At 68.3% G+C, this 57,339-nt stretch carries 53 protein-coding genes and 1 tRNA gene; 25 read left to right on the top strand and 29 right to left on the bottom strand.

Annotation, left to right across the window (positions count from 1 at the left end; translation table 11 throughout):
• The first annotated feature begins 72 nt into the window (after window positions 1-72).
• Entirely contained in the window at window positions 73-975 is a 903-nt protein-coding gene (locus tag BHE97_RS00380; protein ID WP_087622039.1) for an SGNH/GDSL hydrolase family protein, read from the top strand.
• A gap of 171 nt (window positions 976-1,146) precedes the next feature.
• Here the strand turns inward: BHE97_RS00380 and BHE97_RS00375 are convergent, their stop codons facing one another.
• A complete protein-coding gene (locus BHE97_RS00375) occupies window positions 1,147-1,986 on the bottom strand; it encodes a Bax inhibitor-1/YccA family protein (RefSeq protein ID WP_087622038.1) in 840 nt (279 codons plus the stop codon).
• 100 nt (window positions 1,987-2,086) lie between these two features.
• Here BHE97_RS00375 and trmB point away from each other — a divergent pair, with 100 nt between their 5' ends.
• Together trmB and BHE97_RS00365 are read left to right on the top strand one after the other, a co-directional pair.
• Window positions 2,087-2,806, top strand: a complete 720-nt coding sequence (gene trmB, locus BHE97_RS00370; RefSeq protein ID WP_087622037.1) for a tRNA (guanosine(46)-N7)-methyltransferase TrmB — start codon at window positions 2,087-2,089, stop codon at window positions 2,804-2,806.
• A gap of 88 nt (window positions 2,807-2,894) precedes the next feature.
• Window positions 2,895-3,266 carry a helix-turn-helix domain-containing protein gene (locus BHE97_RS00365; protein ID WP_170931175.1) on the top strand — a complete coding sequence of 124 codons (372 nt, stop codon included), beginning with the start codon at window positions 2,895-2,897 and terminating at the stop codon, window positions 3,264-3,266.
• Here the strand turns inward: BHE97_RS00365 and BHE97_RS00360 are convergent.
• Window positions 3,260-3,793, bottom strand: coding sequence for a TetR/AcrR family transcriptional regulator (locus BHE97_RS00360; protein WP_087622175.1), 534 nt, complete (start codon window positions 3,791-3,793; stop codon window positions 3,260-3,262). The two genes, BHE97_RS00365 and BHE97_RS00360, sit on opposite strands and share 7 nt — an antisense overlap.
• 85 nt (window positions 3,794-3,878) lie before the next feature.
• Here BHE97_RS00360 and BHE97_RS00355 point away from each other — a divergent pair, with 85 nt between their 5' ends.
• Window positions 3,879-5,372, top strand: coding sequence for an MFS transporter (locus tag BHE97_RS00355; protein ID WP_170931174.1), 1,494 nt, complete (start codon window positions 3,879-3,881; stop codon window positions 5,370-5,372).
• Between the two features lie 126 nt (window positions 5,373-5,498).
• On the opposite strand, the gene BHE97_RS00350 is transcribed toward BHE97_RS00355, so the two are convergent.
• The 9 genes from BHE97_RS00350 to BHE97_RS00310 form a co-directional block, all read right to left on the bottom strand.
• Window positions 5,499-6,323, bottom strand: a complete 825-nt coding sequence (locus BHE97_RS00350) for an HtaA domain-containing protein (protein ID WP_087622035.1) — start codon at window positions 6,321-6,323, stop codon at window positions 5,499-5,501.
• Window positions 6,324-6,396: 73 nt separating this feature from the next.
• Window positions 6,397-10,293, bottom strand: a complete 3,897-nt coding sequence (locus BHE97_RS00345) for an HtaA domain-containing protein (RefSeq protein ID WP_140399918.1) — start codon at window positions 10,291-10,293, stop codon at window positions 6,397-6,399.
• A 244-nt stretch (window positions 10,294-10,537) separates the two neighbouring features.
• Window positions 10,538-12,979, bottom strand: a complete 2,442-nt coding sequence (locus BHE97_RS20300; protein ID WP_201791252.1) for a DUF4073 domain-containing protein — start codon at window positions 12,977-12,979, stop codon at window positions 10,538-10,540.
• A 16-nt stretch (window positions 12,980-12,995) separates the two neighbouring features.
• Window positions 12,996-13,868 (bottom strand): endonuclease/exonuclease/phosphatase family protein, encoded by an 873-nt coding sequence (locus tag BHE97_RS00335; RefSeq protein ID WP_140399917.1) that lies wholly within the window; start codon window positions 13,866-13,868, stop codon window positions 12,996-12,998.
• Window positions 13,865-14,593: an HAD family phosphatase gene (locus tag BHE97_RS00330; RefSeq protein ID WP_087622032.1), complete on the bottom strand. Its 729-nt coding sequence runs from the start codon at window positions 14,591-14,593 to the stop codon at window positions 13,865-13,867. The genes BHE97_RS00335 and BHE97_RS00330 overlap by 4 nt, the downstream gene beginning before the upstream one ends.
• Window positions 14,590-15,645 (bottom strand): ABC transporter ATP-binding protein, encoded by a 1,056-nt coding sequence (locus BHE97_RS00325; RefSeq protein WP_087622031.1) that lies wholly within the window; start codon window positions 15,643-15,645, stop codon window positions 14,590-14,592. The genes BHE97_RS00330 and BHE97_RS00325 overlap by 4 nt, the downstream gene beginning before the upstream one ends.
• Complete coding sequence (locus BHE97_RS00320) at window positions 15,642-16,532, bottom strand: ABC transporter permease subunit (protein ID WP_087622030.1); 891 nt, start codon at window positions 16,530-16,532, stop codon at window positions 15,642-15,644. Before BHE97_RS00320 ends, BHE97_RS00325 begins: the two co-directional genes overlap by 4 nt.
• The gene (locus BHE97_RS00315) at window positions 16,529-17,347 is read right to left on the bottom strand and encodes an ABC transporter permease subunit (protein WP_201791251.1); all 819 of its coding nucleotides are present in this window, start codon (window positions 17,345-17,347) and stop codon (window positions 16,529-16,531) included. Before BHE97_RS00315 ends, BHE97_RS00320 begins: the two co-directional genes overlap by 4 nt.
• A gap of 101 nt (window positions 17,348-17,448) precedes the next feature.
• Window positions 17,449-18,585: an extracellular solute-binding protein gene (locus BHE97_RS00310; RefSeq protein WP_087622028.1), complete on the bottom strand. Its 1,137-nt coding sequence runs from the start codon at window positions 18,583-18,585 to the stop codon at window positions 17,449-17,451.
• A gap of 196 nt (window positions 18,586-18,781) precedes the next feature.
• Here BHE97_RS00310 and BHE97_RS00305 point away from each other — a divergent pair, with 196 nt between their 5' ends.
• From BHE97_RS00305 to BHE97_RS19645, 3 genes are all read left to right on the top strand, one after another.
• On the top strand, window positions 18,782-19,540 hold the full coding sequence (locus BHE97_RS00305) for a GntR family transcriptional regulator (RefSeq protein WP_087622027.1): 759 nt from the start codon (window positions 18,782-18,784) through the stop codon (window positions 19,538-19,540).
• A 685-nt stretch (window positions 19,541-20,225) separates the two neighbouring features.
• A complete protein-coding gene (locus tag BHE97_RS00300; RefSeq protein WP_201791250.1) occupies window positions 20,226-21,125 on the top strand; it encodes an Abi family protein in 900 nt (299 codons plus the stop codon).
• 29 nt (window positions 21,126-21,154) lie between these two features.
• Window positions 21,155-21,625, top strand: coding sequence for a hypothetical protein (locus BHE97_RS19645; RefSeq protein WP_236757452.1), 471 nt, complete (start codon window positions 21,155-21,157; stop codon window positions 21,623-21,625).
• 166 nt (window positions 21,626-21,791) lie between these two features.
• On the opposite strand, the gene BHE97_RS00290 is transcribed toward BHE97_RS19645, so the two are convergent.
• From BHE97_RS00290 to BHE97_RS00280, 3 genes are all read right to left on the bottom strand, one after another.
• Window positions 21,792-21,864, bottom strand: a tRNA-Leu gene (locus BHE97_RS00290).
• A 10-nt stretch (window positions 21,865-21,874) separates the two neighbouring features.
• Window positions 21,875-22,786 (bottom strand): 2-hydroxyacid dehydrogenase, encoded by a 912-nt coding sequence (locus tag BHE97_RS00285; protein WP_201791249.1) that lies wholly within the window; start codon window positions 22,784-22,786, stop codon window positions 21,875-21,877.
• On the bottom strand, window positions 22,786-23,712 hold the full coding sequence (locus tag BHE97_RS00280; RefSeq protein ID WP_087622024.1) for a Ppx/GppA phosphatase family protein: 927 nt from the start codon (window positions 23,710-23,712) through the stop codon (window positions 22,786-22,788). The genes BHE97_RS00285 and BHE97_RS00280 overlap by 1 nt, the downstream gene beginning before the upstream one ends.
• 55 nt (window positions 23,713-23,767) lie before the next feature.
• Here BHE97_RS00280 and BHE97_RS00275 point away from each other — a divergent pair, with 55 nt between their 5' ends.
• Complete coding sequence (locus BHE97_RS00275) at window positions 23,768-24,970, top strand: MFS transporter (RefSeq protein ID WP_236757451.1); 1,203 nt, start codon at window positions 23,768-23,770, stop codon at window positions 24,968-24,970.
• Here the strand turns inward: BHE97_RS00275 and BHE97_RS00270 are convergent.
• From BHE97_RS00270 to BHE97_RS00250, 5 genes are read right to left on the bottom strand one after another with little or no spacing between them, the layout of a single operon-like run.
• Window positions 24,936-25,184, bottom strand: a complete 249-nt coding sequence (locus BHE97_RS00270; RefSeq protein ID WP_087622023.1) for a helix-turn-helix domain-containing protein — start codon at window positions 25,182-25,184, stop codon at window positions 24,936-24,938. The two genes, BHE97_RS00275 and BHE97_RS00270, sit on opposite strands and share 35 nt — an antisense overlap.
• Entirely contained in the window at window positions 25,184-25,789 is a 606-nt protein-coding gene (locus BHE97_RS00265) for a DUF2975 domain-containing protein (RefSeq protein WP_236757450.1), read from the bottom strand. Before BHE97_RS00265 ends, BHE97_RS00270 begins: the two co-directional genes overlap by 1 nt.
• Before the next feature lie 59 nt (window positions 25,790-25,848).
• The gene (locus BHE97_RS00260; RefSeq protein ID WP_170931172.1) at window positions 25,849-26,415 is read right to left on the bottom strand and encodes a VTT domain-containing protein; all 567 of its coding nucleotides are present in this window, start codon (window positions 26,413-26,415) and stop codon (window positions 25,849-25,851) included.
• Entirely contained in the window at window positions 26,408-27,172 is a 765-nt protein-coding gene (locus BHE97_RS00255) for an MBL fold metallo-hydrolase (protein ID WP_170931171.1), read from the bottom strand. The genes BHE97_RS00260 and BHE97_RS00255 overlap by 8 nt, the downstream gene beginning before the upstream one ends.
• The gene (locus tag BHE97_RS00250; protein ID WP_170931170.1) at window positions 27,169-29,229 is read right to left on the bottom strand and encodes an alkaline phosphatase family protein; all 2,061 of its coding nucleotides are present in this window, start codon (window positions 29,227-29,229) and stop codon (window positions 27,169-27,171) included. The genes BHE97_RS00255 and BHE97_RS00250 overlap by 4 nt, the downstream gene beginning before the upstream one ends.
• Window positions 29,230-29,352: 123 nt before the next feature.
• On the opposite strand from BHE97_RS00250, the gene BHE97_RS00245 reads away from it, so the two are divergent.
• The 3 genes from BHE97_RS00245 to BHE97_RS00235 all read left to right on the top strand — a co-directional run bounded on the left by BHE97_RS00245 (window position 29,353) and on the right by BHE97_RS00235 (window position 33,850).
• Entirely contained in the window at window positions 29,353-30,924 is a 1,572-nt protein-coding gene (locus tag BHE97_RS00245) for a sodium-dependent transporter (protein WP_201791248.1), read from the top strand.
• Window positions 30,921-31,028: a methionine/alanine import family NSS transporter small subunit gene (locus BHE97_RS00240; RefSeq protein WP_087622017.1), complete on the top strand. Its 108-nt coding sequence runs from the start codon at window positions 30,921-30,923 to the stop codon at window positions 31,026-31,028. Before BHE97_RS00245 ends, BHE97_RS00240 begins: the two co-directional genes overlap by 4 nt.
• Before the next feature lie 203 nt (window positions 31,029-31,231).
• On the top strand, window positions 31,232-33,850 hold the full coding sequence (locus tag BHE97_RS00235; protein WP_170931169.1) for a LuxR C-terminal-related transcriptional regulator: 2,619 nt from the start codon (window positions 31,232-31,234) through the stop codon (window positions 33,848-33,850).
• On the opposite strand, the gene BHE97_RS00230 is transcribed toward BHE97_RS00235, so the two are convergent.
• Window positions 33,835-35,091: a glycosyltransferase family 2 protein gene (locus BHE97_RS00230; protein ID WP_087622015.1), complete on the bottom strand. Its 1,257-nt coding sequence runs from the start codon at window positions 35,089-35,091 to the stop codon at window positions 33,835-33,837. The two genes, BHE97_RS00235 and BHE97_RS00230, sit on opposite strands and share 16 nt — an antisense overlap.
• A gap of 257 nt (window positions 35,092-35,348) precedes the next feature.
• On the opposite strand from BHE97_RS00230, the gene BHE97_RS00225 reads away from it, so the two are divergent.
• From BHE97_RS00225 to BHE97_RS00180, 10 genes are all read left to right on the top strand, one after another.
• Window positions 35,349-36,689 (top strand): nucleotide sugar dehydrogenase, encoded by a 1,341-nt coding sequence (locus BHE97_RS00225; protein WP_087622014.1) that lies wholly within the window; start codon window positions 35,349-35,351, stop codon window positions 36,687-36,689.
• On the top strand, window positions 36,686-37,678 hold the full coding sequence (locus tag BHE97_RS00220) for an NAD-dependent epimerase/dehydratase family protein (RefSeq protein WP_087622013.1): 993 nt from the start codon (window positions 36,686-36,688) through the stop codon (window positions 37,676-37,678). The genes BHE97_RS00225 and BHE97_RS00220 overlap by 4 nt, the downstream gene beginning before the upstream one ends.
• The gene (gene glmS / locus BHE97_RS00215; protein WP_087622171.1) at window positions 37,678-39,486 is read left to right on the top strand and encodes a glutamine--fructose-6-phosphate transaminase (isomerizing); all 1,809 of its coding nucleotides are present in this window, start codon (window positions 37,678-37,680) and stop codon (window positions 39,484-39,486) included. Before BHE97_RS00220 ends, glmS begins: the two co-directional genes overlap by 1 nt.
• A 9-nt stretch (window positions 39,487-39,495) precedes the next feature.
• The gene (locus BHE97_RS00210) at window positions 39,496-40,938 is read left to right on the top strand and encodes a polysaccharide deacetylase family protein (protein WP_087622012.1); all 1,443 of its coding nucleotides are present in this window, start codon (window positions 39,496-39,498) and stop codon (window positions 40,936-40,938) included.
• 26 nt (window positions 40,939-40,964) lie between these two features.
• A complete protein-coding gene (locus BHE97_RS00205) occupies window positions 40,965-41,732 on the top strand; it encodes a hypothetical protein (protein ID WP_140399915.1) in 768 nt (255 codons plus the stop codon).
• A 206-nt stretch (window positions 41,733-41,938) separates the two neighbouring features.
• A complete protein-coding gene (locus BHE97_RS00200; RefSeq protein ID WP_087622010.1) occupies window positions 41,939-42,148 on the top strand; it encodes a heavy-metal-associated domain-containing protein in 210 nt (69 codons plus the stop codon).
• A gap of 1 nt (window position 42,149) precedes the next feature.
• Window positions 42,150-43,079: a heavy metal-binding domain-containing protein gene (locus BHE97_RS00195; RefSeq protein WP_087622009.1), complete on the top strand. Its 930-nt coding sequence runs from the start codon at window positions 42,150-42,152 to the stop codon at window positions 43,077-43,079.
• Window positions 43,069-45,354: a heavy metal translocating P-type ATPase gene (locus BHE97_RS00190; RefSeq protein ID WP_087622170.1), complete on the top strand. Its 2,286-nt coding sequence runs from the start codon at window positions 43,069-43,071 to the stop codon at window positions 45,352-45,354. Before BHE97_RS00195 ends, BHE97_RS00190 begins: the two co-directional genes overlap by 11 nt.
• Window positions 45,332-47,398: a heavy metal translocating P-type ATPase gene (locus BHE97_RS00185; protein ID WP_087622008.1), complete on the top strand. Its 2,067-nt coding sequence runs from the start codon at window positions 45,332-45,334 to the stop codon at window positions 47,396-47,398. Before BHE97_RS00190 ends, BHE97_RS00185 begins: the two co-directional genes overlap by 23 nt.
• Before the next feature lie 4 nt (window positions 47,399-47,402).
• Window positions 47,403-47,711, top strand: a complete 309-nt coding sequence (locus tag BHE97_RS00180) for a metal-sensitive transcriptional regulator (RefSeq protein WP_087622007.1) — start codon at window positions 47,403-47,405, stop codon at window positions 47,709-47,711.
• Between the two features lie 21 nt (window positions 47,712-47,732).
• Here BHE97_RS00180 and BHE97_RS00175 read toward each other — a convergent pair whose 3' ends face one another.
• The 4 genes from BHE97_RS00175 to BHE97_RS00160 form a co-directional block, all read right to left on the bottom strand.
• Window positions 47,733-48,653 carry a sucrase ferredoxin gene (locus BHE97_RS00175; RefSeq protein ID WP_201791246.1) on the bottom strand — a complete coding sequence of 307 codons (921 nt, stop codon included), beginning with the start codon at window positions 48,651-48,653 and terminating at the stop codon, window positions 47,733-47,735.
• A 1-nt stretch (window position 48,654) separates the two neighbouring features.
• Window positions 48,655-49,863: a cupin domain-containing protein gene (locus tag BHE97_RS00170; protein ID WP_087622005.1), complete on the bottom strand. Its 1,209-nt coding sequence runs from the start codon at window positions 49,861-49,863 to the stop codon at window positions 48,655-48,657.
• Complete coding sequence (locus BHE97_RS00165; protein WP_087622004.1) at window positions 49,860-50,051, bottom strand: hypothetical protein; 192 nt, start codon at window positions 50,049-50,051, stop codon at window positions 49,860-49,862. The genes BHE97_RS00170 and BHE97_RS00165 overlap by 4 nt, the downstream gene beginning before the upstream one ends.
• A gap of 83 nt (window positions 50,052-50,134) precedes the next feature.
• On the bottom strand, window positions 50,135-51,103 hold the full coding sequence (locus BHE97_RS00160) for a threonine/serine dehydratase (protein WP_087622169.1): 969 nt from the start codon (window positions 51,101-51,103) through the stop codon (window positions 50,135-50,137).
• An 84-nt stretch (window positions 51,104-51,187) separates the two neighbouring features.
• On the opposite strand from BHE97_RS00160, the gene BHE97_RS00155 reads away from it, so the two are divergent.
• Window positions 51,188-51,577 (top strand): DUF1304 domain-containing protein, encoded by a 390-nt coding sequence (locus tag BHE97_RS00155; RefSeq protein ID WP_087622003.1) that lies wholly within the window; start codon window positions 51,188-51,190, stop codon window positions 51,575-51,577.
• 3 nt (window positions 51,578-51,580) lie between these two features.
• Here the strand turns inward: BHE97_RS00155 and BHE97_RS00150 are convergent, their stop codons facing one another.
• A complete protein-coding gene (locus tag BHE97_RS00150; protein WP_087622002.1) occupies window positions 51,581-51,982 on the bottom strand; it encodes a response regulator in 402 nt (133 codons plus the stop codon).
• A gap of 161 nt (window positions 51,983-52,143) precedes the next feature.
• On the opposite strand from BHE97_RS00150, the gene BHE97_RS00145 reads away from it, so the two are divergent.
• A complete protein-coding gene (locus tag BHE97_RS00145) occupies window positions 52,144-52,650 on the top strand; it encodes a pyruvoyl-dependent arginine decarboxylase (protein WP_170931168.1) in 507 nt (168 codons plus the stop codon).
• Window positions 52,643-53,215, top strand: a complete 573-nt coding sequence (locus BHE97_RS00140; RefSeq protein WP_087622000.1) for a hypothetical protein — start codon at window positions 52,643-52,645, stop codon at window positions 53,213-53,215. Before BHE97_RS00145 ends, BHE97_RS00140 begins: the two co-directional genes overlap by 8 nt.
• On the opposite strand, the gene BHE97_RS00135 is transcribed toward BHE97_RS00140, so the two are convergent.
• Complete coding sequence (locus BHE97_RS00135) at window positions 53,209-55,311, bottom strand: ATP-binding protein (protein ID WP_170931167.1); 2,103 nt, start codon at window positions 55,309-55,311, stop codon at window positions 53,209-53,211. The genes BHE97_RS00140 and BHE97_RS00135 overlap by 7 nt on opposite strands.
• A 331-nt stretch (window positions 55,312-55,642) precedes the next feature.
• Here BHE97_RS00135 and BHE97_RS00125 point away from each other — a divergent pair, with 331 nt between their 5' ends.
• Complete coding sequence (locus BHE97_RS00125) at window positions 55,643-56,179, top strand: CGNR zinc finger domain-containing protein (RefSeq protein ID WP_087621997.1); 537 nt, start codon at window positions 55,643-55,645, stop codon at window positions 56,177-56,179.
• A gap of 23 nt (window positions 56,180-56,202) precedes the next feature.
• Here the strand turns inward: BHE97_RS00125 and BHE97_RS19965 are convergent, their stop codons facing one another.
• The 3 genes from BHE97_RS19965 to BHE97_RS00115 all read right to left on the bottom strand — a co-directional run.
• Complete coding sequence (locus BHE97_RS19965) at window positions 56,203-56,373, bottom strand: hypothetical protein (RefSeq protein WP_170931166.1); 171 nt, start codon at window positions 56,371-56,373, stop codon at window positions 56,203-56,205.
• A 152-nt stretch (window positions 56,374-56,525) separates the two neighbouring features.
• Complete coding sequence (locus tag BHE97_RS00120; RefSeq protein ID WP_170931165.1) at window positions 56,526-56,939, bottom strand: DUF3788 family protein; 414 nt, start codon at window positions 56,937-56,939, stop codon at window positions 56,526-56,528.
• Between the two features lie 167 nt (window positions 56,940-57,106).
• Window positions 57,107-57,339 (bottom strand): integrase core domain-containing protein (locus BHE97_RS00115; protein WP_140399913.1); only part of this gene is annotated, 233 nt, incomplete at its 5' end.

The raw sequence follows: 57,339 nt of genomic DNA, 5'->3' as shown, positions 1-57,339 counted from the left end.
GGCGAGGACACCGATCTTCCACGGTCCAGCGGCCTCGCCATCGGCGTCGTAGCCCATCCCTAGGATGGAGCCATGGCCCTTCCGGACAAGACGACGAAAGCCGCCGCCGGCGCCCTCGTCGCCCTGTCGGGTCTGTACGGGCTCCTCATCGGCGAGGTACTCCTCGCCCGCAAGCGCATCGGCACCACCGACGAAGTACCCCCGCTCTCCGACGGCGTGTACGGAGTCGACCTCCCCGGCAAGCCGCTCCGCGTCCTGCTCATGGGCGACTCCGCCGCGGTCGGATACGGCATGAAACGCGCCGATCAGACACCCGCGGCTCTCATCGGACTCGGTCTGTCGCATCTCATCGACGCCCCGGTCGACATCGCCACGGTCGCCAAGGTGGGGGCACGCTCTTCGCACCTGCGCGAGCAGATCGCCGAAGGCCGCTCCCACCTGCCCGACCTCGCCATCATCGTCATCGGCGCCAATGACGTCACCCACCAGGTTCCGCCACGACGCGCGGGACGACTGCTGGCAGCGGCCATCGCCGAGCTGCGGTCCTTGGGCGCCGAAGTCGTCGTGGGCACCTGCCCGGACCTCGGCACCATCAAACAACTGCCGCAGCCGCTGCGGGTCGCCGCACGGATCCTGAGCCGCAAGATGGCACGAGCCCAGCTGATCGCCACGCTCGCGGAAGGCGGCCGGGCCGTCACGCTCGCGGATCTGCTCGGTCCGCTCTTCGTCTCGAAGGGAGACATCCTCTTCGGCGAGGATCGCTTCCATCCTTCGGATGTCGGCTACGCCACGATGGTCTCGTTCCTCAACGCGGGTGCCGCCGCCTCCTGGCGCGAGCGACGCTCCGAGAAGTACACCGGGGCGCCTCGGGACTATATGAGCGTCGCCCAGGCGGCTACCGAGGCGAGCAAGCTCGGCGGCACCCAGGTCGTCCGCGACGGCCGCCTCGCCCGCGTGCTTCGCCGCCGTCGATGACTCGCGCCAGGACACGAGCCCTCCGAGGCCGGCGGCGGTAGGCCAACAACGTTATCCGGACCTGCCCTTGGTGAGGTCGATGGTCTACCGCCACACGCGAGGCGATACACGTCCGATGGACAGACGAAAGGGCCGGCACTCCACCTGGAGTACCGGCCCTTCAGCGCCAGATCAGTCGTTATTGGCGAAGATCGCGAGGATACGCAGGATCTCGATGTAGAGCCAGATCAGCGTCACCGTCAGGCCGAAGGCCGCGCGCCAGGACTCACGCTGCGGCAGACCGGCGGCCACACCCTTCTCGACGTAGTCGAAGTCGAGGATCAGCATGAACACGGCCAGGACCACAGCGACGGCCGAGACGAGCAGGCCGAGCATGCCGAAGCCGCGCAGACCGCCCTCGTTCACCAGCGGCGTGAAGCTGAGGATGAAGTTGACGATGATGACGCCCACGAAGGCGAACACCGAGATCGTCACGACCTTGCGGAACTTCTCGGTGACCTGGATGTTGAAGAACTTGTAGGCGCCCAGCGTGGCCGCGAAGGCGATGATCGTGGCGAGCACTGCCTGGAACACGATGCCCGGGCTGCCCTCGGCGAACATGCCCGCGATCGCCTTGGAGAAACCGCCGACGAACACACCCTCGACCGCCGCGTAGGCCAGCACCAGAGCGGGGCTGATGACCTTCTTGAAGGAGTTGACCATCGCCAGCACGAAGCCGACGATCGCGCCGCCCATCGCGAGGGTCATCGTTACGCCCAGCGCGCCAGGGGTATCCAGCGAAGGCGTCAGGAACCAGGTGACGGCCGCAGCGAGCGCGACGAGACCGAGCGTGATGCCGGTCTTCTCGACCACGGAGTCGACGGTCATCCGGTCGGTCCGGGCAGGTGCCTGCGGGGTGGCCGAGCCGGCGTCGCCATTCAGGTCGATCGTCCACTGGGACGGATCCGAATACGGCGTCGTGGCCCGGTTGAACTCCTCGCTTCGAGCGAAGACGGGGTTGCTACTGCGCATCGGTTCCTCCGGGTCGTGTGATGTGCTCTAGTCCTCTCATTGTAGTGGAACGCCGCAACCGGATCACCACCACTGTGGAAGCGCCTCGTAGAGTGTCCGGGTGAGTGAGGAGACCGTCGACCCGCTGTACCATCGCGAGATCGTCTCCTTCATCCGCCGCGGCGGACGGCTGACCGAACGTCAGCAGGACGCGTGGGACGACCTCGCGGAGGCCTACGTCCTCGAGATCCCCCGGGCCGTGTCGAGCACATCGGTCGACACAGCGCATCGTCTCGATCCGGTCGCGGCCTTCGGGCGCGAGGCGCCACTCGTCATGGAGATCGGCAGCGGCCGCGGCGAGGCGCTCGTCCATGCCGCGGCGCAGAACCCCGGAACGGACTTCCTCGGACTCGAGGTCTATGTGCCCGGCGTGGCCCAGACCCTCGTGACGATGCGCCACGAGGGGGTCACCAATGTGCGGCTCGCTGTCGTCGACGCAGCCCAGGCACTCGCCACGATGCTGCCCGAGGCCTCCTTGCAGGAGCTGCGCGTCTGGTTCCCCGACCCGTGGCACAAGAAGCGTCACCACAAGCGCCGGCTGGTGACCGACGAGTTCGTGCCCCTCGCCGCACGGGTTCTGCGCCCCGGCGGTGCTTGGCGCCTTGCGACGGACTGGGAGGACTACGCCGAGCAGATGCGCGAGGTGCTGTCGCGCACCGAGGTCTTCGACTTCTCCGGCGACTGGTCCGAGCGATTCGGTGGGCGGCCGGTGACCAAGTTCGAGGCGAAGGGCATCGCGAAGGGTCGTACGATCCGCGACCTCGTCGCCGTCCGCCGCTGAGCTCTCACTGCTCTGCGGCCCAGGCCGCGACGCCTGCCGACCTGCCGGAACCGGGCGATCTCGAGACCCTGGGGGCCGCACTGCATATGTGGCTGGAGCCCGCGGCCGGTCGCGTGACGCGTACCGGACGACTGCTGAACGCCGTCTGCGCGGAGGCCGAGGACGACTCCACTCTCACCCGGACACCGAGCTCGCGGAGCGATTCGAGCTCTCGACCCGCACCCTCGAACGTCTCGTCTCGCGGGGCCTGGGCGTCTCCCCCAAGTGGCTCCTGGACTGCTGGGGACTCCAGGAGGCGGCCACGCGGTTGTTCCGTGAGCCCGATATCGATCTCGCCGGGCTGGCCGCCGACCTCGGCTATGCCGATCAGGCGCACTTCACCCGTCACTACCACCGGGTGCTCGGCGAGAGACCGGATGCCACCCGGCGAGCGGGCCGCGACCCACGGAGCTCTCACTGATCGAGCAGTGAGGTCAGTTCACGGTCGACTCGGGCACGGAGCTCCGCTGAGAGCGGCTCGCCGCCAGTGGCGGCATGCAGCCAGAGACCGTCGGCGGCCAGCTGAACGATGAGCCGGCGCACGCTGGCATCGTCCGCGCTGCTCGCGGCCGAGGGCGCCCACCGGTCGAGCACGTCCTGCCAGATTCGGTGCAGCGACCGGTTGTCGGCCGCTTCGAGCATCAGCAGCAGCTCCGCACGTGTCGCCTCGGTGGTCGATCGCAGGTACGCCTCCACCCGTTCGCGGTCGTCGAGCTGCGCCGCCTCACGATCCCCCGCGGCCGCGCCGACGGCAGCACTCCACCGCTCTGCCACATGCCGGTGGATCGCCTCGATCAGGTCCTCCCGGGACGGGAAGTGGTAGAGCAGCCCTCCTTTGGTGACACCCGACTCGGCGGCCAGCGCCTCGAAGGTCAGACCCGCGAGCCCCTCGCGCTCGATGAGGACAAGACCCGTGTCGAGGATGTGCTCGCGCTTGCTGACGCGCATGATGACCTCCTGGTGACGCACTCGACACCCGAACTATACCGTCCATCCGGTACAGTTTGAACGCTGCTGACCGAAAGGACCGCCCATGATCTCCCCGGCACGTCGCTGGTCGCTGCTGGCGGTCGTCAGCAGCGCCCTCCTGCTCATCGCCCTCGACAACACCGTCCTCTACACGGCGCTGCCGACCCTGATCGAGGAGCTCGGTGCGAGCACCTCGCAGGCGCTGTGGATCATGAACGCCTATCCGGTCGTGATGGCCGGTCTGCTGCTCGGCGCCGGGACCCTCGGCGACCGGCTCGGACACGTGCTGATGTTCCGCATCGGCCTCGTGATCTTCGGCCTGGCCTCACTGGTCGCGGCCTATGCGCCCGGAACCGGCACGCTCATCAGCGCCCGGGCACTCCTCGCCGTCGGCGCCGCCTCGATGATGCCGGCCACGCTCGCGTTGATCCGCGTGACTTTCGAGGATGTCCGCGAGCGCAATCTCGCGATCGCCGTCTGGGGCTCCGTCGCGGTCGTCGGCGCTGCCTTGGGTCCGATCCTCGGTGGCGCTCTGTTGGAGGTCTTCTGGTGGGGGTCGGTTTTCCTCATCAACGTGCCGGTGGTGGTCATCGCCCTCATCGGCACGTTCCTGATCGCCCCTCCCGATCGTGTCGACGGAGACCAGCAATGGGACCTGATGTCCTCGCTGCTCGCGATGGCCGGACTGGTGTCCGTCGTCATCACGATCAAGGAATTCGCCAGCCTGCCGCCGTCTTGGACCACTGTCGCGATCGCTGCGGCCGTCGCCATCGTTTCCCTCGCCACATTCGTCCGCCGTCAGCTCCGACTCACCTATCCGCTGTTGGACTTCACCATCTTCCGCAACAAGGCGTTCTCGGCGGGAGTCCTGGCGGCTGCCCTCACGATGTTCGTCCTCGGCGGTCTTCAACTCGTGACCACCCAGCGTTTCCAGCTCGTGGAGGGTTTCAGTCCCCTACAGTCGGGACTGCTCGTCACCGCTGTGGCCCTGGGGTCGGCACCGACGGCCCTCCTCGCGGGCGGGTTCCTGCACCGAGTCGGTCTGCGGCTGCTGATCGCCGGCGGACTCGCCGTCACCACGATCGGCCTGGTGCTCGCCGTGCTGACCTTCGACCGGGCGCTACCCGCCTTCGTGGCGGCATTGGTCGTCCTCGGGCTCGGGTTGGGCTCCGTGATGGGCGTGGCCTCGACGGCGATCGTCGGCAATGCCCCGGCGCACCGCGCGGGAATGGCCTCTTCGGTCGAGGAGGTGTCCTATGAGTTCGGCAATCTGACCGCGGTCGCCTTCATCGGCAGCCTCGTCGCGCTGATCTACACCGCCACCCTGAGCCTCCCGGCGGGCACGCCGCCTGAGGCGGGGGACAGCCTCGCCGCCACCCTGCTCTATGCGCATGGCGATCAGGAACTCGTCGACCACGCCCGCGCGGCCTTCGACCATGCCTACACGGTGGTGTTGATCGTCATCGCCGCCGTGGCCGCGATCGGCACCGTGGTGACCCGCGCGCTGCTGCGCGAGCACGGCGCTGGCGCCCCCGCGTCGGCGCACCCGCATCACTGACTCGCGCATCAGTCGCTCGGACCGCGCTCGGCGGAGGCCGGACTGATGATGCGTTGCGGTCGCTATGGCCGCCGCACCGCATCGACATCGACATCGATTCTTCCCCGGACGGAGCGGCCTAATCCGCTACTCGGCCGCGTTGCCTCGGCGACGCAGATAGAGCGCGGTCCCGGTGCCGGCGGCCACGACGACGACCGCGGCACCGATGCCGATCGGAAGCCACGGCGTGCCGGACGAGTCGTCGGACTCCGCCGCCGTCGCGTCGGCATCGGCCTCGTCGGCGGCCTCTTCCGTCGGCTCGGGCTCCGGCTCGGCGCAGGCGAACTCGAAGGACACCGTCAGCGGGTCGAGCGCCTCGCCGGGTGCGTAGAAGTCCGCGAATGCGGGCGCACCCTGCTCGGAGAGCGCGACCGGCACGTCGGCGAAGGTCGCCGCGCCACTCTCCACCTCGATGGGGCCGAGGGCGCCGAGCTCGGCGATGGGCTCCTGCGTGACATCGACCGCGACCTCACCGGACGTGTCCGTGCCGCGGGTGTCGAGCAAGAGCGTCGCGTTGCCGTCCTCGCCGAACTGGACGGTGGGGTTGGCGAGGGTCATATCGAGGATGCCGTCATGTCCGGTGAAATGGACCGTTCCGGTGAAGGACACCTGGCCGGCGCCGGTCTGGCTGTCGACCGTCCCAGTCGCGGGCGTCCAGCCGAAGGACGGCGTCTCGTAGGTGGCGCCGTCGCTGGTCTCCCAGCTGCCGTTGGCGATGGTGCCGGAGATATAGGCGCGGAAGCTCTCCTTGATGCCCCAGCTGAGCGAGCCGCCGGTCACCTCGCAGGTGTCGGCGGTATCGGTCGGCTCCGCCGACGCGGCCACGGGAAGGGCCACGAGGCCGGCGACACCGATCGTCGCGGCGAGCGCGGCACGGGCCGCGGCCCCGTACTTCATGTCCGCTGTCTTCATGTCCACTGTCCTTTCGTCGAAAAGACAGGGTCCGTCCCGCCGGGCGGCGGGACGGACCCTGTGCCGGGCTGGATCAGCAGCCCTGCTTCAACAGCTGCCGACGACGGCCGAGGATCGCCGCACCGGCGAGCATCGCGAAGGCGCCCAGCGCCAGCAGGCCGGCATTGGCCTCGGCTCCGGTCTTCGGGAGCTGACCCGGATCGGTGCTGCCGTCACACGGAACCTCGCCGCCGAGATTGGCGGTGAAGGAGACCGCGTCGAGCGCGGTCCCGGCATCGTAGAACCCGGCGAAGGCCGTAGCGCCCGCGCCCGTCAACGTCGCGGAGGCACCGGAGACGCTGATGGTGTCCCCGTTGACCGCCCCACCGCTGAACGAGAGGTTCGCGAAGGCGACCTCGCCGTTGACCACGGTCTCGCCCTTGGTGTTGGTCGAGCTGACGTGGGCATGGAGCACGCCTGAGCCGGGGCCGGTGATCTGCACGGTGGGATTGCTCAGCTTGAAGTTGAGCAGTCCGCCGTGACCGGTGGCCGTGATGGCGCCGGAGTAGTTCACCTTGCCGATGCCGTCCGCGTTCGGGTTCACGGCGCCGCCGGTAACCGAGAAGCTGCCGCCGGAGAACTGGCCCTTGGCGATGCGTCCGCCGACGTACTCGCGGAAGCTGGCCTTCAGTCCCCACTCGAGGCTGCCGCCGGTGACCTCACGAGCGACACACTGGTCGCCGGCGTCACCGCCGGTGCCGGTGCCGGGCGTGTTGCCGCCGCCGTTGCCGTTGTTATCGCCGCCGCCGGGACCGCCGTCGACCGGGGTCTCCCCCGAGCCGCCGCCAGGACCCTGGGCGTCGTCGCAGTCGATCTGAGCGCCAGTCGTCACGTCGAAGGACACCGGATCGAGCTCAGTGCCGGCCTCGTAGAAGCCACCGAAGGCCCGCTCACCATCGGCCGTCAGCGTGGCCGCGGCGTTGGTCCATGTGCGCTTGGCGCCGGACGTGGCCGGAGCGCTCAGCGCCAGATCGGCGAAGTGCACGTCCTTCGTCTCGAAGCGCTCGCCGACGCTGGTCATGTCCTTGAAGTCGCGACCTGCGACGTCGACGTGCAGTCGAGCCGTGGTGGCCGAGGTGACGACCACGCGCGGATTGGTGAACTGCAGGTCGAGCGCGTAATCGCTACCCATCTGGTGACCGGTGAAGCGGGCGCCGTTACCGGTGCCGTAGGCGACGTCGACGGCGCTGCCGTCGAGCGCCGACTTGCCGGCTCCCTTGGTCCAGACGAACGCACCGCCGTCGGGCTGCGTCGTGCGACCGAGCACCGAGATGTTGCCGTGCGCGATCGGTCCGCCGACATAGTTGCGGAAGGACTGCTTCACACCCCACGTCAGCGACTCGCTGGTGACCTGTCGGCACTCGCCGATCGGCTCAGCGGCAGCGACCGCGAACGGCAGGCGTCCGAGCTCGGCGCCCTTGGCGTCACCGTTCGCCGCGAAGACGACGATATTGTGCGCACCGACCGGGAAGCTGGCCGGAACCGTCCAGCTGGCGGTGGCGACGCCCCCGGCGTTCGCCACCGGGCTGCCGATCGCGATCGGATCGGAGTGCGCCTCGACGAAGACCTTCTCCTGCGGCTTCAGATCGGAGATCTCGATGTCGATCGTGTCGCCCGGCTTGACCTGCTTGACCGGCGAGCCATTCTTCTCGATCTCGATCGTCGGGTCCGAGGGCTGCACCGGAGCGGCCTCGACCGTCAGAGTCGCGGCAGCGGACTCGGCCTTGCCGTGCTCATTCGTGAAGACGGCGCGGTACTGAGTGCCGTCCTTGTCCGCCGACACATTGGCGAGGTCGAGCTTGGTCGCCGTCGCACCCTGGATGTCAGCCCAGTCTGCATTGCCCGACTTGGACTGCCACTGCACCGACGGAGCGGGGACACCCTTGCCCGTGACCTCGAACGAGACACTCTCACCCTCGTTGATCGTCTTGGCAGACGGCTGCTTGGTGACATCGGGGGATGCCGTGTAGTCGCCGAGCAGCGCGGCCAGCTCCTGGTCGGCGTTCTTCACGCCGCCGCCGGGATAGGTGTAGATGCCGAAACGGCCATCCTGGACCAGCGCCTCGGGAGACTCGAGGGTCACATTCCAGGTGAAGGTGCCCTCATCCGACAGCGGCACCCACTGACGTTCGACGGTCGCCTTGAAGTTCGGCGGGATCTGGTCGAGCGTGTCCTTGGTCAGGACCCAGCCCTGCGAGCCGATCTTGCGCTGGCTGGAGGCGACCTCGGCCGACGGCTTCCAGTTCTCCGCGAAGTGGCCGAAGGTCACGTAGGTGCCCTGAGGGAGGGTGTTCGGGATCGGCACGCCGCGACCGCCGACATTGGCCTCGGGATCGAAGCCGCTGCCGCGCACGACCAGCTTGTCTCCCTTCTCGAGGTCGGCATCGCCGATCGGCGTCACTCCGTCCTCGGCGAAGACCTCGATCTTCGGCTCCCAGACCGGCTCCGGCTCAGAACCGGCAGCCTTGTAGTTCAGGGGGACCTCGAGTTCCTGATCGGCATTCTTCACGCCGCCGGCACCGTAGGTGAAGATGCCGTAGTGACCGCCCTCGGCGAGCTTCTGCGGCTCCTCGAGCGTGGCCTCCCAGGTGAACTCGCCCTCCTCGGACAGTTCGACCCACTGGCCGCGGATCGCTCCCTGGAAGTTCGACGGAACCTGGTTCAGCGCGTCCTCGCTGAGGACCCAGCGCTGCGAGCCGACATTGCGCTCACCATTGCCGCCGGAGGGCTGCCAGTTCTCGGCGAAGTGGCCGAAGACCACGTAGCTGCCGGCCGGTGAACCGGCAGGGATCGGCGGCCTGCCGCCGGGCTGGGCGATATTGCCTTCAGGATCGAAGCCGGAGCCCTTGACGACGACCTTGTCGCCCTCGGACAGCTCGGTGTCGCCTACCGGAGTCGTGCCGTCCTCGCGGAAGACCTCGATCTTGGGCTCCCACACGGGGTCGGGGTCGGGGGTCTCGGTGACCGACACCGTCACCGGGTCCGACGTGGAGCCGAGATGGGTGGTGGCATCCGCCGGGGTGAAGACGGCGGTGATGCTGTGGTCGCCGACCGGAAGGTCGCTGGTCTTCAGCGTGGCGGTGCCATTGGCGACGGCGACCGGCTCGCCGAGCGCGTTGTCTCCGTTGCGGAACGCGACGGTTCCGGCGGCGGCCGGCGCGACCGTGGCCGTGAGGGTCACCTCTGTGCCCTCCTCGACATCACCTTCGGGAGCGACGGAGAGCGACGTGGTGGTGGTCTCGGGATCGGGCGCCGCGGTGACCGGAAGGCTGAAGGTCAGCGGATCGAGGTTCTCAACCGGTGCTGTGTAGAACCCGCCGAAAGCGACCTTCCCCTCCTCGGTGAGCACGGTCGAAGCGTTGGTCCAGGTCAAGGTCGACCCGTTCTGAGTCGGAGAAGGCAACGTCACGTCGGCGAAGTGCACATTGTTCTGCTCGAAGAACTCATCGCTGACATTGGTCGTTCCCTCGAACTTGCGGCTGCGGACATCCAGGTAGAGTTCCGCGGTCGTCCCGGAGGTGACGACGATGCGAGGGTTGGTGAACCGCATGTCCAACGCGTACTTGCCGTCGCCACCGAGGTCGTGGCCGAGGAAGTGGACGCCGTTGCCGGCACCGAAGCTGACATCCGCCGTGCTGCCGTCCGTTGCCGCAGCTCCGCTTCCGCCGGTCCAGGTGAAGGGCCCGCGCTTGGGATTCGTCTGGGTAGTCGAACCGAGCGTCTGAACGTCGCCGTGCACGAAGGGCATATTGATGTAATTACGGAACGAATCCCTGACACCCCAGTCGAGGGTCGCGCCCTCGACGGTGCCTTGCGTGGGGGCTGCCTGAGCGGCGCTCGGCAATGCGAGCCCGCTCAGGACGATGAGCACTGAAGTCAACAGCACGAGCAGTGGGGACTTGCTCCGTGTGCGTGAAACGGGGGTTTCCACGACAGACGCCTCTCCTTGGTAGTCACGACGCCACGAAGGCACCGCGGTAGTCGCCAGTGAAACCAAAGCTAGCCTAAGTAAGTTCAGGCTGACCTAAGGGGTCCCGTTTTCTGGGACAGCCGCCCCAGCGCTTGCTTCTAGGACCACATCGGGGATGCCGTCGTGCCTGGCTTCGTCCCCGCCAGCGACCACGAGATCGTCCCGCCGCTGCCTGATACCGCAGACAGCGACGGGACGATCCTTCCTACTCAGTGAACGTCGCGTTCCTCCGGTTACGCACCATCCACATTCCGGCGGCGAGTGATGTGAGCGCGACCAGGAGCGCCACGAGTGCGATGCTCGCACCCGTCGACGGCAGGAGTCCTCCTTGCGGATCCCCCGAGGCATCCGGGCCCTTAGTCGCAGTGTCGTCCTTACCGTCCGAATCACCATCGGATCCGGGTCCCGGCGTCGGCTCCGGTGTGGGCTCCGGTGTGGGCTCGACGGGCTCGGGCGCCTCCGCCGCGAAGGGCACCAGCGGATTCGTGATGGTCACCTGCCGCAGTTGCTGATCACTCGCGAAATCGTGCGCGGTGATGACCACCCGGTCCTCATAGGCGTCCAGCACCAGACCCCTGTTGACATCGCGCGTAACGACCTCCGTGATGCCCCGCGTGTCCTCCCCACGCGCGTCCCACTCCACTTGCATCGTCAGAGTGTTCACTGCCCAGAATCCATCCGGATGTCCCCCATCGACGCGGCGCTGCACCGCCCAATCACCCAGCTCCGCCGGATAGTGGGTGTGACCACTGAGCACGATGGCATTCGGGTAATTCGCCAGCATCGTCGTCAGACGGTCATTGTGCTGATGGTGGTTGCTGTACCACGGGATCCAGGAGGCGGAGACCGTGTTACCGAGCGGGAAGTGGCTCATGACCACGACCTGCTTGTCCTGGGCCGTCCAGTGCGCCAGCCGCTCGGACAGGAACCGCACCTGCTCCTCATTCATCGGCACATCCGTCGGACCTGCCGCATCCTGGCCGAGCACGATGACCGGAACATCACCACCGGACCCCTGGAGGACATACTCGTCCCAGACGCGGTCCCGCTCGGCGAAGTCCAGGAATCGCTGACGGTTCGCCTCGAACCCGCCGGCCGCATACCGCTCATGGTTGCCGATCGCCGCGATCGTCTGACGCGGCAGGATATCGCTCGCGCCGCCCATGACATCGTAGATCTCGTCCCACTCCGCTTCAGTTCCGCTGTGGACGATATCGCCGACCATGAGCAGACCATCGGCATCGGGTGAGAGTTCACGGAAATCTCGCAGCCCGTGGGCCAGGTCCTGGGGATGTCCCTGGATATCCGAGACCACCCAGGCGCTGGTCGGCTCACCCTTCACAGGCAGCGCCACCCGCTGTAGGGCGATCGAGTCGATTCCCCAGTAGGAGTCCGTCTCCTCGCCGGTGAAGGTCCACGTCAGACGCGCGGTGGCCGCACCATCGGGCACGGCGAAGGTCGCATTCTGCTGAGCATTGAGCTGCATGCCGTCGTAGCCCGACTCGACGGTTTCGCTGTCCAGACGCAGGAACTCGGAGGATTCTCCATCGTCGAAGCTGACGGCGACGACACCACTGTGCTGACCGGTGCCCCGGTAGTGGCTGTCGAAGGTCAGGCGCAGCTCGCGCTCGCCCTCGACGGTGATCGGTTCACTCGTAAGGGTGGCGGTCGCCGAACCGAGACCCTGGGCGGGATCGGCAACGGCGATCGTTCCCTGGGCGCGCCCGAAGCGATGGCGCATGCGGTCGATACTCGAACTCCAGGAGTCCCGCGTGCTGAAGACCCAGCCTTCGGCCTCCCATCCCTCGGGTGACGTGGACCCGGCCCCGTCGAAGGACTGCCGATAGATGATGCCATCGGTCTCCGGGCCGGTGGTGACCGGGTCGATCGGGTCGACGACGCCCGGCTTCGACGTGACCCGGAGATCGTGCGGTCCTGCCAGGATCTCGTAACCGTCCTGGGCAAGCAGATACACGCGGTACGCACCGGCGGCCAGACCATCGGTGGAGAACTCCACGGTTCCGGCAGCCTCCGGCGCGTAGGCCCACAATGTCGAGGCCTGGTCTCCTGGAGCACCATCGCTCTCGCGGTAAATGCCGATCCAATTGGTCGCATGAGGCACATCGGTCGTGTAGTCGACGCGCATCGTCTGTCCCTGCTCGATATCGGCTGACTCCAGCGTCAGGCTCGACCCCGATGCCTCGGCGATGGTGAACGCAGCCGGTTCGCCGAGGCGTTCCCATCCGTCGTCGTAGAGGAACTCGACGCGGTAGTCACCCGGCGGGAGGTCACGTCCTCCCCGATCATGCAACGGGATGCTGACCGTCCCGGAGTCACCCGGTGCATAGACCCACGCCATGCCGAGACCCGACCCGGGTTCCGGCGTCCCCGCGTCGTAGATCGCGACCCAGTTCTTGTCGGACGTGCGATCGGTCTCGTAGGTCACCGTGACCTCTCCACCCGGCTCGACGGTCGACGACTCCAGGCTGACCGTCGACCCCGAGGCCGCGGCGACCGGAGACGACATCGGTGACAGGCTGAGCAGGAGGGTGAACGCGAGGGCACCGACGAGGACCAGGAGAGTACGCCGTCGCTCCTTCACGAAGAGCGGGCGGGGCCGCCCCGGCGATGTATCAAGGCTGGACATGAAGATGTGACCTTTCCTAGTGAGGTGGGTGGACGGTCGCTCGAACCGCGAGATGGTCCGAGGGGAATGAGTTGTCCGCGTGGTCGGGAATGAGACGGCAAACGCCTTCGTGATGGGAGAGCCCGTCCCCAGGGTCGACACCCGGCGGGGTCGAGCCATGGTGATCGGCGTTCACGACCTCCAGACCGGACACATAGATGAAGTCGATCCGGTCACGAGGCTCTGTCGCAGGTGATTCGAGATAGGACCACGTGAGACCGGGAGCCACGCCACTGTCGGGATGGATATGGCGGAATGCATCGACATAGCCAGCCTCGATCAGCCGGGCGGTGGCTGGCCACTCGACGAGGGGCCGATGGACGCCGTTCCAGTCGGCAGGTGATGGCACATTGAAGTCTCCGGCGATGATGACGGGGATGTCACCGATCTCGGCGCGAAGTCGATCCGTCTCGGACAGGATCGTCCGGGATTGCGCGTCGCGTCGCCCCTCCCCCGGCAGTTCGAGCACCTCGGCGCGCGCCGAGGGCAGGGCTGGCCCGCGATAGGGCCCGTAGTCGGTGTGGTCGAGATGGACTGACCACACGAGGAGGGAACCCAGCCGTGTCTCGGCCAGGGCGGCGGTTGCATAGGGCTCGGTATCCGTCGCCAGCGGATGCAGCGGGGAACTCGCGAGGATCGCGGTGTCGTGTCCCTGCTGCGCATGGGCCAGCCCCATCGCCGTCGCCAGCCGGTCCGCCGCGTCGCCGACACATTCCTGGAGGAAGACGATGTCGGCTTGCTGTTCGCGCAGTATCTCTGCCTGCCGGCGCGGCCCGTCCTTCATCCGCGTACCGCCGAACCAGAGATTCCAGTTGTAGAGTCGCAGACCCTCACCTTCGTGTCGCGTCATCGCGACCACCCCTGGGCGACCCGTCCCGGCTCAATGACGCTGATCTGATCCAGCGCTCCCAGACGGTGGTGTGCCGCGATCTCGATCGTGGGATCGGGGTTGACGCCCACGACCGTCAGTCCCGCGGCACGTGCCGCGCTCGCACCGTGTGGCGAGTCCTCGAGAGCGACCGCACGCATCGGATCGACATCGAGTCGGCGCAGGGCGGCTTCGTAGATATCGGGTGCGGGTTTGCCGCGCACGACATCTTCGATCGTGCAGACGGTCTCGACCATCGCCAGGATCCCGGCCTGGTCGAGCAGCCGGGTGACGTCCTGACGGCTCCCATTGCTCGCGACGGCGATCGGCACCGTGCCCGCCAGAGAGGCGATCAACTCTCGCGCTCCCGGCATCGGCCGGACTGCGGCTGTCAGGAGCCCCGAGTACCGGGCCGACAATGCCGCGACGAGCTCCCCGGCGGCGATGCTGTCGCCTCCGGCGGAGCAACCCGCGGCTTCCAGCAGCCGCAGCGCGGTGTCATCGACCGAAAGACCGAGGAAATCGTAGGCGTCCTGGTCACATTCGCCGTGTTCGGCGAGCCACTGCTCGACCATCTGGAGCCAGACCGACTCGGAGTCCATCAGCAGACCGTCACAGTCCACCACGACCGCTGCGACGTCCAGCCGGACCGGGCCGTCCGAGCTATCGAGGTGCAGCCGGGCACCTGGCTGAAGACGGCGCCTCATACGGCCATCACATCCGGCGTGGACGACGTGGAGGCGATGCGCAAAGCGGGTTCCGCCGCCAGGTATGGGGTCACACGTGTCCCGACGAGCACCGACCCCGCCTCCGCGGTGGACACCGAGGAGACGATGTCCGGACGATCCTCGTCACCGGACGCGCGTACGAGCGTGCGCTCGCCGATGAAGGTGTGCGCGACCACGACATGGGTACCGGTGGCCTCAGGCTGGAGCCGAAGATCCTCCGGCCTCACGTAGAGGGTGTCGCGTCCGGGACCCGGGTGGTGGACCTCCAGACGACCACTGCCACACGAGGGTGACACGCCGATCTCGCTGATCGTGCCGACGAAACTCGCGACGAACTGTGTACGCGGCCGATGATAGATCTCGCGCGGCGCGGCGATCTGCTCGATCGATCCGTGGTTGACCACAGCCACCCGGTCGGCGATCGACATCGCTTCTTCCTGATCGTGGGTGACGAACATGGTCGTGATACCCAGCTGCTGTTGCAGTCTGCGGATCTCGTCGCGGATCTGGCGCCGAACGATCGCGTCCAGAGCGGAGAGAGGCTCGTCGAGGAGCAGTACCTTCGGCTGGACGGCCAAGGCACGGGCCAGGGCGACACGCTGTTGTTGGCCGCCGGAGAGTTCGTGAGGGTACCGGCTTGAGAGAGCGCCGAGGCCGCACATCTCCAGTAGTTCCTGTCCCCGCCGGGACCGTTCAGCCGCTCCGGTGCCACGGATGCGCAGTCCGTACTCGACATTCGCGGCGACCGACAGATGCGGGAAGAGGCTGTAGGCCTGGAACACCATGCCGATGTCCCGCTTGTTGGCGGGTAGATCAGTAATATCGCGGCCGTCGACGAGCACCCTGCCCGAGGTGGGCCGCTCGAAACCGGCGAGGATGCGAAGGGCCGTGGTCTTGCCACAGCCCGAGGGTCCGAGTACGGCCACCAGTTCACCGGCACGCAGGTGCAGATCGAGTTCGCGCAACACCGTCGTAGTGCCGAAGGACTTGGAGACGTGATCGAGGACGACCTCATTGGGGGGATTGGTCATCGCGGAGTGGAACCTTCCTGTGCGGAGACGGGAGCGGGAGTGGAGGCCGATAGGGCGGGGTCGTCCGGGGTGCGCCGATGCAAGACTTCGTACCGGCTTGCCGCGAAGGAAGCGATGAGCAGCAGCGCCCACGTGGTCAGATTCAGCAGCACGGCCAGTGCGATCGAAGCACGGAAATCGGTCGAGGAGACCGTGAACAACCAGACGGGAACCGTCTCTCGGTTGAGAGTCGCCGCAATCGCGAATTCGCCGAAACAGACCGCGGTGGCGAAGAAGACCGAGAAGAGGACCGGTCCGCGAATGCAAGGAATCACGACACGCCAGATGGTGCCGACGGTGCTCGACCCGAGACTCGCTGAACCCTCGACCAGTTCCTTGAGGGCGATGGTCCGCAGGCCCGCATCGACGGATCGGAAGGTGAACGGCAAGCACAGGACGACATAGGTTCCGACGAGGATCAGCGGAAGCTCGGGGTGTTGCAGGAACTGGCTGATCCTGCTCGGAAGCGATCCGCGTCCCTGCTGGGCTCCCCACCGAAGGAGTGCCACCGTTCCGGCCGCGACGGCGATGGGCGGCACCACCAGCGGAAGTGTGCACAGAACCTCGAGCACTGATCGGAGTCTCGGCGCCCACAGGTGCACTGCGACCACGGCAGGAACGAGCACCGCGATCAGGGTGACGATGGTCAGAGCCGTGATGAGCAAGGTCCGCGTGATGGCAGGTCCGAGATCGGGATCCTGGGTGAGCCGTGACAATACCTCAAAGGAAAGTTCACCCCCGGGAAAGAAGGCATAGGCGATACTGGAGATCACCGGAACCGTGACGTAGAGGGCGACGGCGAGGATGGGCAGCCACCATCCGAGTCGCCACCGGCGCGCCCCCGTCATCGGATCCACCTGGCCGCTCGGCGCTGCAGGCGATTGAAGACCAGGAGGACGATGATCGCGACGAATACCATCGTCAATCCCAGCGCCATCGCGGCACCTTCACCGGCCGAACTCGCCCCCGAGCGCAGTTCCGAGGCGATGGTGAGCGGGATCAAGGGGAAGGCACCGCTGCCGATCAGCACGGCGGCGGATGCGTAGGTGGCGAAGGCTGCTCCGAAGAGCAAGACCCATCCGCTCAAGAGCGCGGGCCTGGCGATCGGCAGCCCGACCCGCAGCCAGTAGGTGAGCCGTCCGCCACCGAGCGCGGTATTCGCCTCCGACCACTCGCGCCGCAACCCGACGAAGGTCGGCAGGGTCACCATGATCATCGTGGGGATCAGGAAGTACTGGTACATGACGACGAGTCCTTGCCAGCTGTAGAGCGAGAAGCCGATCGCCCCCAGGCCCAGTGCTTCGAAGACGAATCCGGTATTGCCGAGCGTGACGATGAAGGCGAAGGCCAGTGGGGCGCCCCCGTCATTGGCGAGCACCGAGGAGAAGACGGCCACGACAGAGTCGAGCCACCGGTGCCGCAGCTGGGCGATGCAGAAGGCGGCGAGGGCACCGACCACGGCCGCGATGGTCGAGCCGACGAAAGAGACGAGCAGCGAATTGACGATCGCCCGCGAACGCGAGGACAGGCCGGTGAAGTGATCCAGCCCGAAGCCGTCAGTCCCGTCGGGTCCCTCGACGGTGAAGGCGACGATCGCCATCCCCACGATCGGGACGAGGAAGAACAGGGTGATGACCAGTAGGAGGGGTGCTGACGTGATCATCGCCGGAGATCGCAGGGCGGCCCTCACAGAGGCGCGAGACGAGGTCGCGCCACCCGTCGCCGCCGGATCCTGGAGATCCGGCGGCGACGACGGCGCGATCGTCATCGGATGGCCTCAGCCCACAACTCCGACAGCGCCTCCTGATTGGCCGTGCGCTGTTCGAGGGTCGGGGTCGGCGCCTCGATCCCGTCCTGGTTGGGCAGCTGCGACAGCGCCTCCTCGTCGACCGTGCCTGCCTCGATCATGGCGTCGAGGCGGGTCGGGGTGACGTAGCCCTCGAGCAGCAGGTTCTGTCCCTCATCGGAGAACAGGAACTCCAGGAAGAGCCGGGCGACCGCCGGGTGCGGGGCGTCGGCATTGACCGATGCGGTGTAGAAGGAGGACACCTGGCCGTCCTCGGGAAGGTTGATCTCCAACTCGATGTCGGAGCTCTCGAGCAGATCATTCGCGATCGGCTTCAGCAGGTAGTCCCAGTTGATGACGATCGGCGTCTCCCCCGTCTCGATGGTGCCGGCGCTCGCCTCGACCGGCACGAAGACGCCGAGATCGCTGAGTTCTCCGAAGAACTCCGCGCCGGGCGCGATGTCGTCGAAGCTGCCGCCATTGGCGAGGGCCGCGGCCTGGACCACCATGAAGCCCGATTCGCCCGTGGTCGGGTCGCCGGGGATCGCCACCTGACCGGCATAGCGTTCATCGCGCAGGTCCGAGAAATTCTTGGGGCAGACCTCGACGCGCGATGTATCGCATCCGATGGCGATCGTGCCACCGAGATGATGGATCCAGGTGCCTGAGTCCGAACGCAGTTCGCTGGGCACGTCCTCGACGGTCTCGGGTGAGTATGTGGCCAGGAGTCCGTCCCGGTCGGCTTCGTCGGCGAAGCTGAGGCCGATGTCGAGGTAGTCGAGGGAATCGTCCTGGCCCTGGCGATTGACGACGGCATTGACCAGATCCTGGCTCGATCCGGTGGACGTGTCGTTGTTGATCTCGATGTCGTACTTCTCGGAGAATGCTTCGAGCAGGCCGCCGTAGTTGGCCCAGTCCTCGTAGAGGCCCATGGCATTGAAGGTGCCTTCGGCCTGCGCGTCCTCGATCAGCTTCTCCATGCCGCCGCCGTCCTCGGCCGAGGTCGCCTCGCGCCAGCCCTCGGAGGTCTCGGACTCCGCGGACCCGGAACAGGCCGCCAAGGTGAGAGCAGCCATCGTGCTGCCGACGATGGCGCAGGTTCGGAGGATTCTCATCGCTTCGTGCCTTTCTTCGTTTCGGATGGGCTGTTGCCCACGTGTTGAGCACCGGGTTGGCGATAACTTCACTAGTGAAGTAGCTTCAACGTAGAAAGGTTCACTGGTGAAAATGTCGTGACGGCGGACGCTCGGTGAACGGAAGGAGACAGTTCCGGATGTCCGGAGTGTCGATCGCCCGAAGGAGGCGTGACAGATGAAGGACTTCGCATTCGAGTCCATCGCTCAAGAGTTGCGGGAGCAGATCACCAGCGGCACCTACCCCGTCGGATGCGCCCTGCCCTCGGAACGTGAGTTGAGCGCGCGCTATGACGTGTCCGTGGGAACCGTGCGTGTCGCCCTGAAGGAACTGGTGAACGAGGGCACGGTCGACGGCGGACGGGGGCGTCCCAAGACCGTGGTGCGGGTTCCCGCTCCCCCAGCGACCTTCGAGGAATTCCGCAGCTTCGCACAGTGGGCAGCGCAACAAGGACGTGTCCCCGGCGGGCGCACCCTGGAGTCGCAGTGGCGTATCAGTTCGACATCGGATAACGAGCTCTTGGGGGTTCCAGAGGGCGCCCGGGTACTCCAGGTCGGCCGACTACGCTTCCTCGACGGCGAGATCGTGATGCTGGAGCAGACTCGCTACCCGGAGTGGCTGGGAGAGATCATCGCTCAGCTCCCAGCCGACACCCCATCGGTCACGGCCCTCCTCGCGGAACGGCATGACGTCCACTTCAGCCATGCGGAGCATGTCTTCAGCGCTGAAGCTGCTCGCCAGCAGGTCGCCGCGCGGCTCGAGGTCGCCCGGGGGGCACCGCTGCTCGTTCATCGCAGAGTCTCTCGTGATTCCAGCGGATCGAGCCTGGAATGGTCGATCGACCGCTACATCGCGGGCAAGGTCATGCTGACCGCCGGAAGCTCGTGGCATTCCACCCCGATGCGCTGGACGGTCCCCGACGGCCACGAGATGTAAGTGCTCGGCAATCTCCCCGAATCAGCCAGGAGGCTCAGCACGACGGAACCGGCTGGCCATATCTCCGCTGTCCCGCCGAGCATATCGCCGCCAGGGTGACGTCCCGCTCATCCCCGAGGAGTCGCCCGAAGGACTCTGGCAGATCGGCACTCCGCATGGGATGAACGCGGGACCGCGTCAGCCCGAGGACGGCTCTCGTTTCGTACGGGCTACAGCGCACCGCGAGTTCCCGGCGATGCGATCACCGAACTCAAGCGACTTCAGAGAGAGAGCTCCGCGATCTCCCGTGGGGCCCACGACTACGCCCCCTTCGGGACGGTAGGCGGCGAGCTCCGATGCAACAGCGAGGAGATTTCGCGGACCGAGGACCCCGTGGCTCTGCTGCGCCATCGCGCATGAGGTAGAAGGTCAGCCGCTGCGAAGCCACTTTGCACCCCTGTCGCCGTGAGGCGAGCACAGATGCGCTTGCCTGTGCAGCAACAGCCTACCGAGCCGTCCTCCACAGGCTCGCGCTCGACGCGTGAGCGTCGAGGGCAGAACTGCTATGCTGTGAGTAATCGTTCAGCCCGTCCAGGTCTCCTGGTGCGGGCTGGATCTCTTTTCGGGGGATGAGGCCATGGGGCAGTCGGTCAAGCCGTTTGCGAGCATCGCTGACCAGGTCTCAATTTAGTCCGAGCGCGGTCTGGTGCTGGACTCTGGAGTCGCCGCACATTGGCTACGGGCGGTCGGCTACTACCGACTGAGTGGCTACTGGTACCCCTACCGGCAGTTCACTCCGCACATGCCGGAGGACCGAGGCGACCAGTTCATACCGGACACTACGTTCGACGAGGTCGTGCGGCTGTACGAGTTCGATCGCAAGCTGCGCACCCTCGTCCACGATGGCGTCGAACGGATCGAGGTCGCCCTGCGCAGCCATGTCAGCTACGTGGTCGGCGAGACCGACCCGCTGGCCTACCAAGATGCCGCCCATTTCCGGCCGACGTTCGATCACGGAGCCTGGCTGTCTACAGTTCGCGGACGTGTCGCACGCGCGAGGCGGCACAGCGAGCCGATTCGTCATCATGAGTCCCGGTACGACGGCACCTTGCCGATCTGGGTGCTCACCGAAGTGCTCGACTTCTCAGATGTCTCCAGGCTCTACGACGGCATGCTTGCCCGTGACCAATGGCGGATCGCGGAACAGCTGGGGGTGCACGTGAACGACAGCCTCCTGAGCGTCAACCAACGCAAGAAGGCACGAAAAGCACACCCGCTCGCCCGCTGGTTCGAGCACTTGACGGTTCTCCGGAACACCTGCGCTCACCACAGCCGGGTCTGGAATCGCTCCTTCACCCCGGTCAGCACCGCTGCACTCCGAACGATCGATGGCCTCGACTGCCTGCCGCACGGGCAGAGCGAGCGAGTGTTCGGCGCGCTGACCGTCATGGGCCATCTGCTGCAGCAGACCTCTCCCGGAACGACGTGGACCATGAAGGTTCGGTCGCTGATCGAGAGTACGTTCACGCCCCTGGCCGGCCGAGCAGTCGCCGAGATGGGATTCCCCCGAGATTGGCAGCATGCATCCTTGTGGGCAGAGCAATGAAAGCAGATGCGGAAGAGTCATCGTCCGTCATGGAATCTCAGCACGAGTCGACCGATCCCGATCCCTCTGAGCACCTTGCACTGGCACGTGAAGTTCGTGACATGTATGTCCGGCAGCCGCCGGCACTGGCGACGTTTCTCGCGGTCTTGAAGGGAGAGTCTCCTCCGCTTCCTCCACCGCGTGCGAGGCGCGAGAGCGACCGGAAGCCATCCACACCCGCCTCCGAGCCGGATGATGCCCTTCGCTCCGTACTTGCAATCGTGGTCGTCTACTGCAACGGAGCGACGCAACAGCAGATCGCGACAACCTCGGGCGTGCATGTGCAGACTATCCGCGCGATCCTCCGCGAAGCCGGCGTCAAGGTCAGCGAGCACGACGCAACCTTCACCGAGGATGAACTCCAGACCATACGCAGACTTCACGCAGATGGAGTGAGCGCCCGCGAACTCGGTCGTCGATACGGAGTCGCGCACACCACGATCTTGCGACAGGTGCGCTGACCGTTGCGCCTGGATTGCACTGGTTGCCCATGCACGAACCGATGCAACCCCGTGCAACGGGAGCGCACCACCGGGGAATGCTGCCTGACCTGCGGACTTGCACACATCGCGGATTGCGCGCACCACGGATGCTTGTGCTCCAGGTGGTGTGCTGGTTCAGGACTTGTGCTCCCGGTGGGATTCGAACCCACACTGGGACGGGTTTAAGCCGTCTGCCTCTGCCGTTGGGCTACGGGAGCGTCTCCCTCGTCAGGTGCGGACGGCCACGTTGATCGGCTCCTCGCCCGCGGCCAGGGCACGCACCTGGCGGTGCACCACCTTCTCGATACGCGGGCGCATCGCCGAGGTCATTCCGCCGACATGCGGGGTGATGATGACATTCGGCGCGGTCCAGAGGGGATGATCGTCCGGCAACGGCTCGGGATCGAAGACATCGCTCGCGAAGCGGATGCGCGGCAGTGCCCGCAGCACAGCATCGGTATCGACCACCTTGCCCCGCGCCACATTGACGACGATCGCATCATCGGGCAGCGCGGCGAGGAAGTCGTCGTCGATCAGGCCCGCCGTCTGCTCGGTGAGCGGCACCGCCACGATCACGACGTCGGCGCGCGGCAGCAGCTGGGGCAGCTCGCTCGTCGCATGCACGTGTCCCCGCTCGTCATCGCGGGCGGACGTGCCGACCCGGATCAGCTCGCAGCCGAAGCCGTCGAGCCGCTTGGCGATCTCCCCGCCGATCCCTCCGATGCCGAGCAGGAGAACGCGCTTGTCGATGAGACTCGAGGTGAAGGACTTGACCCACTCCCCTCGTGACTGCTGGCCGCCGAAGACATCGAGGCGACGCGCCGATGCCAGCGCGAGGGTCACGGCCAGCTCGGCCGTCGACTCCTCGTGCACACCGATCGCATTACAGAAGATCCCGCCGGCCGGCAGATTCTCCGCTACGCCGTCGAAACCGAGGGACTGCCCCTGGATGACACCGACGCGACTCGTGTCGACCGAGGCCATCGCGGACGGATCGAGAGTGTACGGCCAGAGCACGAGGTCGAGATCGCCGTCCGGCTGCGGACCCTGTGTGTCCCACACCAGCAGCTCGAGTCCGAGTCCCATGTCGTTGAGGCTGTCGAGCCAGCTCGCGTCCGGCACGCTCACGCGCATCGCCATCAGTCACCCCTCCTAGTCGCGGCACCCCACGCGATGCCGTCGAGAATGTCGTGTTCGCTGACAGTCAGTGTGTCCGTCGAGAGCGGAAGAAGCTCGACGAGCCGATCCAGGATCAACGCCCCCGCCCCGATGACATCCGCGCGCCCCGGGTGCATGAACGGCAGCGCCCGACGATCCGCCACCGACATGGAGGCCAGCGACAGACAAGCCTCGCGGACATCATCCACGTGCAATCGCGCACCGTGGATCGCCTCGGAGTCATACGAGCCGAGCCCCAACGAATGTGCCGCGATCGTCGTGACCGTCCCGGCGACACCGACGAACAGATCAGCGGGCTCCAGCCCCTCGACAGCCGGCACGACCAGCGCATCGATCGCCGTCATGCACGCCGTCATCTCTCCGACCGAAGGCGGATCACCCGGAAGATAGCGCTCAGTCAAACGGACGGAGCCGATGTCCAGCGAGGTGGCGAACCCGATGTCCTCTCCCTCGCCGACGACGATCTCCGTGGAGCCTCCGCCCAGATCGACCAACAACGTCCGCGCGCCGTCGAGTTCGCGAGTGGCGCCGTCGAAGGAGGCCCGTGCCTCACGCTCCCCCGAAAGGATCTCCGGCCGAACCCCGAGCACCGACTCGACCGCCGACGAGAACTCCTCGGCATTCGCGGCATCCCGCACCGCCGAGGTGGCGCAGAAGCGGATCGTCGTGGCGTCGAGCATGGCGATGAACTCGGCGTACTCGCGAGTGGCCGCCATCGTGCGGTCGATGGCCTCGCGGCTGAGCCGCCCGGACGTGTCGACCCCCTGGCCCAGCCGCACGATGCGCATCTCGCGCAGGAGATCGGTCTTGGACTCGCCGTCGACATCGCAGACGAGCAGGCGGATCGAATTGGTTCCACAGTCGATTGCGGCGACGCGCTCCGGCATGCCAACACCCTAGCGATGACACCGGCCTCCGGCACTGGCCCCCTAGAGTGAGCGGGTGCCATCGCCGCAGACCCGTATCGTCACCATGCTCTCCCTGGTGCAGGTGATCGGGGGCATCGGCAACGGCGCCGGACTCGCGATCGGCGCGCTGCTCATCGGCGATATCAGCGGATCGGACGCGTGGGCGGGCACCGCCACCGTGGCGCTGACCCTCGGAGCCGCGCTCTTCACCATCCCGCTCTCCAGGCTGGCGGCACGGCGCGGACGGCGACCGGCGCTGACGACCGGCTGGTGGCTGGGCGCGTTCGGCGCCGGGGTGACCATCGGCGCCGCGGTCCTCGTCTCCCTCCCCCTCGCACTCGTCGGCCTCGTGCTGTTCGGGGCCAGCACGTCGGCCAATCTGCAATCCCGGTTCGCGGCGGCCGACCGCGCCGAACCCCAGCAGGTCGGCCGGGCGATCTCGATCGTTGTCTGGTCGACGACGATCGGGGCGGTGACGGGCCCCAATCTCACCGGACCGGGTGCTGCCGTCGCCGGCTGGATCGGCATCCCGTCGCTGTCCGGGCCCATGGTGTTCTCCCTCGTGGCCTATGGACTCGCCGGTCTGCTGACCTTCGCCTTCCTGCGCCCCGAGCCGCTCATCCGAGAGGTGGGAGCGGCACCCGAGCGAGGGGTGATCGCGCGGGCGTTGCCGCACATCCGTGGGCGGGCCGCCATCGCGGTGCTCACCGTCGCCATCGCCCACGCCATCATGGTCTCTGTCATGGCACTCACCCCGGTACACATGCAGGGGCACGGTGCCGCCCTGGAGATCATCGGCCTCACCATCAGCCTGCACATCGCCGGCATGTACGCCCTCTCCCCCGTGATGGGCTGGTTGACCGACCGAGTCGGCGCCGACGCGACGATCCTCCTCGGCATGGTCACCCTCGTGATAGCCGTCGCACTCGCCGGGACCTCGGGGCATTCCGAGACCCGCATCACCGCGGGGCTGATCCTCCTCGGGCTCGGGTGGTCGGCCTCGGTGATCGCGGGTGCCGCCCTGCTCACCCACAGCGTGGAGCACGAGGTCCGCCCCCTCGTGCAGGGGCTCAGTGACCTGACGATGAACCTGTCCGGAGCCGCGGGCGGCCTGGTAGCGGGACTCGTCGTCGCGACCCTCGGCTTCGGTGCACTCAATCTCGCTGCGGCGCTGCTGACCATCCCGGTGGTCGTGGCCGTCCTCAACTCACGCCGGGAGCCGACTCCGTCCCCGTGACGACGAGCAGGTCACCCACCTCGCAGTCGAGGACATCGCAGATCGCCGTCAGCGTGGGGAAGCGGATCGCCTTGGCCCGGTCGTTCTTGAGGATCGACAGATTCACGACGGTGACGCCCACCAGCTCGGCGAGTCGGCTGAGGGTCATGCCGCGGGCGGCCAGCAGCTCGTCCAGGCGGCAGTGCACACGCCCCGTCTCGTCCTCGGGTGGCATCAGACCAGCCCCTCGGTGTCGCGCTGCATCCGCTCACCGGCGTGGAAGACCGCACCGAGCGCACCGACCGCCATCGCCGCGAGAACCGCGTACCAGTCGAGGTGGAACTGCACCGACTCGTAGACCGGCCGCGCCTCGATCTGAGCGAGGGCGCCGTTGCTGGCCATCACCGTGAACAGGAGCGTGATCACCCAGCCGAACACGATCACCATCGAGGTCGTGACGACCAGTCGCGTGTTGGTGCGGCTGAAGAACTCTCCGCGCAGCAGGTTGCGGCAGAGCAGCAGCACGCAGACGGTCACCGCCATCACCGCGAGATTCGGCACGATCGCCGCGCCCAATGCGGAGACATAGGAGGCGACGGGCAGATCGCTCACGTGGACCGTGATCTCGTCGACCCCCGCCTCGATCCGTGCGCCATCGGGGCCGATGGGCAGGTCGAAGACCTCCCCGACCAGCTGGACCCGGACGGGAACATCGCGATTGGGCAGGATCTCGACGAGGCTCATGACGATCGACCACGCCGAGCCAAGTGCGACGGCGATGCCGACGACGATCACCGCCCACAGATCGCTGCGCTGTGTGCTCCAAAAACCCTTCGACATCATGAAACCCTTCTTCATATCGTTTCTCGATATTATCGAATCACGATATGTAAGCGGCGTCAAACCGCGCGTCGGCCGGGCAACAACCTCGGGACGACACCCACCGCGAAGGCGACGGCGATCGCCGCGATGAGCGCGGTCGTGTTGCTCGGCACCACCGCACCGCCCAGGACGCCGATCCCGACGTAGAGCACCGCCCACGTTCCCGCCGAGAACACACAGGTCACCGCGAAGCGATGCCACGGGTACCCGCTCAGCGCCGCCGCGATGAGCACCGGCAGACGACCCGCCGGGATCAGGCGGGAGACCGTCATCGCCGCGATGTCGTTCTCCTCCAGACGCGTCCTCATCCGGCTGATCGCCGGACGATCGGCCCGTAGCCAGGGGACCTCGTCGGCTACCCGTCCTCCGGTCGCGCTGAAGACCACGAAGACCACACAGTCGCCGAGATACGCGCCCAGCCAACCGGCCGCCAGCACCAACAGCAGCTCCCACGGCGCCTCATCGTGGGCGAGCACCGCGGCCGCGGCGAGGGTCGGACCCGTCGGCACGATCGGCACCACGGCACCGAAGACGATCACCGCCGCCAGGACCATGAGATGCACCCATCCCAGGTCGTCAGCCATGGTCGCCTCCCACCCGGATGGTCGCGCCATGGGCCATCGGCTCGGCCCGGGCCGTCGTCACGGCATCGGCGAACCGCTCGCCCGGTGTCCAGAACAACCGCTCGTAGGCCCGCCCGCCCCGACGCACCCCGAGGGGCCAGAACGTGCCCCAGTGCACGGGCACCGCCCACCGCGCACCGACCCGGCGGACCGCGTCGGCCGCGTCCCGCGGCCCCATATGGCCGGCTCCCAATGTCGGGCCCCAGCCGCCGATCGGGACGACGGCGATGTCGACCTCTCCGATGTCATCGACGTGGTCCGACAGCTCAGTGTCGCCGGGGTACCAGAGCGAGGTCTCCTCCCGCCGGACGAGGAAGCCCAACGGCTCCCCGCTCAACCGTGAGGCGACGTGGCGCCGGTGGGGGTGCACCGCCGGCGTCGCACTCACGGTGATCCCCGATGCCGAACCCGCATCGCCGGGAGCCAGCTCGTCGACATCCAGGCCGGCACCCCGCAGCAACCGTCCCCCTCCCCGGGGAACGAGGACCGTGGTGCCGCGACGCAGCCGGCGCAGCGTCGGGACATGGAAGTGATCGGGATGCAGATGGGAGACGATGACGAGATCGGCGGTCAGCGCCTCCTCCTCGCGCACCGACGGCGCGAGTCGGCGCAGATGCGCGAGCCGATCGGCCACGACGGGGTCAGTCAGCAGGCGCGCCCCGCCTACCTCGATCGAAGCGGTGGAATGACCCCACCAGGTGATCTCCGCGCTGCTCACGAGAACCGCAGTCCTTGCTCCGCGAGACGCCCGACCAGGATGTCGTGGACATCGCGTCCGCGCAGCGCCGGTCGGTCGACCCGCCAGTTCGACGGATGGAGGAAGACGGCCTCGGTCTGACCACCGCCCATCCCACCGTGGGAGCCCACCAACTCCTCGAAGGCCACGACCTCGTCGAGGTCGGCATCGTAACGGCCCATCACCACCAGATCACCGGCATGCGCACGGGTCGCCACATCCCGAACATCGTCCGCGGCGAAGGGACCGTAGTCCAGCAAGGGGTCGATGCCCGACCCGTCGAGCACCTCGCCGGAGCCCGGGCCGAGCAACCGCCAACCAGTGGCGCCGTCCACGCGCAGACCGCCCTCGGCATGCGTGACGACCAGTCCGATATGCGGATGCTGCGCCAGTCCCTGCACGAGCAGCGGGTACCGCGCGTCCACCGCATCGCGCGAAGCGATCCCCTCGGCATCGCGCAGATAGAGATGGGCGAGGCTGCCCGAGGCCATCACCACGATCGGCCGATCCTCGTCGACTCCTCCGCCGAGCGGTGAGCCCGAGCCTCCCGAGCCCACCGCGACCGTCCGGGCGGCGGCACCGATCAACCGGCCCGTGCCGGGCGCGGACTCGCTCAACATATTCGCCGGTCCCCAGAGCTCAGCCGGCTGATCGTCGTGATGTGCCCGGCGTGCCGGGAGAGCCGCCAGCAGGTCGACGACCTCGGCCAGGGTCGCTCCGCTGAGCTGACGGAAGGTCGGCCCCTGCGACTGGCCATGGTCGGAAACGATCGCGATCTCATAATCGCGCCCCACCTCGTCCGCGACCTCAGACAGGAAGCCGATCACCCGGTCGAGTCCCTCCATCGCCTTCAGCGACTCCGGGCGCGCCGGACCGGCGTGATGGGCGACCTCGTCGAAGTCCACGAAATCGACGAAGATCACCGGCGCCCCGCGGGCCATGTGCTCGCTCACCAGCTGGACGTTGAGGTCACGCAGGACCACGGTGGTCAGGCCGCGGAGCAGCACGAAATTGCCGCTGCGCTTGACCCGCGGGATGACGGCGCGACGGCGCTGCCTGCGTCCCTGGTAGATCTCGGTGATCATCTGGCCGAACATCAGAACCACCGACCGGGCGAAACCGGCCGAGGTCGTCATGAAGGCGGCGAGGCCGTGATCACGCGGGATGCCGGCGCTGCTCATCGTCAGCAAGGCCGTCGGGGCGTCACCGGAGTACTGATTGGAGACGCTCACACCATCATCGGCGAGCAGTCCTCGGCCGGTGGAGATCCGTTGCTGGACGACCGCGACGTCCTCGGGCCGGCTGCTGACGAAGGGGCGACCGGAGTCCTTGTCGTACCACCGGAACGCCGGCACCTCGTACGTATCGCCGTGCAGCAGAACGGCCTGTCCCGCCGGGGTCGTCGCGGGCACGCCGGTGTGCCAGGTGCGGAACCGGTAATCACCCGAACGCAGCCAACGGCCGATGGTCGGCGAGGACCCGGAGGTGACTGCCTGGCGCAGGGTGTCGGCTCCGACGCCGTCGAGCTGGATCACCAGCAGACCCGGACCCGATGCCGACTCGCGCCGCGCGATGCGGATGGCACGCCCGAGAACCTGGCTGAAGAAGGCGTCATCGGTCGAGGAGTCGAACAACCAGTTCAGCACCGCGGCGACCGCCACAGCGCCCCAGGCGGCGAGCACCAGCTCGCTGAAGGAGAAGGGTGCGACCCCGGGCACCACGGCGAGTGCCGCCGCCAGGATCACGGCATCGGCCAGGAGTCCGGCGACCAGCAGACCGATCGGCCCGGTGAAGACGATGAGCTGGGTCAGGAAGGGACGCAGGAGGGCCCCGATCGCCAGCACGCTCGCTGCCACCAGCAGCACCGTCTCCGCATCCGCGCCGATCTGCTCGCCGGGCAACAGCCACAGGCTCACCGCCAGCGCGGCCGCGGACGTCAGGAAGAGCCGCAGGACACCGAACAGCCAGGGCCACGACGGCGTCCAGCGCCGCAGGCGACGGCGCACCGCCGCACCGTATCGCCCGATCACGCTCGCCACACCGGACGACTCTAGCGACATCGCGGGGCTGGGCCGATGATGTGTGAGGGCACCCTCGCGACGGGCGCAGAGAACCATGATCGATTAGCGTGTCGTCACGCAGCATCGACGAGGAGGCGGATCGTGAGCGAGGTACGGCGCGAGGCGTGGGGCGGACGGACTGCCTTCATCGTCGCGGCAGTCAGTTCAGCCATCGGGCTCGGCAATATCTGGCGTTTCCCGGGGGTCGCCTATGAGAACGGCGGCGGCGCCTTCCTCATCCCCTATCTGATCGCCTTCCTCACGGCGGGACTGCCGATCCTCTTCCTCGACTACTCCATCGGGCACCGGTTCAAGGCGGCACCGCCGCTGGCGTTCAAGCGCCTCGACCGGCGGCTCGAACCGCTCGGCTGGTGGCAGGTCGCGGTCTGCTACGTCATCGCGATCTACTACGCGGTCGTCATCGCCTGGGCGCTGGCCTTCACCGTATTCTCCTTCACCCGGGCCTGGGGCGACGACGCGGCGAGCTTCTTCTTCGACGACTTCCTGAGTGCAGCGGACGCCGGATTCTCACTCGACCTCGTCGGCAAGGTTCTCTGGCCGCTGCTCATCGTCTGGATCGTCACGATCGCCGTGATGGCGCTGGGCATCCGCCGAGGGCTAGAACGCGCCAATCGCGTCACGCTCCCGCTCCTGGTGGTGCTGTTCATGGCCATCGTCGTCTATGCGGTGACCCTCAACGGTGCCGCCGACGGTCTGAACGCCTTCTTCACGCCCAGCTGGGAGGCCCTTGGCGATCCGGCGGTGTGGATCGCCGCCTACGGCCACATCTTCTTCTCCTTCTCGATCGCCTTCGGCATCATGATCACCTACTCCTCATATCTTCGCCGCAAGGCCGACCTGACCGGTTCGGGGACCGTCGTGGCCTTCGGCAACTGCGGTTTCGAGATCCTCGCCGGTATCGGCGTGTTCGCCACCCTGGGATTCCTCGCGGCGCAGCAGGCGACCACGATCGACGAGCTGGAGGGCATCACCGGAGTCGGCCTGGCCTTCGTGACCTTCCCAACGCTGCTCGCCGAGATGCCCGGTGGAGCCGTCATCGGCGTCCTGTTCTTCCTCAGCCTGGTCTTCGCCGGCTTCACCTCGTTGCTGTCGATCCTGCAGGTCGTCTCCGGCGCAGTGCAGGACAAGACCGGGTGGAAGCCGGCCAAGGCGGGCGTCGTCGTCGGCATCGGTGCCACGATCCCCTCGGTCCTGCTCTTCGCGACCACGACCGGGGTGAACACCCTCGATGTCGTCGACGCCTTCATCAACAACATCGGCGTCGTGACCTCGGCGGTGTTGACGCTTCTGCTCGTGTCCTGGGTCGCCCGGTCGACACCACGACTGACCGCCCATCTCAATGCCGGAGGCAGTCTGCACGTCGGGCCGCTGTGGAGCATCATGATCCGTTTCGTCTCACCCGTCATCCTGGCCGCCGTTCTGGTGACGGGAGCCTGGTCGTACGCCACAGACGGCTACGGCGGCTTCCCAGGCTGGTACCTGGGCGTCGCCGGCTGGGGTGTGATCGCTGCTGTCGCCGTCTTTTCCTTCGCGATGAGCTACCGGCGCTACCGCCGCGAGGACACCGAGGACTTCTCTCCTGACGACACGACCGAACTCGCCCGCGAGGTCGAGACCGCCCGCAGCACCAACCGCAACGGAGGCGCACCATGACCCCCATCGCCATCGTCGTCATGATCCTCGCGATCGTGTTCTTCTGGGGCGGTCTCGTGTGGAGTATCGTCCGGCTGCGCCATCACCCCGATCTCGGCGACTGACAGCACCAGTGAGGCATGGCCCGAACCGTAGCCCCGGGCCATCACCGGCTGACTAGCCGGACGACCCCTTCGGATGGTTCTGCTCGTTCGCTCTGGGATTCCACTCCTCCTCGGTGATATCACCGTGGAAGGGGGCGGCTGGGGGTTGTATGTTCGAGCGGAGTGCGCCGGTGGCAGGGACGGCACGCCACAGTGCCACGGCGGTGAGCCCTGACGTGGCTGCCGAGCGCCTCGGCAGCCTGGTCGCCGACGAGACCGAGGGGGCTACTCTCCTCATCGGCGATCACGGTCTCGGCAAGAGCCACGTCTTGCAGCTGCTGGCCCGCGAACACACGGCACTCACAGTCCGTGCCGTGTCCTCCGAGCACGAGTTCGCTCTGTCCGGGATCGATGCCTTCATCAGCGTCTTGCACCCGGCGATGGCACACCAGCTCGGCCACCACCTCTCATTACGCGACGGCAGCGATGGTGGACTGTACGCGGCGGCCCACGACGTCCTCGACATCATCGGCGGTCTGCGCCTGCCGCCGACCCTGGTGCTCGTCGACGATCTGGACATCATGGACGCGCAGAGCCTCGCGATCCTGACCATCCTGCTCGCGCACCTCGGCGGCACAGGGGTACGGGTGATCGCCGCCGTGACACGGGTCCCGACCGGCATGGAGAGCCTGCCGAGTCTCCAGCTCGGCCCGTTGAGCGCCGACGCCGCCGAGCGCCTCCTCCGAGAGAGCGGTCCGGTCGACGCCACGACAGGACGTCTCCTGCTGGACTATTCCGGCGGCCACCCCGCCGTCCTGCTCCATCAGCTGAGCGCTCTCGACCGGCGCCAACGATCCGGCCGCCGGCCGCTCGTCCTGCCGATGCGATGGACATCGCAGCTCGACGCCATCGTCCCACGCGTCACGAAGGCCTTCAGCTCCGCTGAGCAGGAGATCCTGCTGACCGTGGCTCTCGCTCCCGCATGTCCCCTCGACGTCCTGGTGGAGACCACCGGCAACGAGGAGCTCATCGCCGAGTTGATCGATGAGGGCGTCCTCACTGTGCGCGGCGATGACATCAGCGTGGAGGACCAGAACCTGCGAGCGGCGTTGCTGCGTCGCTCGACCCGCCCCGATCGCATCGCCCGTCATACGGAGCTCGTGGAACGACTCAGGACGCTCGCGCCCGAGCTCGCCAGCTGGCATCGGGGATTCCTCAGCACCTCCCCGGCCGCGGCCCCGGATCTGCTCGATGCCGCGGCCGACGCCGCCGAGGCAGGCCAGCTGAGGGTCGCCGTCGAGCTCGCCGAGACCGCTTACGCCCGTCTTTCAGGTGAGACGAGCGGCTCCCTCCAGGCGCATGCCCGGCTCGTGTGGGCATTGCAGCGCGCCGGGGAGAGCGCGCTCGCGGCCCGGTACACCCGGTGGGCTCGGGCGCAACACCTCGACGCGACGACCGAGCTGGCCCTCGCCACCGCCGAGCTGACGGCAACACTGGTCTCCGGCCAGCGGATGTATGACGAGGATGTCGAGGCGGTGATCGCGCTCCACGGCGAACGTCACCCGGACGAGGCCGCGCGCCTGTGCCTCATCCTCGCGGCCGGGCACCTCGCCCGATGCGAGCCGACGCCTGCCCGCGCTGCGCTCGCGACCGGACGACGGATCATCACCCAGCCACGCCTCGGCGACGTCGCCGATGCGCTGACTGATGTGGCCGATGCTCTGGACGACCATCGCCGCATGCCGGGCCGTCCCCAGCGTCCGACCGACCCGCCCGAGGCGCTCGTCCTGCGCGCCCACGCCGCCAGCATGCGCGAGGACTACGGACGGGCGCGTCGCCTCCTGACCTCGACCCTCCACCATCCCGGCCTACGGGAGCGATCGCTGATGACCGTCAGCCATCTCATCGGCGTCCGCAATGAGCTCGCGGCGGGTGACTTCACCGCCGCACAGCGGGCGATCGACCTGTGGGCCGCGGACCCTCCCTGGATCCGGCACGACTCGTCGACCACCGACCTCGTCGTAGCCTGGCATCACTACATCACCGGAGACATCGGCGCGGCCCACCAGGCGATCGCGCAATGCCTCGAGCTAGCGGCGCGGGAGAGCCATCCGGCCAACCGAGCGACCGCCCTGGCGTTGCGCGGCGCAATCCACCTGATGACCGGCGATCCCGGATCGGCCGTCGCGGACCTCCGGGCCACCACGGTGTTGAGCCATGACGCTCCGCGACCGAGTCTGCTGCGGCACTGGGGAGACTACGTGGAGGCCTGTGTCCTCACCGATCGCGTGAGTGAGGCCCGCCGGGCCGCGGCCTCGCTCGAGCGGCTGCTCAGCCGGTACCCGAGCCAGTGGGGTGATCACGTGCTGGCGCGGGCGAAGGGCCTGGTCTCCGCAGATGCCTCCGTGACCCTCCTCGCCGAGCACGTGACCTCCCTCGACGAGTCGGCCCTGCACTCCTATGAGGGCGCACGGAGCCTGGTCTGCCTCGCGGACCGGCAGGCCGAGGTGGGCCGCACCGCCGAGGCTCAGCGGACCGCGGCCAACGCCGCCACGATCTTCGACTCCATCGGCGCCACGGGCTGGGCCGCGCATCTGCGGCTGCGACCATACCGGGAGCCGGCTCCCGTCCCCGCCGTCTCGCCCCTGGCGGCCCTCTCGTCCGCCGAGCAGGAGATCGTCCAGCTCGTGCGAGAAGGCCTCCGCAATCGCGAGATCGCCGAACGGCTCTATGTATCGGTGAGGACCGTGGAGCTCCGCCTCACCCATGTGTACCGCGCACTCGATGTCCGATCGCGCACCGAGCTCACGGCGCTGCTCGGCGAACGTCACGACGCCGCCTGACCCTCGACGCGACGTTCCGGACTCCGCCACACCCCGCTCGACCGCCGTGTCAGCGCATGCACGAGCGCCCGGAGGCAGAGCGCGGCGTCCAGCACCCGCAGCGCGGTGTAGGCGGGAGCGAAGGCGATGATCGCGAAGCGGCGGGTCAGGAGGGCGACGTAGACGGTCGCTACGAGGTCGACCACGATGACGCCGATGACCGCGGCCACCAGCATGTCGCCCCCCGGGACCGGCAGCGGCGACCATTCGTCGACCCGGACGAGCCGGCCGAGTGCCGCGACGATCGTGGCGACCGCGAGGGCCAGTACCAGGACGCTGCTGAGCGCGACCTCGGCCGCGAAGACCGTGACCGAGGCCCAGAAGACCCGGACCCGCGGCCGGTGCCTGCGCAGCGTCTGCCAGAAGCCGAGATTCCAGCGCCCGACCTGTCGCACGTAGTCCGCGAGGGTGGCCGGGTCCTGCGTGTACGCCCGCGCCGACCACGGTTGGAAGGCGATCCGCCCGAGGGCCTTGGCATGAATCTCGAAGGTCATGTTGTAGTCCTCGATCGCCAGCCCGGGAGCGGCGATGTCGACCGTCTCGAGCACATCGGCACGGTACATGCTGGCGAAGCCGGGGACGATCGCCACCGCGTCGAGCCCACGTGCCGCCTGGCCGTACTTGAGCAGCGTCTGGAACAGGACATAGAGCCGCTCACGGTGGGCGAGGAGGACCCGCGCCATCCACCCCGCCCCGGCGGGCCATCGCGTCGAGGCGCGACCGGCCACCGCGGCCACGGCCGGGTCGTCGAACAGGGGCAGCCCGCTGTAGAGATAGTCCTCGCTCGGGACGGTGTCGGCATCGAGGATCATGATCACCGCGAAGCGCCGGGTCAACCCGAAGTGCCGGAGCCCTGCCACGAGCGCACCGGCCTTGCCGTGGCTCTCGGTGAGCTCCACGACATTCGCCCCGCGGGCGCGGACGATCTCGGCGGTGCGGTCGGTCGAGGCATCCGAGGCGACGAACACCTGGCCTGCCGGCACCAGCCGCATGACCGCCACGATGGTGTCCGCGATGACCTTCTCCTCATTGTGCGCCGCGATGAGGACCCCCACCCGCCCCGGACGGATGCGCGCCTCCCGGACGGGGAGAGGGTGCGTCCGCCCCAGCATCCATCGCACGCTCCCGACGCAGCCCCACAGCGTCGTGCTGAGACCGGCGAACAGCACGGCGGTCGCCACGAAGACGGCGACATGGCTCATCGTCCACCTCCCGGCCTGATGCGAGCGCGTCACCACGTTAGGACCGCGGACGGCTCCGCGGGAGGGCCTGGAACCGCAAGGACGATGGCGGTCCATTGCGGACCCGTGCGGAGGGATTGCGGGAGCCCACAGCCTTTCGCCGGTGCCGTTGACCGGTGATTCGCCGCTCCCCGAGGTTGGGCGTCAGGCGGTGCTCGGCGACCCCATCCGCTCGACCGGGCGCCGCCGCCCGACCACATGCTGAGGAGAGACAGACGATGAGCACACTCGACCTTCCCGAGCAGGGAGCCCTCGCCCGCCGCCGTATCGGCCGTATCGAGCAACCGCCCCGGCCGGCGCCCGTCTTCGACGCGGATGTCGCGATCATCGGCCTCGGCTATGTAGGACTGCCGACCGCACTGGCCTATCACCACGCCGGCGCCCGTGTCGTGGCCCTCGACATCGCCGCACCGCGGCTCACTGCGATCCGCTCGCGAGACGTCGACCTCGTCCCCGATGATCAAGCGCGGCTGCGCGAGGCCCTGGACGACCCGGGATTCGTGCTCACCGACGATGTCAACGCGCTCACCCGCGCTCGCGCGGTCATCGTCTGCGTCCCCACCCCCGTCGACCGCCACCTCGTGCCGGATCTGAGTCTGCTGCGCGCGGCGTGCGCATCGGTCGTGGCCCATGCGGTACCGGGCCAGCTGCTGATGCTGACCTCCACCACCTATGTCGGCTGCACGGAGGATCTGCTCGTCCGTCCGCTGCTGCGCCGCGGTCTCGTGGCCGGGGAGGACGTGCACGTCGCCTTCAGCGCCGAGCGCATCGACCCCGGATCAGCCGGGGTCAAGACCGAGACCGTGCCACGGGTGGTGGCCGGAGCGACACCGGCGTGCACCGAGGCCGCCGCACAGGTGCTGGGCTCCTATGCCGAGAGCGTGCACCGTGTCTCCTCCCTCGCCGTGGCGGAGATGACCAAACTGCTGGAGAACACCTTTCGTGCGGTCAACATCGCCCTGATCAACGAGTTCGCCGACATCTGCCGGACCCTCGGCATGGAGGTCGGCGATGTCATCGACGCGGCGGCCACCAAGCCGTACGGCTACATGGCCTTCCGCCCCGGCCCCGGTGTCGGCGGTCACTGCATCCCCTGCGACCCGCACTATCTGCTGTGGCAGCTACGCCGAGACCGGGTCGATGCCCCGATGATCTCCACCGCCATGCAACAGATCGCCGGACGGCCCGGACGCGTGGTCGACCGCATCCGCGACGTGCTCTCCGCACGGAGGATGGGGCTGCCGGGCACCCGCGTGCTGGTCTGGGGCATCACGTACAAGCCCGATGTGGCCGACCTACGCGAGTCCCCCGCCCTGGAGATCCTGCAGACCCTCCTCGAGGCCGGTGCGATCGTCGGATACACCGACCCGTACGTGCCCGTCGCCACGCTGCCCGATGGCATCGAGCTGATCGGCATCGACGAGCCGGAGTCCTTCCAGCCGGAGGTGGTCCTGCTGCACACCGCGCACACCGGCGCCGACACCTCCTGGATCGGCGAGGCACTCGTCGTGGATGCCACCTACGGCGCACGTGCCCTCACGAACCGGGTCGCGCTGTGAACACCGATGCCCGGCGCAGTGTCGTCACCGGCGGCGCGGGCTTCATCGGCAGCCACCTGGCCGAGTACCTCCTCGACCGGGGCGACCACGTCGTGATCGTCGACGACTTCTCCACGGGACGCCGCGAGAACCTCGCAGCCCTGGCGGAGCATCCCCGCCTGGAGGTCGTCGAGGGCTCGATCCTCGACCGCGACCTCCTCCGCGGGGCCATGACCGGCGCCGACCGGGTCTTCCACCTGGCCGCCGCCGTAGGCGTGCACCTCATCATCGACGAACCTCTACGCAGCCTGCGCACGAACATCCACGGAACCGAGAACGTGGTCGATCTGGCGCATGAACTGGGGCTCACGATGCTGCTCGCTTCCACGAGCGAGGTGTACGGGAAGAACACCGCCGACCGGCTCGACGAAGGGGCCGACCGCATCCTGGGATCACCACTTCTCTCCCGGTGGACCTATGCTGCGGCGAAGGGCATCGACGAGGCCTACGCTCACGCGTACTGGTCGTCGCTCGGCCTGCCGGTCACCATCGTGCGGTTGTTCAACACCGTCGGGCCGCGGCAGACCGGCCGTTATGGCATGGTCCTGCCGCGGCTCGCCGGCCAGGCGCTGCGCGGCGAGCCGATGACGGTCTACGGGGACGGACGGCAGACGCGCTGCTTCTCCTACGTAGGGGACATCGTTCCCGCGCTCGTCGCGCTCGTCGAGAACCCCGCGTCGCACGGTCTGGCGGTCAACCTCGGCGGCGCTGAGGAGATCTCCATCCTCGAGCTCGCCGAGCGGATCGCGGAGGTGACGGGGTCCGAGAGCCCGATCCAGTTGGTGCCCTATGCGGATGCCTACGCATCCGGATACGAGGACATGCGGCGCCGCGTGCCGGACAACTCGCTCGCGGGATCACTGATCGGGTTCTTCCCTCACACGCGCGTGGACGAGATCATCCGGCGGGTGGCCGAGCAGCTGGCCGGCACCACGATGGCGAGTCGATGATGTGCGGGATCGTGGCGTGCTCGGGCGAGGGCCCGGTCGTCCCCCTGCTCATCGAGGCCCTCGAGCGCCTGGAGTACCGAGGCTACGACTCCGCCGGGATCGCGGTACCGGGGGCAGACGACCGAGTGGAGACCCTCCGGTCGATCGACCGTGTCCAGGACCTCGGACATCGGGCTACCGCATGGGCCCCGACCGTGGGCGCCACAACGGGTCTCGGTCACACGCGCTGGGCCACCCATGGCGAGGTGTCCGTGATCAACGCCCATCCGCATCGCGACTGCTCCGGGCGCCTGGCTGTGGTCCACAACGGAGTCCTGGAGGACGTGACAGAGTTACGCAACGCCCTCGCCGACAGGAATCACTCGGTCGCCTCGCACACCGACTCAGAGCTGATCGCGCACCTGATCGAAGAGGGGATGCGCGAGGACGCCGATCTCATCGAGGCCGTCGAAAGGGTCCTGGGCGGATTGCGTGGATCCTGGGCACTCGTCGTGCTCGACGCGCGCACCGGCGAGCTGGTGGCGACCTGTCACGGATCGCCACTGGTCATCGCTGAAGGCCCGGACGGCGTCTTCGCGGCGAGCGATATCAGCGCGCTCGCGCCGTGGGTGGAGTGGTATCGCGTGCTCGACGACGGGGACGTGGTGCAACTGCGGGCCGGGTTGCCGTGGCGGCGCGGTGGACTCCCCGTCGCACCGCCACCCGCGGTCGCCTGCTCGGTCGGCGTCGCCGACCTGTCCCTGGGCCTCTATCCGGACTTCATGGCCAAGGAGATCGAACAACAGCCCGACGTGGCCGAGCAGCTGATCACCACCTGGTCGGCGTCGATCCTGCACGGGTTGTGGCCGTCGTTCTCGCTTCCGGTCCCCCGCCACGTGACGGTGGTGGGCTGCGGCACCTCGCTGAATGCCGGCCGCGTGGTCGCGGATCTCCTCGCCCGGCTCGGGTCCATCCCGTTCACCGCGGTCGAAGCGAGCGAGCTCACGTCGACGGCTACCGTCCCGGGCAGTCTCGCCCTCGTACTGAGCCAGTCCGGCGAGACGGCCGATGTGCTCACGGCGCTCGACGTCCTGCACGAACGCGGCCATGCCGTCGTCGCCCTCACCAATAGTCCGCACTCGGCGCTGGCCCGCCGTGCCGAGGCCGTCATGATGTGCCATGCGGGTCCGGAGATCGGGGTCGCGGCGACCAAGACCTTCGTGGCCCAGGTGCTCGGGGGTACCTGCGTCGTGCTGTCCCTGCTCGGATGCAGCGGCGTGGTCGAGCAACAACGGGCGCAGCGCCTGGTCCGGGACCTCGACCGGGTCCCGGACGCCCTCGCCCAGGCGATCGGCGCCTCGCGGCGCACCGTCCCCCAACTCCTCGAGGGACTCACGCAGGCATCCGGTTATGTGTTTCTCGGCCGCGGACCGGGACGGATCTATGCCGACGAAGGCGCACTGAAACTCAAGGAGCTCACCTACCGCTGGGCCGAGAGCCACGCCGCGGGCGAGCTGAAACACGGCCCCCTGGCCCTGGTCGAGAGCGGAACCCCGGTCTTCGTCATCGACGACCGGAGCGCGCGTATCCACGCCACGATCGCCGAGGTGAGCGCTCGCGGAGCCGTGGTCACCTCGATCGGCGGTCCCGGCACCTCCGTACCCGCGCTGGGCTCCCCGTTGGCGGGCGCCCTGCACACCACGGTCGACTGGCTCGGTCCCTTAGCCTCCGTCGTCGCCCTGCAGATCATCGCGCGTGAGCTCGCTGTCGCCCTGGGCCGCGATGTCGACAAGCCGCGCAACCTCGCCAAGTCGGTCACGGTCGAATAGGAGACCACCATGCCCAGCTCTCTCGCCTCTGTCACCTCCGCGCGCCGTACCCCGGCACGGCTGATCGCGCTGCTGCTCGCCGCGCTCACCGTCACCGCGACCGCCTGGCTCACCACGCCCACGCTGGAACCGGCCGACGCGGCACCGCAGACGATCGTCAGCCTCACCTTCGACGACGGCAATGCCAACCAGCAGGCCGCGGTCGATCTGCTCGACAAGTACGGCATGAAGGGCACCTTCTACGTGGCCTCGGGCTATCTCGGCGCGCCGGAGTACTTCACGATGGATCAGGTGAAGGCCATTGCCGCCGAGGGCCACGAGATCGGCGGCCACACCGTCTCGCATCCCGACCTCACCGCCCTCTCGACGGCCCAGGCCACCCGCCAGGTCTGCTACGACCGGGTCCGGCTCAGCGAGGCCGGCCTGACCATCCGCAGCTTCGCCTATCCCTTCGCCGCCGTCAACGATGTGGCCAAACAGGCGGTCGTCGACTGTGGCTACAACAGCGCTCGCGGACTGGGCGATCTGGACATGACCCGCGGCAGGAACAAGATCAATGCCGAGTCGGTGCCCCCGCCCGATCCCTTCGTGCTGCGCGCGCCACCCCAGGTCGAGACCTCCTGGACCCTCGCTGATCTCAAGGGAGTGGTCACTCGCGCCGAGCGCACGGGCGGCTGGGTGCCGATCACCTTCCACAATGTGTGCGCCTCCGGTTGTGATATCTCCGTGACGCCGAAGGTCTTCGACCAGTTCCTCACGTGGCTCAAGCCCCGTGCGGCGCAAGGAACGGTCGTGCAGACCGTGGGCGACACCATCGGTGGAGACGCCAAACCGACCGTCCCAGGTCCACCGATCGACCCGGTACCGAGCGGCGGCAACGGCGTCGTCAACGGCGGGGCCGAGGAGGTCAACGCCGACGGGACACCGCGCTGCTGGATGCGCGGCGGCTACGGTGCCAACACCGCCGAGCTCAGCACCGTCGATGCCGCCCACACCGGCGCGAAGGCCACTCGGGTGACGGTGTCCGGCTACGCCGATGGCGACGCGAAGTGGCTGCAGGCCTTCGATCTCGGCGAGTGCTCGCCTCAGGTCACACCGGGTCACACCTATTCGCTGCGCAGCTGGTACACCTCCGATGCGGTCACGCAGTTCGCCGTCTATCTGCGCGACGCCGAAGGCCGCTGGCACTACTGGACCTCCAGCCCGTGGTTCGCCGCGTCCTCCACCTTCACCCAGGCGGTCTGGACCACGCCGGAGATCCCGGCGGACATGAGCGGGATCAGCTTCGGGCTGAGCATGTTCTCGAACGGCACCATCACCACGGATGATGTCGAGATCTACGACACGCGGGATGCGCCACCCCCCGCTGAGTCCGCGACCGAGGCCTCCGGGCTCCGGGACGCACCGGCGATCAGCGCACAGGTCGAGCCGCAGGGCGATCCTGAGGAGTGAGAGGACTTCGCCTGACCGTGGCGGGCGTGTCGGCTGCGGTCCTGCTCGGACTGCTGTCGACGAGCCCGCCACGCTCCCCGCCCGCCGAGCCGGCGACCCCTGAGCCGCCGGGAGTGTTCGTCGACCCGGGTCCGCTGCCACGCAGCTACCCCTGGCACACCGAGATCGTCGCGGCGACCTTCTGGGTCGGCGAGATCCTCGACCCCGACGCCCCGGACGGCTCCCAACGCGTGTCCGCCTACGACTCGCGCTGGATCGAGCGGTACGGCGGCTGCGACGGCCGGCAGATCGGCCGCGAATGCCGCACCGAGCAACGGTACGCCGAGGACGGCTACTGGCCGCGGTCGATGGAGCCGCGGATGAACCCCTTCTACCTCGATCTGCCCTATGACGATGTCAACGACGGGCTCGGCTTCGCCTGGCGCGGCGAGGTGGTGCCCTGGGCCCGCGATCGGGGTTACGCCGAGCACGTCGACGATCGGGCGTTCAGCCTGATGAAGAACCGCTGGGTCGAGATCCGTCACGGCGACCGGACCTGTTTCGGGCAGATCGCGGATGCCGGGCCGGCGAACTATCACGACACCGCCTATGTGTTCGGCGCGGATGACATGCCACCGTCGACGACCAAGTTCCGCGGTGCTGGGATGGACGTCTCCCCCGCCCTCAACGCCTGCCTGCACCTGGCCGGACTGGACATGCTGCAGTCCCGCGTGGACTGGCGCTTCGTCGAGGAGAGCGACGTGCCCGAGGGTCCCTGGACGCGTCTCGTCGACGACGACCCCCGCGTCCGCTGACCCTCCGCGCCACCCCCGGTCCGCGCCCGGACCCAGCGCTCCCGGACGCCCGAGTGGTGCAGATTCGTCCCGGAATCGCGCGAGAAGGGGCGAATTCGCACCACTCGCGGGCACGAATGCACCACTCGACGCCGTCTCGCCACTTGCCTGATACCCCATAGGGGTATAGCGTAGGTGCCATCGCATCCGAATGAGAGGAGCCGCCCATGAGCACGACCGAGTACCAGGTGACCGGGATGAGCTGTGGGCACTGTGAGGGCGCCGTCCGCGACGAGGTGTCGCAGATCCCCGGCGTCACCGCGATCGATGTCAGTGCGGCCACCGGCCGGTTGTCCGTCACCGCGGACCAGCCCGTCGACGACGCCGCGGTGCTCGCCGCCGTCGACGAGGCCGGTTACCAAGCGGCCCGGGCCTGACGTGCGGGCCCCGGCACGACTCACTCTGTACGGCATCGGGCTGATCGCCGTGTTCGCCGTGGCCTTCGCCACCGCGAGCGCGGTCGTCCCCGAGGATGCCGCACGGGACTGGGCACAGGACTCCGAGGGACACGGCGGCCACGACGCCCCGGCGTCACACGACGGCCCTGGCGCCCACGAGACGGCACCGGGGCTCGGACTCGCCCAGGACGGTTACCGAATCGCCGACGTCGGCTCCCCCGGAGCCGTCGGCGAGGAGGGCGAACTGTCCTTCCTCGTCCTCGAGCCCCGGGGCGGCCCGGTGACCGACTACGAGCTCGAGCACGAGCACGAGCTCCACCTGATCGTCGTGCGCGCCGACGGACAGCTGTTCCGTCACGTCCACCCCGAGCGCGATGATCACGGCACCTGGTCGATCCCCTGGGAGTGGGCAGCCGGCGGCACCTACCGGCTGATCGCGGACTTCACCCCGGCGTCGGCCGGCAAGGGGCTCACGCTCTCGACGACCACACAGGTCGCGGGGGACTACTCCCCCGTCCCGCCGGAGCCGAGTGCCACCGCCACGGTCGACGGCTACGAGGTCGGCATCTCCGGCGATCTGGTAGCCGGCGAGTCGAGCGAATTGGCCGTTACCGTCGCCCGGGACGGGGAGCCGGTCACCGATCTAGAACCGCATCTAGGCGCATTCGGCCATCTGGTGGCCCTTCGTGAGGGGGATCTGGCCTATCTACACGTCCACCCGCACGGCGATACGCCGGAGCCCGGCGAGACCTCCGGGCCGGAGACCGTCTTCACGGCCAGCGCACCGACCCCGGGACGCTATCTGCTGTATCTGGACTTCCGTGTCGGCGGCGAGGTGCGGACGGCGCCGTTCGTCCTCGACACCACGACGAGCACCGGTCATGCGAACGGAGGCGGCCATGACCACTGAGGATGTCATCGGCACCGGCAGCCTCGAGCTGCGGATCGGCGGCATGACTTGCGCCTCCTGCGCCAGCCGCATCGAGAAGAAGCTCAACAAGCTCGAGGGGGTCACCGCCAGCGTCAACTACGCCACCGAGAAGGCCAGCGTGACCGGACCGGCCGACCTCGACCCGCAGCTGCTCATCGCCGAGGTCGAGAGGACCGGTTACACCGCCTCTCTGCCCGCCCCGCCCCGCCGGGAGGAGGACGAGCCCGGCGAGCCCCCCGAGGACGCCGAACTCCGCGGCCTGCGCCAGCGCCTGATCGGATCGGCGGTCCTCAGCCTGCCGGTCATCGCGATGGCGATGATCCCCGCGCTGCAGTTCGACTACTGGGGTTTTGCCTCGCTCGCGCTGGCAGCCCCGGTGGTGGTCTGGGCCGGATGGCCCTTCCACCGGGCGGCCTGGATGAACCTCCGCCACGGTGCGGCCACCATGGACACCCTTGTCTCCGTCGGCACGACCGCGGCGATGCTGTGGTCGATCGTCGCGCTCTTCTTCGGGACGGCCGGCGAGCCCGGTGTGGTCCATCCCTTCGAGCTGACCATCTCGCGTACCGACGGGCTCGGACACATCTATCTCGAGGTGGCCGCGGGCGTCATCACCTTCATCCTGATGGGCCGCTACTTCGAGAAGCGGTCCAAGCGCCGGGCCGGAGCGGCGCTACGGGCATTGCTGGAGCTCGGCGCCAAGGAGGTCTCGCTCCTGCGCGAAGGGCGCGAACAGCGGGTGCCCGTCGAGCAGCTCTCCGTCGGAGACGAGTTCGTCGTCCGGCCCGGTGAGAAGCTCGCGGCCGACGGCGTGATCGTCTCGGGCAACTCGGCGATCGATGCCTCGATGCTGACCGGCGAGTCACTCCCCGTCGAGGTCGCCGAAGGCGATGCGGTGACCGGGGCGACGGTCAATGCCGGGGGCCGGTTGATCGTCCGAGCGACCCGGGTGGGCTCCGACACCCAGCTCGCGCAGATGGCCCGCATGGTCGAGGACGCCCAGTCCGGCAAGGCCGAGATCCAGCGACTCGCCGACCGGGTGTCCGGCGTGTTCGTCCCCATCGCGATCGCCATCGCCGTGGCCACGCTGGGTGCGTGGATCGGCGCCGGCTTCCCGCTCTCGGCCGGGTTCACCGCGGCCGTTGCCGTGTTGATCATCGCCTGCCCCTGCGCTCTCGGCCTCGCGACGCCGACGGCTCTGCTGGTCGGCACCGGTCGCGGAGCACAGCTCGGCGTGCTCATCAAGGGCCCGGAGATCCTGGAGTCCACTCGACGGGTTGACACGATCGTGCTCGACAAGACCGGCACGGTCACCGCCGGACGCATGACGCTGACCGGTGTCATCACCGGAGAGGGTGTCGAGCGCGCCGACCTGCTGCGTCTGGCGGGTGCCCTGGAGGATGCCTCCGAGCACCCGATCGCCCAGGCCATCGCCACGGGCGCACGCGACGAGCTGGACACCCTGCCGGTCCCCGAGTCCTTCGAGAACCTGGAGGGCCGCGGTGTGCAGGGCGTCGTCGAGGGGCACGCCGTCCTCGCCGGGCGTGAGGCACTCCTCGAGGACTGGGCGCAACCACTCGACGACGCCCTGCTCCGCGCCAAGCGGGAGGCGGAGGCCGAGGGCCGGACGGCGATCGCGGTCGGCTGGGACGGACGGGCCCGCGGGGTGCTGGTCGTGTCCGATCAGATCAAGCCGACGAGCGCCGAGGCGGTGAGACGTCTCGTCGAGCTCGGCCTGACCCCCATCCTCCTTACCGGTGACAACCAGACCGTCGCCGAGCAGGTGGCCGACGAGGTCGGCATCGAGCGGGTCATCGCCGAGGTCCTGCCGCGGGACAAGGTCGATGTCATCGCCCGTCTGCAAGGCGAGGGCAAGGTCGTCGCGATGGTCGGCGACGGGGTCAATGACGCGCCGGCCCTCGCCCAGGCTGATCTGGGTCTCGCGATGGGGACCGGCACCGATGTCGCGATCGAGGCCGCCGACATCACACTCGTCCGGGGCGACCTGCGCGCCGCCGCCGATGCCATCGCACTGGCGCGCCGGACGCTGCGCACCATCAAGACCAACCTGTTCTGGGCCTTCTCCTACAACACCGCCGCGATCCCGCTGGCCGCCTTCGGGCTGCTCAATCCCATGCTCGCCGGGGCGGCCATGGCGCTCTCCAGCGTCTTCGTGGTGAGCAACAGCCTGCGCCTGCGCACGTTCGCCGGGATCGACAAGGGGGCGCTGCATGACGGCCTCTCAGCACGATAGGCATGAGCGCACCGAGCACGAGGGCCACGACCATCACGACCATCATGACCACGTCGAGCGGTTCCGGCGGCTGTTCTGGATCATGCTCACGTTCGCCGTCCCGGTCGTGGGATTCAACGCGATGTTCGCCGACCTCGTGGGATATGAGCTCACCGGCGCCGGCTGGGTGCAGTGGGTCTCGCCCGTTCTCGGCACCGTCATGTATGTCTGGGGCGGCCGTCCGTTCCTCACCGGCGGTGTGAGCGAGATCCGCTCCCGCCAGCCGGGCATGATGCTCCTGATCGCCTTGGCGATCACGGTGGCCTTCGTGGCCTCATGGGGCGCGAGCCTGCACCTGCTGCATCACGAGCTGGACTTCTGGTGGGAGCTGGCGCTGCTGATCGTCATCATGCTGCTCGGTCACTGGATCGAGATGCGCTCCCTGGCGCAGACCACGTCGGCCCTCGACTCGCTGGCCGCCCTGCTGCCAGACGAAGCCGAGCGCTTGGAGGGCGACGGCATCGTCACCGTCGCCCCCGCCGACCTCTCGGTCGGTGACGTGGTGGTCGTCCGGCCCGGGGCATCGGTGCCCGCCGACGGACGGATCGTCGACGGCGCGGCGAGTATGGACGAGTCGATGGTGACCGGTGAGTCCGCGCCCGTGCGCCGGGAGACGGGTGACCAGGTGGTCGCCGGCACCGTCGCCACCGACTCCGGGTTGCGTGTCGAGGTCACCGCGATCGGCGACGACACGGCCCTCGCCGGTATCCGCCGGCTGGTGTCCGATGCGCAGTCGTCCTCCTCGCGGGCACAGCGGATCGCGGACACCGCGGCCGCCTGGCTGTTCTGGTACGCCCTCGGGGCGGCGGCGATCACGGCGGTCGTCTGGACCCTGCTCGGGATGCCCGACTCGGCGGTGGTCCGCGGCATCACCGTCCTGGTGATCGCCTGCCCGCACGCCCTCGGGCTCGCGATCCCGCTCGTGGTCTCGATCGCCACCGAACGCGCGGCGCGCGGGGGTGTCCTCGTCAAGGACCGGCTCGCCCTGGAGTCGATGCGCACCGTCGACACCGTGCTCTTCGACAAGACCGGCACCCTCACCAAGGGAGAGCCGACCGTGACCGCGGTCCAGGCGGCCCCCGGACGAGACGAGGACGAGGTGCTGGCGCTCGCCGCGGCCGCGGAGTCCGACAGCGAGCATCCGCTGGCCACGGCCATCGTCCGCGCCGCCGGTGACCGGAAGCTGGACCTTCCGTCGGCGCGAGACTTCTCCTCCTCCCCCGCCGTCGGCGTGGAGGCCACGGTCGACGGCTCCACGGTCCGCGTCGGCGGGCCCTATCTGCTTGACCAGCACGGCGCGGACGAGCTGACGGTCGCTGCGACCTGGCGCGAGGAGGGGGCGATCATCCTGCACGTGCTCGTGGGCGAGGAGGTCGTCGGAGCGCTGCGGCTCGCCGACGAGATCCGCCCGGAGTCCCGCCAGGCCGTCGATGCGCTGCACGCGATCGGGGCGCACGTCGTGATGATCACCGGCGACGCCCAGGCTGTAGCCGATCAGGTCGCCGGGGAGCTGGGCATCGACCGGGTCTACGCCGGGGTCCGCCCCGAGGACAAGGCCGCGACCGTGGCCGAGTTGCAGGGTGAGGGTCGCACAGTCGCGATGGTCGGCGACGGCGTCAACGACGCACCGGCTCTCGCCCAGGCCGATGTCGGCATCGCGATCGGTGCGGGCACGGACGTGGCGATCGGCTCGGCGGGTGTGGTGCTCGCCTCGTCCGACCCACGCTCGGTGCTCTCGATCGTGGAGCTGTCGCGTGCCACCTACCGCACGATGAAGCAGAACCTCTGGTGGGCCGCGGGCTACAATCTGCTGGCCGTGCCCTTGGCGGCCGGTGTGCTGGCGCCGGTGGGATTCGTGTTGCCGATGAGCATCGGCGCGATCCTCATGTCGGCCTCCACCGTCGTGGTCGCCCTGAACGCCCAGCTGCTGAGACGGCTCGACCTACGCCCCCAGCGCAGTGCCGCCACCTTCCTGACCTCTCCACATCACCGCCCCGGAGGATGACACCATGACCGCTTCGCACGAGGGCGCTCACGCTCACGGCTATATCGACGACAAGACCCGCTACCTCGCCCGTCTCAAACGCATCGAGGGACAGGCCCGCGGTATCCACCGGATGATCGATGAGGACACCTACTGCATCGACATCCTGACGCAGATCAGCGCACTCACCAGTGCCCTGGAGAATGTCGCCCTCGGCCTCTTGGACGACCATCTCAGGCACTGCGTCGTGGACGCGGCGAAGGCCGGTGGTCCGGAGGCCGAGCAGAAGATCAAGGAGGCGTCCGCCGCCATCGCCCGACTCGTCAAGTCCTGACGCGTCGACATCGGGTCCGTCTCATGGTTTCGGCGCCTGTCGGACCGCCACGACGCTGTAGACGAAGGCGGAGGCCCGGGCCGTTCCACGGCAGGTGAGCTGACGCGGGGGTGATCGCGTGACCTCGATATCGATCGCGAGCGCATCGCGGCCGGGGACACGGCTCGCGACGTGAACGGTCCACCGGTCGTCCTCTCGGGAGGTGGAGACGATCGCGTAGTCATCGCGGCCGGCGGGGCCCTGGGTCTCCAATGCGGCCGCGACGGCGACCTGTTCGACGGGGACGAGGTCGGTGTAGCCACGCAGGTGCCTGGCATCGATGCGGTCGTCCAGATGGCCCGCCACGACGTCGACAGCCGACTCGGCGTCGAGGCGGCCATAGTAGACGCCATCGGGCACGAGGAGGATGTTCGCCGCGAACCGGTCTCCTCCGACGTGTGTGCATTCCCACACCAGATGGGGCCATCGAGCGCTCAATGCCCCGGCGACCGGACGGCCGCGGACCGCGCAGCAGACATCGTGCAGGCCGTGGGCGCAGACCAGGACGACGGGTTCCGGGGTCCCCCGCGGGGTGAGGTCGGCGGGATCGTTCAGCACGCGGACGATGTCCAGCAGATCGCGTTCCTCCCGCCAGGTCCCCCAGTGTTGCATCAGCCGATCCCCGGTGGCGCGATGGAGCACCGCCCAGCGACCTGGGCCTCCGCGCCGACGACGTCCGTGCCGCCGGATCAGCAGGATGCGGGCCCGGCGCGCGTGGGCCGCCGCGAACACGGCCGCGTGCACCTGCGGGTCGAGATCGAGGCCGTCGAATCCGTTGACCGGCCAGGACCCGCGGTATTCGATGAGGATCCAGTAGGAGCCGCGTGGCGCGGTCCCGGCTATCGGGTCCTCGCGCTCATCGGCGGCCTGAGCGCAGAAGAACTGCTCGGTCTCCACCGGCACCTCAGGACAGGACGGGGACGACGACGCCGGCGCGCAGCAGTCGGCGGGTCACGTGGTCGCCGAGCTCTCCACAGGTGAGCACCTCACCGTCGAGCAGTCGATGTACGGCGGCCAGCTCCTCATCGGTCAGATCCAGCCAGCCGACACGCGTCATCAGCCGGGATCCGCTGAAGGTGGAGTCCAGTCCGCCGCGCCAGCTCACGAGCGTGTCGGGACCCAGATCGTTCACGGCCCGCAGCTGCGCGAGGGGCCCGAGCGGCGCCGGCCGTGCCTGCGAGCGACGGGTGCGGTGGAACGCGGGCCGGGGGTCGGCTTGGTCGAGGGCCTCGGCGAAGCGCTTCTTCACCATATCGACGATGCCGGGATCGAGTTCTTTCACGCCCAGGGGGAGGCTGGCCCGGATCTCGGGATCGTCGCGCAGGATCGCGATGACGGCCTGGGCCAGCTGCTCGGCGAGCCCGTGGCCGGTCCACGTGTGCACGCCGAGGGTGAGATGGATGGAGACCTCGCCCTGCGCCGCGGCCGCGTGCAGCCAACCGCGCGGAAGATAGAGGACATCGCCCGGCGCGAGCACCGCGTCGATGGCCGGGGCGGCGGCAGCTGCCGCCGCGACCTCGTCGCGCCGATCGGTCCAGGGCTGGTCGCGCAGGGGGTTCTGCATGACCGGTTCGTGGATGATCCAGCGCTTGGTCCCGCTGATCTGCAGGACGAAGACATCGTGGACGTCGTAGTGATCGTCGAAGCCCTGGTTCTGCGGCGGGGTGATGTAGGCATTGGCCTGCACCGGGTGTCCGAGCTCCTCGCCGAGGCGCGTGGCGAAGTCGCCGATCGGCTCCCAGGTGCGCTGGAGGGCTTGCAGGACGAGGGTGGCACCGGCATCGAAGTGCCGCCACAGAGCGGTGTCATCGAGCTGGTCGCCGATCGTGGCACCCACCCCTGCGGGCGAGGTGAAGGACGAGACCGGCAGGGTCTCGCCATCCTTCGCGACGCGCAAGAAGGGCGAGCGCAGCCCGCGCCGGGAGATCAGCTCGTCGGCGGCCACCGGTGAGAAGAGATCGGCGAAGTCACCGGACCGGCGCGTGAGCAGAGCCTTGCGCCCCCAGTAGTCCTCGGCGAACCGCTGCCGGGGGATGTCGATGAGCCGCGATGTCAGTACCCCGGGGCGCGCAGAGGCCCCAGGGTACTGATCAGCATCGTGAACTGAACTCAAGAGGGGTCTGCGCCACCATCGGCACCACCGTCTGCGCCACCATCGTGCACACCGGGCGTACCCGCGGCACCGCCATCGGCCGGACCCTCTGCCCCGCCATCGGCACCGCCATCGTGCACACCGGGCGTGCCCGCGGCACCGCCGTCGGCCGGTCCTTCGGTCTCATTCGGATCATTCGGGTTGCTCATGCGTCCTCCTCGGTCTCGGCTGTCGAGTCCCACCTCTTCCATCAAAACAGCCTGTCTCCGCTGCCGCATGCCGAACGACGTCCTCACCTGGCTCTGGAATCCACTCCAAGGCTCGCGGGATCGGTATTGGCCCCGCAGAGCACGACACAGATCTTCTCCCCCGTACCGGGGAGGTAGCCCGGACTCGACAACCCGGCCCAGGCGGTGCCTGCGGCATGCTCGACGACCAGCCGGTGCTCGTCCCAGAGCCGCGCTCGGGCGGTCACAATCTCGTGATCGGGCACGAGGACCGAGCGCACGTCGCCATGTCGCGCCGCCCACAGCGCCAGCTGCGATGCGCGACGAGCGCCCAGCGAGTCGGCGGCGACACTCTCGACCTCGACATCGACAGGGCGTCCCGCTTCGAGCGCGGCACGCAGAGCATGTGAGTTCTCCGGCTCCACCGCGACGACACGCACGCCGTGCTCGCGGGCGACGGCGGCGACTCCGGCGAAGAGGCCTCCCCCGCCAACCGACAAGACCACCGTGTCCAGGTCCGGAACACGGGAGAGGATCTCGAGCATGAGGGTGCCCGCCCCAGCCGCTACGTACGGGTGATCATAGGCGTGCGACATCAGTGCCCCGCTCTGCTGGGAGAACTCGGCACAGGCCGCCTGCGCCTCGGCGTACTCCGAGCCGGTCAGCCGGACATCGGCCTCATACGCCCGTAGCCGGTCGACCTTGACCGCCGGGGCGCCGGTGGGCAGGAAGACGGTGGCCGGCACGCCGTGCTGCCGGGCTGCCCATGCGCACGCGAGGCCCGCATTGCCTCCCGAGGCGATCGTCACCCCGGCGCGCGGGAGCGTGCCGGCGTCGCGATGGGCGAGCAGGAAGTTCTGCGCTCCTCGCGCTTTGAAGGTGCCAGTATGCTGCATGAACTCCAGCGCCCAGTGGAGCTCATAGTCATCGGCGGAGTCGCGTCCCCGATCCGCTCGAGCGACGACGACCTCGCGAACACGCCCCGCGATACGGGCCGAGGCCGCCTCCACATCGGCGATGCTCAACTCATTCACGGGATCATCCTCGCGGACAGACACGCCCTATCCTCATAGATGGGGCCGGATCCGTCTCGGCACTGTCTCGCGGAGGGAGTACTCATGATCATCGCTGGTCTCATCCTGGCGGGCCTCGCGGCGCTCGTGCACGTGTTCATCTTCTATCTCGAGTCGATCGCGTGGACCGGGGAGCAGGCTCGTCGCGTCTTCGGCACAGGAACCGTCGAGCAGGCGGAGGCGCTGAAGGATCTGGCCTTCAACCAGGGCTTCTACAATCTCTTCCTCGCGATCGCGGTCGCCCTCGGCATCGGGTTGTACGGAGCGGGCCAGGTGGCGGTCGGTGCGACCCTCGTCTTCACCGGAGCCGGCTCGATGGCCGCGGCGGCACTCGTCCTGGTCCTATCGAGTCCGGACAAGGCCTCGGCGGCGCTGAAGCAGGGGCTGATCCCGGCGCTGGGCATCATCGCGCTGGCGATCGGGCTCTCGCTCTAGAGCTCACCCCTCGGCGATGCAGTCCTCGCCCCAGCCGACCAGATCGGCGACCTGACGAGCCAGGCTCATCGGATCGAAGGGCTTGGCAATGACACCACGGATATCCACCCCTGCCCAGGGCGGGTCCTCGTCCCCGAAGGTCGGACGGGCGGTCAGCAGCACCACCGGGATGTCAGCGGTAGCAGCATCGCCGAGCAGAATGCGCGCCGCCTCGACCCCGTCCATCTCCGGCATCATGAGGTCCATCAGGATCACCGAGGGGCGATGCTCACGGGCCAGATCGATCGCCGTACGGCCCCGCTCGGCCGTGATGACCCGCCAACCGGCGAGCCGCGTCAGCGCGATCTCGGTGAGAGCACGGATGCTGGAGTCGTCTTCGACGACGAGAGCGAGGGGTGGCGTCATCAGGTATCTCCGCGATCCAAGGTTCCGGTGACAGCGCGAGCCGCTGTGCCAGATCTTCAGCCTACCGGCCGGAGCGCCGCGCGGCCGGTCCGCTCGATAGAGTCACGCCTGACAAGACTGCGTCGGCCCGCGGGGTTCGTCGCGATGCTAGGAGGAGTCCCGTGCCGGACGTACAACCTGATGAAGGACGCCTACGGATCACCGTGCGCACCGCGACGGGATCCGGGCGGACGCCCATCTCGGCATTCGACGATGCCCTGCACGGGGCGAATGTCGCCGACTTCAATCTGATCGCCCTGTCCTCGGTGGTGCCCCCGCGCAGCGACGTGGTGGTCGCCGATGAACCGCTCTCATCCGAACACGGCGACAAGCTGTACTGCGTGATGGCGACCGCCAATGCGGAGCTGCGCGGAGAGTCCGCCTGGGCCGGACTCGGCTGGGTCTACGACGAGGAGCACGGCGGTCTCTTCGTGGAGCATCACAGCGGGAGTCAGGAGTCTGTCGAAGAGCTCATCGAGCTCTCTCTGCAGGATATGGCCCGGCGGCGAGGTCGTGACTTCGGTCCGACGCACAAGATCGTCGTCGGTGCGCACTGTGTCGACAGCCCGGTGTGCGCGCTGGCCATCGCCACCTATGCGGTGGAGTCGTGGGGAATGGCCCGTGGCTGACGACGACCACCGGACCCCGGGCGTCAGGATCGAGCGACGGACGGTCATCCCCGTGACGGAGGCCGAGCACCTCTATGCCTACTACGAGAGCTCCTTCGGTCCTCTCCGTGAGGCCGCCGCCGCGCGGCACGTGGTGCCGCTGGAGGAGTTCGTCGAGGAGATGGCCGATGCCCGTATCGACAAGCTGGTGGCCCTGTCGGAGGCCGACGGATCCTTCCTCGGCATGTCGACCCTCGCGCGCGATCTCGACGCCGTGCCATGGGCCAGTCCGGAGTTCTACCTGACCCGTTATCCCGATCATGCCGCACGCGGCGCGGTCTGGTACCTCGGCTTCACGATGACCGTGCCCGGTGTGCAGCGCAACGGCGTCTTCGCCACCATGCTCTCCGCGGTCGTGGAGGCGGCGCTCGCGGAGCGGGCCGTGGTCGGCTGGGACATGTGCGCGGCCAATGTCGGCGCGGGCTTCAACGAGGCCGTCAAGGCGCAGCTCGGTGGCGACGACGTGCCGGTGGCTCAGGTCGACGTGCAGACGTATTACAGCGCGGACTTCGCCGGCGATCACTGACCACCGGTGGAGGCGACCGGCAGGGTGAAGCGGAAGGTGCTCCCCTTGCCCCAATCGCTCTCGGCCCAGACCCGCCCTCCGAGCTGGGTGACGATCGCCCGGGTGATGGACAGTCCGAGTCCTGTGCCTCCCTCGAGACGCGCATCGGAGGAGTCGACCTGGCGGAAGCGCTCGAAGATATCCTCCAGACGATCGGCGGGGATGCCCCGCCCCTCGTCGGCGACGGTGAAGACCACCTCGTCGCGACCTGCGGTGGCGCTGATGCGCACCGTGTCGCCCCGATCGGAGAACTTGATCGCGTTGCCGATGAGATTGCCCAGGACCTGCGCCACCCGGTCCGGGTCGGCGATGACCCGTCCGTCGACATCCCCGACCTCGAGCGCGACTCCGGCACGTTGGGCGAGGGAGGCGAGCTCGGTCGCGCTCGTCTCGATCAGCGACGCCGCGGAATGGGGCGCGGCACGGACCTCGAAGTTGCCGGAGGCGAGACGTTCGACATCGAGTATGTCGTTGACGAGCCGCCCGAGCCGCTCGGCACTCTCCTCGGCGCTGGCCGCGATCACCTCGACTTCCGGAGGGAGAGCGCCGAGGGCTCCGCTGTTGATCAGTCCGAGACCTCCGCGGATCGAGGTCAGCGGCGTGCGCAGCTCGTGGCTGACCACCGAGAGAAAGCGGTCCTTCAGCCGCTCGACCTCACGTCGCTCGGTGACGTCCCGGAACGCGACGACCGCGCCGGTGACCTCCGAGGTCGCCGGGTCGACGATCGGGGACGCCACGATCTCGACGGCGACCTCCGAACCGTCGCTGCGCAGGTACACGTCGTCCTCGCTGCGGGCGACGGCCGCGTGCCGGATCGCCTCGGTGACGTAGCACTCCTCGATGGGATAGGGCTTGCCGTCGGGGGCAGGGGCGTGAAACAGCTCGTGGGGATGCGCCGTCCCGATGACCCGGTCGTCGAGACCGAGCATCTCCCTCGCGGAACGGTTGATGACCGTGACCCGGCCGGACACGTCGACCGCGTAGATGCCGTCGGCGACGCTGTCGAGGAGCGCACGCGTCTGCTCGGCCCAGTGCCGCAGGTCCGCGGTCTGGGCGGCGACCCGATGCTCGAGGTTGAGGCGCAACTCGTAACTGTCGCGACTGATGATCAGCTCGCGACCACAGGCGGCCGCCACGAGAACGACCCACAGGATGACGCGACCCGATGTCGTCGGACCCCCGGAGTTGACCGTCTGCAGGACTCCGGCCGCGAGCAGCACGGCGAAGATCGTGACGGTGCCGACGATCTCGGCGACACGCGGCCGGGCGACGGCCGGATTGCCGTTCGTGACCGGCGCCCAGGCCGCCAGGCCGATGAGGGCGTACCCGCTGATCCATCCCAGGTCCGTCCAGGTGCCGAACACATAACCGGCCTCGGCCTGTCTGATGGCGTAGTTCAGGTCGCTCATCATGTAGAAGAGGTAGCCCACGGCGATCAGGGCGAGGGTCAACCGCTCGGCGGAGTTGGAACGCACGAGCAGCAGCACGGCGATCGTGGCCACCACGACGTCCAGCACAGGGATGACGAGGACCGTCAGTCCGCCCAGGCCGCCGTTGGTCGTGAGCAGCAGATTGTCGTAGATGAGCGAGCTGGCGATGATGAGCACGGCGGAGCCGGCCACGACCCCGTCGAGGACCAGCACGGCAAGCCCGCGACGGGAATGGATGGCCGGGAACAGCAGCAGGGCGGTGATCGATAGCGTCAGCGCGGCGGCGATCGTGAGGTCGTTGAGCGGGATCGAGAGCCCGGCGGGGCCGCCCGATGCCGCCCCGATCAGATTGCCCGAGACGGCGACCAGCGCGGCGGTCCCGATCAGACGCCATGATCCGCGGCGACGTCCCTGCGAACGACGCGACCGCAGGAAGCAGCTCACAGCGGTGGCACCACCCGCGAGCAGCAGTCCCGCGGATGCCGCGAGCGCCGCGGCCTCGCTCCCGGACTGCCACCAGAGGAAGACGGTGAGTGCGGCGATCGCGGTGACCACCACGGCGGCCGCACACGTGAACGCGCGGAATCCCGAGGCCAGGACGGCTGTCGCGGGCGCTGCGCCGTTCATGGGAACCCTCCGATCGTGTCCGGACCGGGCGATCCGTCGCATGGGCACAGACGTCGATCCCCCCGTTCACCACAGACGATAGCCAAGATGACGCCCGCCCGGTGGCGGCACCTCGGTGCTGAGTGCTCTCGGCGGGAGCGTGTCCCGCTCCTGGAGATCCACCCGCCGCGTCCCGCAGCCGATGCAGCGCACATAGAGAACGAATCCGGCGGACGTAGGGTGCCGCGAGTCCTCGATCCAGCCGTGCTCATGGGCTTCGGTCGGGGTCGCGTTCCCCCCTCGGGAGCTGTGCGCTGCTGCGGTCATGGTTCCACGGTGATGTAATGTCCTTATGCATCTCAACCCTTACGGTGAGTACGCGGTCCTTCTCGCGGCATCACTGGCCAATGACTGGCCCGCTGATCGGGCTGGGATCGTCGCGCGGACTCGCGCTTTCGGCATGACGGCGGAGTTCCCGGACACCGCTGAGGATCACTCACAGCTGCGCCGCGTCATCGACGACTGGCTGGCCGTGGTCGACGAGCCCGATCCCCACGAGCGGGCACGGATCCTCAACGAGCACATGGCGACAGCCTCGGCCTATCCGCGCCTGACCGATCACCACGATGAGGGCTGGCACCTGCACTACCGCTCGGATGACGCGAGATCATTGGCCCACGTGCTGTTCGCCGTCATCAGCGTCGGCACGGCCCTGCATCTCAGCACCCGCGGCATGCACCGCCTCCGCCGGTGCGCAGCTGGGGACTCCCCCGGCGATCCCTGCACGGCCGTCGTCGCAGACGTTACCCGCAACGGCCGGCAGCGATACTGCTCTGTCCGCTGCGCGAACCGCGCGGCCGTCCGCAGGCATCGAGCACGCGGACGATGAGGACATCGCCGAGCCGCGCGCGATCACGCACCGTCGAAGCGCCGGGCCCACTCGAGGAAGAGGCGCGTCTCCGCGGGTCCCAGGATCTCCGGCCGGACAGCCGCCCGCTCGATGAGATCGCGCACCGGGTCCGGGTCTCCACCACCGGCAGCCGCTCCCGTGATCGCGGCGATGGCCCCTTCGCGGATCGCCACCGATAGGGCGCGATCCTCCCGGGTCGAGCACGATCTGCCAGATCTGGTCGACCGCGCGAGCAAATGAGGGCTGGCGGCCCTACGACCGCGGCGCCGACGCCGCCGACCGCCGCGAAGACCACCTCCACGTCACCGTGCGATCGACGTAGCGCCTACTTCCTGGCGAGCCTTGCTGCCACGAGCTGTCGCACGTCATCGACGCCGTCGGGCGTCGGGACTTCCAAGGTGATGGAGAACAGTTTCCCCGATACCGGTGCCTGAGCGATGCGCTCACGCAGCTGCTCAGCGATCGCCGCATCATTCAGGAGTGTGTCCCGAAGTCTCTCGGCGAAGTGGAACGACACCTGCAACACGCCCGGTTCGATGCGGAGCCAGGCCAGTGTCTTTCCGCTGCGCGATGCCTTCGCAAGCCATCCACCGTCGCGATAGTGCCGCCACGTCACCTCCGCTCCGAAAGAAGCGAACACGTCAGTGACCTCGTCCCAGACACCGGAGACATCGCCCAACGCAGCGCGGATCGCATCCTCATCGGGTCGAGTCTCGGCATCGGTGAAGACGTTCCCCACACCAGACACCCTACGAGCACCACGGCCGCCGGGTGTGTGAAGCACCCCAGGTTTGATGCCCAGGCTGTCTACGCTGCCGTGCCCGAGCACGTCAAGAAGCTGCCCAACCAAGCGTTCTACGAGCGCATTGAACCGCCCCGGCGAGTCCGGAGGGGTGTCTTGTTGGCTCAGCCGGTCGGCGTGAGCTCGTTTCTTGCAGCGTAGTGGAGTTCCTCGGCGGCCTTCGGTGTCAGGTCGTCGAGTGCCTCGTGGGGGCGCTCATTGTTGAAGAAGTCGACCCAGTTCAAGGTCTCGATCTCGACGTGCTCGACCCCGCGCCAGGGGCCTTCGGGACGGATCAGCTCGGCCTTGTAGAGCCCGATCCGCGACTCGGCGAGGGCGTTGATGCTCCTATATCCGT

The organism is Aeromicrobium sp. PE09-221 (assembly GCF_002174305.1).
Taxonomy (GTDB): Bacteria; Actinomycetota; Actinomycetes; order Propionibacteriales; family Nocardioidaceae; genus Aeromicrobium.
This window is presented reverse-complemented; position numbering and strand designations above follow the sequence as displayed.

Excerpts from the sequence above, each read along its gene's own strand:
- BHE97_RS00380 (WP_087622039.1), top strand. The coding sequence starts at position 73 with ATGGCCCTTCCGGACAAGACGACGAAAGCCGCCGCCGGCGCCCTCGTC.
- BHE97_RS00375 (WP_087622038.1), bottom strand. The coding sequence starts at position 1,986 with ATGCGCAGTAGCAACCCCGTCTTCGCTCGAAGCGAGGAGTTCAACCGG.
- BHE97_RS00360 (WP_087622175.1), bottom strand. The coding sequence starts at position 3,793 with ATGCGCGTCAGCAAGCGCGAGCACATCCTCGACACGGGTCTTGTCCTC.
- BHE97_RS00355 (WP_170931174.1), top strand. The coding sequence starts at position 3,879 with ATGATCTCCCCGGCACGTCGCTGGTCGCTGCTGGCGGTCGTCAGCAGC.
- BHE97_RS00350 (WP_087622035.1), bottom strand. The coding sequence starts at position 6,323 with ATGAAGACAGCGGACATGAAGTACGGGGCCGCGGCCCGTGCCGCGCTC.
- BHE97_RS20300 (WP_201791252.1), bottom strand. The coding sequence starts at position 12,979 with ATGTCCAGCCTTGATACATCGCCGGGGCGGCCCCGCCCGCTCTTCGTG.
- BHE97_RS00335 (WP_140399917.1), bottom strand. The coding sequence starts at position 13,868 with ATGACGCGACACGAAGGTGAGGGTCTGCGACTCTACAACTGGAATCTC.
- BHE97_RS00330 (WP_087622032.1), bottom strand. The coding sequence starts at position 14,593 with ATGAGGCGCCGTCTTCAGCCAGGTGCCCGGCTGCACCTCGATAGCTCG.
- BHE97_RS00325 (WP_087622031.1), bottom strand. The coding sequence starts at position 15,645 with ATGACCAATCCCCCCAATGAGGTCGTCCTCGATCACGTCTCCAAGTCC.
- BHE97_RS00320 (WP_087622030.1), bottom strand. The coding sequence starts at position 16,532 with ATGACGGGGGCGCGCCGGTGGCGACTCGGATGGTGGCTGCCCATCCTC.
- BHE97_RS00315 (WP_201791251.1), bottom strand. The coding sequence starts at position 17,347 with ATGATCACGTCAGCACCCCTCCTACTGGTCATCACCCTGTTCTTCCTC.
- BHE97_RS00310 (WP_087622028.1), bottom strand. The coding sequence starts at position 18,585 with ATGAGAATCCTCCGAACCTGCGCCATCGTCGGCAGCACGATGGCTGCT.
- BHE97_RS00305 (WP_087622027.1), top strand. The coding sequence starts at position 18,782 with ATGAAGGACTTCGCATTCGAGTCCATCGCTCAAGAGTTGCGGGAGCAG.
- BHE97_RS19645 (WP_236757452.1), top strand. The coding sequence starts at position 21,155 with ATGGAATCTCAGCACGAGTCGACCGATCCCGATCCCTCTGAGCACCTT.
- BHE97_RS00285 (WP_201791249.1), bottom strand. The coding sequence starts at position 22,786 with ATGGCGATGCGCGTGAGCGTGCCGGACGCGAGCTGGCTCGACAGCCTC.
- BHE97_RS00280 (WP_087622024.1), bottom strand. The coding sequence starts at position 23,712 with ATGCCGGAGCGCGTCGCCGCAATCGACTGTGGAACCAATTCGATCCGC.
- BHE97_RS00270 (WP_087622023.1), bottom strand. The coding sequence starts at position 25,184 with ATGCCACCCGAGGACGAGACGGGGCGTGTGCACTGCCGCCTGGACGAG.
- BHE97_RS00265 (WP_236757450.1), bottom strand. The coding sequence starts at position 25,789 with ATGTCGAAGGGTTTTTGGAGCACACAGCGCAGCGATCTGTGGGCGGTG.
- BHE97_RS00260 (WP_170931172.1), bottom strand. The coding sequence starts at position 26,415 with ATGGCTGACGACCTGGGATGGGTGCATCTCATGGTCCTGGCGGCGGTG.
- BHE97_RS00240 (WP_087622017.1), top strand. The coding sequence starts at position 30,921 with ATGACCCCCATCGCCATCGTCGTCATGATCCTCGCGATCGTGTTCTTC.
- BHE97_RS00230 (WP_087622015.1), bottom strand. The coding sequence starts at position 35,091 with ATGAGCCATGTCGCCGTCTTCGTGGCGACCGCCGTGCTGTTCGCCGGT.
- BHE97_RS00225 (WP_087622014.1), top strand. The coding sequence starts at position 35,349 with ATGAGCACACTCGACCTTCCCGAGCAGGGAGCCCTCGCCCGCCGCCGT.
- glmS (WP_087622171.1), top strand. The coding sequence starts at position 37,678 with ATGTGCGGGATCGTGGCGTGCTCGGGCGAGGGCCCGGTCGTCCCCCTG.
- BHE97_RS00210 (WP_087622012.1), top strand. The coding sequence starts at position 39,496 with ATGCCCAGCTCTCTCGCCTCTGTCACCTCCGCGCGCCGTACCCCGGCA.
- BHE97_RS00200 (WP_087622010.1), top strand. The coding sequence starts at position 41,939 with ATGAGCACGACCGAGTACCAGGTGACCGGGATGAGCTGTGGGCACTGT.
- BHE97_RS00190 (WP_087622170.1), top strand. The coding sequence starts at position 43,069 with ATGACCACTGAGGATGTCATCGGCACCGGCAGCCTCGAGCTGCGGATC.
- BHE97_RS00185 (WP_087622008.1), top strand. The coding sequence starts at position 45,332 with ATGACGGCCTCTCAGCACGATAGGCATGAGCGCACCGAGCACGAGGGC.
- BHE97_RS00180 (WP_087622007.1), top strand. The coding sequence starts at position 47,403 with ATGACCGCTTCGCACGAGGGCGCTCACGCTCACGGCTATATCGACGAC.
- BHE97_RS00165 (WP_087622004.1), bottom strand. The coding sequence starts at position 50,051 with ATGAGCAACCCGAATGATCCGAATGAGACCGAAGGACCGGCCGACGGC.
- BHE97_RS00155 (WP_087622003.1), top strand. The coding sequence starts at position 51,188 with ATGATCATCGCTGGTCTCATCCTGGCGGGCCTCGCGGCGCTCGTGCAC.
- BHE97_RS00150 (WP_087622002.1), bottom strand. The coding sequence starts at position 51,982 with ATGACGCCACCCCTCGCTCTCGTCGTCGAAGACGACTCCAGCATCCGT.
- BHE97_RS00135 (WP_170931167.1), bottom strand. The coding sequence starts at position 55,311 with ATGAACGGCGCAGCGCCCGCGACAGCCGTCCTGGCCTCGGGATTCCGC.
- BHE97_RS00125 (WP_087621997.1), top strand. The coding sequence starts at position 55,643 with ATGCATCTCAACCCTTACGGTGAGTACGCGGTCCTTCTCGCGGCATCA.